Here is a 57,671-nt window from a genome sequence, read left to right as displayed (position 1 = left end):
ACCCAGGTTCTTTAATGCAGTTGGTACGCTCTGGTTAATGATCTTAAAGTAACCGCCACCGCTTAATTTCTTAAACTTAACCAGGGCAAAATCGGGTTCTACACCAGTGGTATCGCAATCCATTACCAAACCAATAGTACCGGTTGGCGCTATTACAGTAACCTGGGCATTGCGGTAACCATATTTCTCACCTAATTGCACCGCTTCGTCCCACGCTTTGGTAGCAGCTTTCAGCAGGTAATCGGGACTATATTTTGCTTTTATACCCTGTGGTTTAATGTGCAGCTTTTCATATTCATCTGCATCATAAGCCGCCAGGCGGTGGTTGCGCATTACACGCAGCATATCTTCCCTGTTCTCTTCAAAACGGGCAAAGGGCCCTAAGATAGAAGCCAGTTCGGCCGACGTTTTATAAGCAATTCCGGTCATGATGGCGGTAATGGCGCCTGCAATGCCGCGGGCTTCTTCACTATCGTATGGTATACCCATTACCATTAACATGGAGCCCAGGTTGGCATAACCCAAACCAAGTGTACGGTAATCGTAACTCAGCTGGGCCACTTCTTTTGAAGGGAACTGCGCCATAAGCACACTCACTTCAAGTACAACCGTCCACAGGCGGCATACATATTCAAAACCTTCTACATCGAACGTATTGGTAGCCTCGTTATAAAAACGGCGCAGGTTGGCACTTGCCAGGTTACAGGCCGTATTATCGAGGAACATATATTCACTACATGGGTTACTGGCATTGATGCGGCCACCCTTGGGGCTGGTATGCCATTCATTTATGGTAGTATCGTATTGGGTACCGGGGTCGGCGCAACGCCATGCGGCATAAGAAATCTGGTTCCATACTTCACGGGCGGGAATACGTTTCATTATTCTGCCATCTGTTCTTGCCTTCAGCTCCCATTCTTCATTTTTCTCCAGCTTCTCAAAGAACTCATTGGGAATACGAATGGAGTTGTTTGAGTTTTGACCGCTCACCGTTCTGTAAGCTTCGCCTTCATAATCGCTGGGGTAACCGGCGGCTATAAGGGCGCCTACTTTCTTTTCTTCTTCAACCTTCCAGTTTATAAAATCCATGATCTCGGGGTGATCGAGATCTAAACAAACCATTTTAGCTGCGCGGCGGGTAGTACCACCGCTTTTAATAGCGCCGGCTGCCCGGTCGCCGATCTTCAAAAAGCTCATAAGGCCGCTTGAGGTACCGCCACCGCTTAGCTTTTCACCCTCACCTCTGATGTGGGAGAAATTGGTGCCCACACCGCTACCATATTTGAATATACGGGCCTCACGCATCCACAGGTCCATAATACCACCATCGTTAACCAAATCATCTTCAACACTTAATATAAAACAGGCATGTGGTTGTGGACGCTCATAGGCCGAAGTTGATCTTTTTAACTGGCCGTCTTCTGCATCAACATAATAGTGCCCCTGGGGTTTACCTTTAATGCCATAGCTTTCGAACAAACCGGTATTGAACCATTGGGGGCTATTGGGTGTACATGACTGGTTCAGAATGCAATGGACCAGTTCTTCATAAAATATTTCAGCATCTTGTGCCGATGCGAAATAGCCATATTTCTCACCCCATACGCGCCAGCAATTAGCGAGGCGATGGGCAACCTGTTTCACAGAAGTTTCACGACCCAGCGAGCCATCTTGTTGGGGAACGCCTGCCTTGCGGAAGTATTTTTGGGCCAGAATGTCGGTAGCAATCTGACTCCAGTGCTTTGGCACCTCTACATTATTCATTTCAAACACCACTTCGCCACTAGGGTTCCTTATCACAGACATTCGGTAATCATACTCAAACAGATCAAAAACGGAAACGCCTTCGCGCGTGAAGCGGCGATTGAACTGTAAGCCTTTCGATTGCTTTTTGCTGGGCATAGGTTGCTAAGTTTTTAACAAGTGAATTTAATGAGGGTAGAGGGAATAGGGTGAGAACGAAAATATCCAAGTGAGGGCAAATTTCCGACCCGGAAATATGCACAGCTGTGGAAAAGCCATGTTGAAAATACTGTGATGCAAGCTGGGTGTGCTTTACTTGATTTTTGCACAGAATACGGTGCAATGTTGATTACTTTTTGTAGGTTATTTTGAAAAAAAATGCTATCTATAAGGGGGTTGATTTTTTGTATGACCATATCATAATAGAACAAATGAAAGTGAGGATGGTTGGGAGTTTCGGGGCGTGAAACGTGAAACGGCAAACGTGAAAGGACTCGCGTTCATTGAGACTAATAATTAATTTATAACCGCCTGAAATTTATTGCAACCTGTCTGCCTTTCTGCCGGCCGGTGCGGTAGGTTGCATACTGCGCGAGCCCCGACATTAGGAAACCCTTTCACGTTTCACGTTTGACATTTCACGAGCAGGCCTCTTTGCCCAAAAAACTTCCCTTCAAACAGATACTCTTTTTACCCGCATATAAGCCTCTGAAAAACAATATATCGTAAAAGTTTCCCTCGCTTATGGCCCCTTTGGAAAAGTTTTTGCATTTTTGTAGTCACCAATAACCCAGCATGACGAATCGCATTTATCAATCCCTACTGCAACACAAAGAGAAAGGACAGAAATCATTTGCAGTACTGATTGACCCAGACAAGGTTACGGTAGAAAAAATTGATGAGTTAACTGCATTGGCCACCGAAGCACGGGTTGATTACTTGTTGGTTGGTGGCAGCCTGGTTGTTACCAACCGGCTCGATGAGGTAGTACAACAGATCAAAAAAAATTGTGACATTCCGGTAATCCTGTTTCCGGGCAGCCCGTCACAAATAACTCCATATGCCGATGCATTGCTTTATTTATCCCTGATCTCAGGACGCAATGCAGAACTATTGATCGGTCAACATGTTATCTCTGCCCCTTTTGTAAAGCAAAGCGGGCTCGAGATCATTTCAACCGGTTACATGGTCATTGATGGCGGAGCGCCTACCACAGTTTCCTATATCAGCAACGCCGCCCCCATTCCGGCCGATAAGAATGAAATAGCCATGTGCACTGCCATGGCTGGTGAAATGCTTGGTATGAAACTCGTGTTCATGGATGCCGGCAGTGGCGCCAAACGCCCCATTACCGAAGCCATGATCGAAAAGGTAGCACAGATCATAGAAGTGCCTTTAGTAATAGGTGGCGGCATTACCGACCCCGAGAAGGCCTATCGCAATTGTAAAGCTGGTGCCGACGTGATCGTCATTGGCAATGCCATTGAAAAAGATGCTTCTTTGATAAGAGAAATGAGCGCAGCCATTCACTCGGTGCCCACCCGCATCATTTAAGTACAGAATTGAACTTTTTAGTAAGTGTGTTGTTATAACAACTGTTAGGTAGCAGCTTGCAATTGAGCCGCACGGAATTATAATTTGGGGAATTAGCTAAAATTTTACACTAAAAATCCCCACTATTATTAAAAAAGTGTTTTTCTTTGCGGTGACAAAAACATTGAATTAAAAGCATACCCGTCTAAAATGCAAAAAAATCTCACCATAATACTCGCTGATGTAGTCGCGCAAAGCGTGATTACTATAGTGCGTGGGGTTTTTCCTGTACGTCTCAGTACAGTTTTTTTCTTCCAACCTATCCCCGTAAGGGTGCGACGTTGATACTTACGTTACCATACAGCATGTATTGTAGTGACCGGAATGGCAATTCCTCTAAAAAGCCAATTTCCCGGGCACAATGTTTTAAGCCGTTGCATTTTTCACATTTAGCCTTGTTTCAAAAATGGAAACCCAACATCAATTTCAGGTTATTGTAGCTAACGAATCACACCTCAGCTTTGCCCAAATCATATGCGATGAAATGGCCGCGAGCGCGAAAGCCCGTGGAACTGGTATAGCAAAACGTTCGCCCGAGTATATACAACAGAAGATGCGTGAAGGCAAAGCGGTGATCGCCTTTAACCAGGATGGCATCTGGGCTGGCTTTTGTTATATCGAAACATGGAGCCATGGCGAATATGTGGCCAACTCGGGCCTCATTGTATCGCCTAACTTCCGCAAAGGCGGTTTGGCAAAAGCTATTAAGAAAAAGATATTCGAGCTTAGCCGGTTAACATATCCCGACTCAAAGATATTCGGTCTTACTACCGGGCTTGCTGTTATGAAAATAAACAGCGACCTGGGCTATGAGCCCGTAACTTATTCAGAGCTTACACAGGATGAAGCGTTTTGGGCTGGTTGTAAAAGCTGTGTGAACTATGAGATACTCATGAGCAAAGAGCGTAAGAACTGTTTGTGCACAGCTATGCTGTACGATCCAAAAGATCACTACGAGCCACAGGAGACCAAAGAGTTCTTCGAAGAAAAGAAAAGCGTTTTCGAACGCATGTTACGTATAAAACAATGGAAATTGCTGAGGCCCTTCTTTAAAGACGATAAAGACTCGCAGAGCAATACCAAAGACAAAGACGCTTCTGGCGGTGGCGCCGGCAAGATCAAATCCTTTTTTCACTACTTTTTTAATTTCTAAAAACAATTTCTGCGAAGATGGCAAAGAAAGTTGTACTCGGTTTCAGCGGTGGATTAGACACTACATTTTGTGTTAAATACCTGAGCGAAGATCAGGGTTACGAAGTGCATAGCATTATTGTAAATACCGGTGGCTTCACCGATGAGGAGTTGAAAAAAATTGAAGAGCACGCTTATAACCTGGGTGTAAAAACACATACCACGGTTAATGCCATAAAAGGATATTACGATCGCATTATAAAATACCTCATTTACGGAAACGTGTTAAAGAACAACACGTATCCATTAAGTGTAAGTGCCGAGCGTTTGAGCCAGGCCCTGCATATTGCAGAACACGCCCAAAAGCTGAAAGCCGATGCAGTTGCCCATGGCAGCACCGGCGCCGGTAACGACCAGGTTCGTTTTGATATGGTGTTCCATATTCTCATTCCCGGTGTTGAGATCATTACCCCCATCCGCGATCTGAAGCTGAGCCGCGAAGCAGAAATTGAATACCTGAAAGGCAAAGGCGTTAACATGAACTTCGCCAAAGCCGTTTATTCAATAAACAAAGGCTTATGGGGAACCAGCGTTGGCGGTAAAGAAACACTTTCTTCAAAAGGTATGTTACCCGAAGAAGCATGGCCAACACAGGTTACCAAAACAGGTAGTGAAGAAGTAAAACTCCACTTTGAAAAAGGTGAACTGAAAACAGTTAACGATAAATCATTTGCTCACCCCAGCGAAGCCATTCAGTACCTGCAAACCATTGCCGGTGCCTATGGCGTTGGAAGAGATATACACGTAGGCGATACCATCATAGGTATTAAAGGCCGCGTTGGTTTTGAAGCTGCTGCTCCCATGGTGATCTTAAAAGCACACCATGCCCTGGAAAAGCACGTGCTTACCAAATGGCAGCTTAACTGGAAAGACCAGCTGGCACAATTCTACGGCAACTGGTTACATGAAGGCCAGATCATGGACCCCGTAATGCGCGACATTGAAGCTTACCTCGAGAACAGCCAGGCACACGTAACCGGCGATGTATTTGTTCACCTGCAACCCTATCGCTTTCAGATAATAGGTATTGAATCAAGCTATGACCTCATGAGCAGCAAGTTTGGCAAATACGGTGAAATGAATACCGGCTTTACTGGTGAAGACGTACGTGGGTTCAGCAAGATCTTTGGTAACCAGACCTCGATCTATAATTCGGTGAAAGAAGAGAATGAGAAGAAGTAGTTAACGAGGAGTTGAAAAGTGGTGAGTCCATGAAACTAGGGCGCTATTGCCGATTCCCGTTTCACGTAATAATGAATGTTATGAGTCAAAAAATAAAAGTAGGCATTATTGGGGGCGCCGGATATACCGGCGGTGAGTTGCTCAGGTTGCTGATCAACCACCCCCATGTAGATATTGCCTTTGTAAATAGTAAAAGCAATACCGGCAATCCTGTTTACCAGGTTCATGCCGATCTTATAGGTGAAACCGAACTTACATTCAATGATGATCTTTCGCCTTTACAGGATGGAAGCATTGATGTATTGTTTCTTTGTGTAGGCCATGGCGATGCACGTAAATTCTTAACTGAGTATACTGTAAATGACAAGATCAGGATCATTGACCTGTCGCAGGATTTCAGGCTGAGTGCAAAATCATCGATCGGCAACCGCCAGTTTGTATATGGCTTGCCCGAGTTAAATAAGGAAGCTATAAAGACAGCGCAGAACATTGCCAACCCGGGTTGTTTTGCTACAAGTATTCAACTGGGTTTATTGCCACTGGCAAAAGCCGGTTTACTTACATCTGTTTATACTACCGGCATTACGGGTTCAACCGGGGCCGGCCAGGGTTTATCGGGCACCTCACACTTCTCATGGCGCGCCAATAATATTCAGGCCTATAAAACTTTAACGCATCAGCATTTAAAAGAAATAACACAGTCGCTGCACCAACTGCAGCCATCGTTTACCTCAGCAACTGATGGCGTGTCTGAAGCATTGAACTTTATACCATGGCGGGGCGATTTTACCCGCGGTATTTTCATTAGCTCACTGGTTGATTGCGACTGGAAGCTTGACCAGCTTACAGAACTGTATGCTGACTTCTATAAAGACGCACCATTCACCACGCTGAGCCAAACCGAGATCTTTTTAAAACAGGTGGTGAATACCAATAAATGTATCATTCAACTGGAGAAGGTAGGCAGCAAGCTGGTGGTACATAGCGCCATCGATAACCTTACCAAAGGTGCTTCGGGCCAGGCAGTGCAGAATATGAATTTGATCTTTGGGTTAGATGAGAGTGCGGGCCTTAAGTTGAAAGCGAACTATTTTTAATCATATGCGGAGCGGGCAACCGCCAGTTAAACCTTTAGTACAATGAAGCTTTTTGATGTTTATCCAATTAACAACATCGCCATCGAAAAAGCCAAAGGCTCTTACGTTTGGGATGACAAAGGGGAACAATACCTTGACCTGTATGGCGGTCATGCGGTAATTTCTATTGGCCATACCCATCCGCACTATGTAGAACGAATTACCAACCAGTTAAATAAAGTAGGCTTCTATTCCAATTCGGTTAAAATGCCGTTGCAGGATGAGCTTGCTGAAAAGCTGGGTAAGGTAAGCGGCAAACCCGACTATCAGTTATTTCTGATAAGCTCAGGTGCCGAAGCCAACGAAAACGCATTAAAGCTGGCCTCTTTTCATAATGGCCGCAAAAAGATAATAGCATTTAAAAAAGCCTTCCACGGACGTACATCCCTGGCTGTTGCTGCCACCGACAATCCATCTATTGTAGCGCCGGTGAACCAAACATCGAATGTAATTTTTCTTCCCTTCAATGACGTGGCTGCGCTTGAAGCCTGCTTCGCAGAACAGGGACCAGAAATTTCATCGGTGATCATCGAAGGCATACAGGGCGTGGGCGGCATCAATGTAGCCAGCGAGTTGTTTTTACAAACCATCAGACGCCTGTGCGATCAGCATGGCGCCGTATACATTGCCGACAGCGTGCAATGCGGCTATGGCAGAAGCGGTAAATTCTTCTCACACGACTATGCCGGTGTTAATGCAGACATTTACACCATGGCAAAAGGTATGGGCAACGGCTTTCCTGTTGCCGGTATAATAATTGCTCCGCACCTGCAGGCAAAACACGGAATGCTGGGCACCACTTTCGGTGGTAACCACCTGGCATGCGCAGCTGCACTGGCGGTACTGGAAGTAATAGAAAAAGACAACCTGATGCAGAATGCTGCCGAAGTTGGTCAATACCTGGTAGATGAGCTGAAGAAGATACCACAATTACAAAACGTTCGCGGCCGGGGATTGATGATCGGCTTTGACGTTCCCGAACAATTCAAAGATCTGCGTAAGAACCTGCTGTGGAAACACAAGATCTTTACCGGCGAGGCCAAACCTAATGTGATCAGGCTGCTGCCTTCACTGGCCTTACGTAAAAGCGATGTAGATCAGTTACTGGAAGCCATCAAAGAAGAAATTCAGGTTGGCGCCGAAGCATAAATTATAAAAGGGTGAGCAAAGGCTCACCCTTCACTATATTTCTTTCATCATTTAAATTCCTCCCCGCTAAAGGCATGAAAAATTTTACAAGTGTGCACGATGTGCCGCAGATAGATGCACTGGTAAAAAAAGCGCTGGCATACAAAGCCGATCGTTTTAAAGATAAAACATTGGGAGCCGGCAAGCGCATTGGTTTGTTATTTCTGAACCCCAGTATGCGCACGCGCCTTAGCACCCAAATAGCCGCCCAAAACCTGGGTATGGAGCCTATTGTATTTAACGTAGGTCAGGAAGGCTGGGCCCTGGAATTTGAAGATGAAGCCATCATGAGCGGCAGCACTGTAGAGCACGTAAAAGATGCCGCGCCCATTATGGGTAACTATTTTGATATTCTGGCCATTCGTACGTTCCCTTCATTAAAGAACCGCGACGACGACTATAGCGAGCTTTATATAAAACAGTTCATTAAATACGCCGGCATTCCGGTGGTGAGTTTGGAAAGCGCTACCCTGCACCCACTGCAGAGCTTAACCGACATCATTACCATCAATGAAAGCTTACAGGCTAATCCCCTGCCCGCTGGTAAAAAACCTAAGATCGTTTTAACCTGGGCACCACACGTAAAACCATTACCACAATGCGTAGCCAATAGTTTTTCACAATGGGTGAATGCCTGGGGTAAGGCCGACTTTGTGATCACACACCCTGAAGATTATGAACTGGACGAACAATTCACCAAGGGCGCTACCATTACCCACGATCAGAACGCCGCTTTAAAAGATGCCGATTTTGTTTATGTGAAGAACTGGAGCACTTTTAAAGATTACGGTAAGATCTATAATAACGATCCTGAGTGGATGCTCAACAATAAAAAACTCGAGCTTACCAACAATGCCAAAGTAATGCACTGTTTACCGGTAAGACGTAATGTTGAATTGAGTGATGAAATACTCGACGGCCCCAACAGCATTGTTACACAGGAAGCCTCGAACCGTATTTGGGCAGCTCAGGCCGTACTGAGTGAAATACTAGCATCTCAAAAATAAACAAGCAACCAGTGTCAGCATTATATGTTGTTAAGATAGGCGGTAACATTATCGACGATGAAAAAAAGTTATCGTCTTTTCTGAAAGATTTTGCAGCAGTAAAAGGCCATAAGATACTAATCCATGGCGGTGGTAAACTGGCCACCAAACTGGCTGAGCAAATGAACATTCCGCAACAAATGATCGACGGCCGCCGAATCACTGATGCCGAAACGCTGAAGATAGTGACCATGGTGTACGCCGGTTATATAAATAAAAACATTGTGGCGCAACTGCAGGCAAACAACTGCAACGCCATTGGCCTAAGCGGCGCCGACGGAAATGTAATACTTGCACATAAAAGAAACCACCCTACTATTGATTATGGTTTTGCCGGCGATGTAGATGCTGTAAATACCAGCCTGCTCAAAAGCATCATCGACCAACAGATAGCTGTGGTAATGGCGCCCATCACCCACGATCAAAAAGGACAATTGCTAAATACCAATGCCGATACCATTGCCCAGGAAGTGGCCAATGCATTGAGCACGGTGTACGATGTGCAATTGATCTATTCATTTGAAAAAAGCGGTGTGTTGCTCGATGCCAACGACGATAGCACAGTTATTCCATCCATTGACCCGGCTTACTACCAGCAATTGAAATCAGAACAAAAGATATTCGCCGGCATGATCCCCAAGTTGGATAATGCATTTGCCGCGCTGAACCGTGGAGTAAAGAAAGTGATCATTGGCAAGGCTGAACAGTTAACCGATCTCATCACCGGCAAGTCCGGTACAAGCATTGTAGCATGAGTAAAACGAACTTACATACACTGCAACAGAGCGCTATTGAGTTACTGAAGCAGTTAATAACCACACCTTCTTTCAGCAAAGAAGAAGATAAGACAGCTGATATCCTAAAGTCATTCCTCGAAAAGCACGGCGTACCGGCAAAGACCGTTAAACACAACGTATACGCCCGTAATGCGCATTTCGACGACAGCAAACCCACCATCTTACTGAATTCGCACCACGATACGGTAAAACCCAATAAGAACTATACGCTCGATCCGTTTACCCCAATTGAAAAAGAGGGTAAGTTATTCGGCCTGGGTAGCAATGATGCCGGTGGTCCGCTGGTAGCTTTAATAGCCACTTTCCTGTATTTCAATAATCACCCCAACCTGAAATACAATGTAGTGCTGGCCGCTTCGGCCGAAGAAGAGATCAGTGGCAAAGATGGCATTGAATTGGTTTTGCCCCACCTGGGTAAAATTGATTGCGCTATAGTAGGCGAACCTACTCAAATGCAAATGGCCGTTGCCGAACGCGGTCTTATGGTGCTTGATTGTGTAGCACAGGGTAAAGCCGGACATGCGGCCCGCAATGAAGGCGAGAACAGTATATACAAAGCATTAAAAGACATAGAGTGGTTTCAAAGCTACCAGTTCCCTAAAGTTAGTGACCTGCTGGGACCGGTAAAAATGAGTGTAACTGTTATTGAAACCGATAACAAAGCCCATAACGTGGTGCCTGCGCAATGTAAGTTTGTCGTTGACACCCGTGTTAACGAGCTGTATACGTTTGAAGATATTCTGGAAACCATTCACAAGCATGTGCAGTGCGAAGTAGCGCCACGCAGCACGCGTTTGCGCTCTACCTCTATTGCCCTCGATCATCCATTGGTGCAATCAGGTGTTGCATTGGGAAGAACCTACTACGGCTCCCCTACCACTTCTGATAAAGCCTTAATGCCCTTTCAGGCGTTGAAGATGGGCCCTGGCGACTCAGCCCGCAGCCATACTGCCGATGAGTATATTTATATAAATGAAGTGACTGAGGGGATAGAGTTGTATGTGAAGTTGTTAGAGAAGGTTCTTTAGGTTCCCGGTTACCTGTTACCAGTTACCGGGAATACAAAAATGGTTAATGACTTTGATTAGAGTGGATTTTATAATAAAAAACACTCTATATGTCAAGTTACCGCGAATTAGAGATTTATAATGAGTCTAAAAGACTTGCTATTGAGGTTCATAAAATGACAATGGCCTTGCCCAAGTATGAGTTATTTGAAGAAGGTAGCCAGATAAGACGTTCCTCTAAATCAGTAACTTCAATGATTGTAGAGGGGTACGGACGAAGAAGATATAAAGCTGATTTTATAAAACACTTGATATTTTCTCAATCAGAATGTGATGAAACAATAGTACATCTGGATTTTTTATTTACAACAAAGTCTCTCAGCGACGCTGAGCTATATAAAAAACTGAGAAGCGATTACGACCTGTTAAGTAAAAGGATCAATAAATATATTCAGTGGGTTGAATCGAATCTTAATGAATTTAATTAATAAACCCTGGAGACTGGTAGCCTGCCTGGCAACCGGAACCTGGTAACCGGAAACTGAGTCATTATGAAACTTTGGAGCAAAGAAACCACCAATACATCCCAACTCGTTGAAACCTTCACAGTTGGTCGCGATAAAGAGTTTGACATTCTATTGGCCAAATACGACGTACAGGGTTCTATGGCGCATGTTCGCATGCTGGGCGAAGTAGGTTTAATGTCGGAAGAAGAAGCTGATATTGCCATAAAAGGACTTGAAGAAATTGCCGCCGATATAGAACATGGCCGCTTTAAAATTGAAGAAGGCATTGAAGATGTTCACTCCCAGGTTGAATTTATTCTTACCCAACGTATTGGTGAAGCCGGTAAAAAAATTCATAGCGGCCGCAGCCGTAACGACCAGGTTGCAGTTGATATAAAACTATACCTGCGTGCAGAGGTGCTGGCAATAAAGGAAGAAGTAAAAACAACCTTCGACCTGCTGATAGATCAAAGCGAGAAATTTAAAGATCACCTGTTACCAGGTTATACGCACCTGCAAATAGCTATGCCTTCTTCATTTGGTTTATGGCTGGGTGCTTATGCCGAAAGCCTTACCGATGATATGGAGTTGCTGGCCGCCGCTTACCAGGTAGCCAATAAAAATCCATTGGGCAGTGGCGCCGGTTATGGTTCATCCTTCCCGCTGAACAGAAAACGCACAACCGAATTGTTAGGTTTTAAAACCCTTAACTGGAACTCGGTATATGCACAAATGAGCCGCGGTAAAACAGAAAAAGTAATAGGTACTGCATTGGCTGGTATTGCCGGCTCTATTGGCCGCCTGGCTATGGATGCCTGCCTGTATATAAATCAGAACTTTGGTTTTATTTCTTTCCCCAGCGAACTGACCACCGGCAGCAGTATTATGCCGCATAAAAAGAACCCCGACGTGTTTGAGCTTATTCGTGCCAAATGCAATCGCATACAATCTGTGCCCAACGAGTTAACCTTATTGCTGGCCAATTTGCCTTCGGGTTATCATCGCGATCTGCAACTCACAAAAGAGATATTATTCCCTGCCATTGAAGAGTTAAAAGCCTGTTTGCAAATGACCCGGTTAATGTTGCAGAACCTGTCGGTTACCAGCAATATACTGGATGATGAAAAATACAAATACCTCTTTAGTGTAGAAGCGGTGAATGAACTGGTGAACAAAGGCGTTCCCTTCCGCGAAGCATATAAAGAAGTAGGCAATCAAATTGAAAAAGGAGAATTCAATTTCGACTATAAACAACAATTGCACCACGTGCATGAAGGAAGCCTGGGTAATCTTTGTAATAAAGAAATTACCGGAGTGATGAATAGGGTATTGGAGAAGTTTTAGAGCAGTTACAGGTTACAGGTTGCATGTTACAGGGAAATAAAATCGGTCAGCATGCCAGCAATCAGGCTTCTGAAAATTAAGTCCCTGCAACTTGTAACATGTAACCTGCAACGGTCTTTTAAAATACTATCGCTTCAAACTATCAGCAGTTACCCTCGTAGGAGTATCTTTCCCCGCAACGATCGAAGTAGAACTAATGGCAATGGCCTTTATGATGGCCGCCATGTTATTCATATCGAGTGTTTCTATTTCATCTTCCTGTGTATGATAGAATTTTTCGCTATCCATTTTTGAAGTAGAAATGGTGTGCGCCGGTACACCCAGTCTTGCCAGGGTAGCATTATCGCTTCGGTAAAACAGCTGCTGCGCAGGATACGGATCTGCATAGAATTTAAAACCGGTATTTGCCAGGTTCTTTTCTAAGATCTGTCCCATATTGGTTTTCTCGTAACCGGTAATATATGCAGAGTTAGTACCCCATTTGCTTTCGGTACCTATCATTTCAATATTGAACATGGCCATTACCTGTTCGGGTTTATACTGTTGCGAAAAATAGGTAGACCCAAACCCGCCGCTTTCCTCCGCAGTAAAAGCTACAAAGATGAGCGTACGCTCGTTGTTCTTTTGCCTGGCAAAATAATTGGCCAGCATGATAACGGCAGTGGTACCAGCCGCATCGTCGTTGGCGCCATTATAAATGCTATCGCCATCAGCATTCGGTTTACCAATACCCAGGTGATCGTAGTGCCCTGAGAAAATAACGTACTCATCTTTCTTTGACTTACCAGGCAGTACCCCCACTACATTCTTAAGTGGCATTGCAGTAATTGATTGTTTCACCTGTATTGAATATTCGCCCGCTTCTTCATTAGCCAATACCAATACAATATTAAATTTGGGCGAAAACATGTTACGGGGTCTTTTAAAGAACCGGGTAAAAATATTCCGGTTCGCAGTATCAACCATCAACAGGTAATTACCGCCTTCATGTTCAATACGGTTTACCAACATGGCCAATGTATCTCTACTCTTAACAACCTTCATTTGGTAACCCGTTGCCTGGGTAATTGTCAATTCCTCCTGACCACTTATAACAGCAATATCATCGGGGTTCAGCGGTTTACCATTTACCACACCTTTTGCAGAAACAAAACTGGTACGCAGCATGGCAAACTCCTGCAAATACGAATCGCCGGCAACGGGTTGTAATTTGGCTTTTTTGAACTCGTCGGCAATAAACCCAGCGGCTTTGTCTATGCCCGGTGTATAGATCTTACGGCCGCTCATATCGTCGGCGCTCAGTACGCGTTCAATGCGTTCAACCTCTTTAGCGTTGATGATCTTATCAATAGATTGGGCCTCACAAAAAACACCTTGCAGAGCAAGCAGTGAAAGGACAAAGTAGCGCTTAACCATGGGTTTTGAATTTTTGTAGATAAGACAACAATGCCACGGTTGTTCTTTTAAACAGATCAATAACCGTGGCATTGCCCTTTATTAATTGAATTTATAAACTCATCATTTCTTTAAACTTCACCGTTTGGCGGCGGCTCACTTCTATCTTCTCGCCTCCTTTTAATTCCAGTAACAACCCGCCATTAAAATAAGGTTCAATTTTATCAATCAACCGCAGGTTCACTATATGTTTGCGGTTAGCCCTGAAGAAAGTTTTCTCATCGAGCCTTTCTTCCAGGGCATTCAGTGATTTTAAAATAAGTGGCTTGTTGGGACCAAAGTAAACCTTTGCATAGTTGCCTACACTTTCAAACAAGCGAATGTCCGAAAGCTTTACAAACCAGCAACGCTCGCCGTCTTTTACAAACACCTGATCGTTCTCGCTTAATATGCTGCGGTTAAAATTCACGGGCACCATAGGCCCCTGCTCCCGCTCTTCCTGCAGGTGTAGTTTTTGAATAGCATCGGCCAGGCGTTTGGGCTCTACCGGTTTTAACAGGTAGTCGAGCGCATTTACTTCAAATGCCTTCAATGCATATTCATCGTATGCTGTGGTAAAAATAACATGCGGGGCTTTGTCAAGTTCCGATAACATATCGAAACCGGTTTTGCCTGGCATTTGTATATCAAGAAAGATCAGATCGGGATTTATATTCTCTATTTTTTCAACGCCTTCACCGGCATTGCTGGCTTCGGCCACTACTTCAATTTCAGGGAAATCCATAAGCAGTTTTCGCAGCTCACTACGTGCCAGCCGTTCGTCATCAATAATAATGGCTTTGATCATAAACTGGTTTTATTTTATTTCAACAGGGATCAATATACGGGCTTCTACCAGATCAGATCCCACTTGCTTTATTTCAAAATTAGCTTTTTCGCCAAATAATAATTGCAACCGGTTCTTTGTACTGAACAAACCAAAACCATCGCCTTCCTGAATATGTCCGTTCAGGTAACCGGTGTTCAGCACTACCAGCTCGTGATAGTTCTCTTTAAAATCTGACACTACTTTCACAACCCCGCCGCTTATTTGTTTTCCTATGCCATGTTTGATGGCATTCTCTACCAGCGTTTGCAGCATCATTGGCGGCACCGGTTGATCGAGGGTATCTTCGTCTATCTGATATTCGATTTTAAGGCGGTCTTCAAAGCGTATATACTCCAGCGCCAGGTAATCCTTAACTATGTCAAGCTCTTTTTCAAAGGGCACTGTTTCCACTTTCTCTGCCTGCATACTACTGCGCAAAATATTACTGAGCTCGGTAATGGCATTACGGGCGCGGCCGGGATTTTCATCGATCAATGCACGAATGCTATTAAGGGCGTTAAAAATGAAATGTGGGTTAATGTGCGCTTTAATGGTCTTCAGCTCAAGTTCTTTTACCAGCGACTCAAGCCTGATCTTATCTAATTGCGCCTGCCGTGTTTTCAAAATATAATGATAGGCGAAGTAGATCATGTTCCAGATAAGAATGAACATAAAACAACCCATGGATGCCCGCATGATCTTATTCAACAATGAGATCGACTTTTGCCTGGGCGCTTCAATTTTCAACAACTGTTCGAGGGTGGTACCAATGGCCGAATACAATAGCGCAAACAGGATAGAAATAAAAATTATATAAAACACCTGTTCGTTCACCGGCTTATCAACGATCTTGTTTTTGCGTATAAAAAACCGCATCACATGCGTAACCACGAAGCCAATAATAGCCTCCACTACCAGCACATGGTAAATGTAAGGCGTTTCCTGGGTGCGCAGGGTCAGGTAGAAAAATATGAACAATACAATAAAGGCGCTCCAGCCTACGAACTGGCAAAGCCAGTAATATGGAATTCTCTTCTTCATCATGCTTGTTGGAACTATAACAAATCTAGGCAATTGGCCCGCTCTTATTGGGTAAATTGGATATATGGCCGTATAAATAGGTTACCGGCACTACAAAGTAGTGAAATTGTCAATAAATCGGCGTCCCTTTTTGTACTACCCTAAATATTCCCTAAGCCCGGCACGTTTTTTTGTTCTGTTAAAATCTGGCCAGTACTAGGGCTCACGATAGAAAGATGTATTTTTGTCGCTAAAATTTCAATTAAATGGACATCACACCCGGCCCATTGTTGACTACCATTAATTCCCCGGCCGATCTTAAACTATTGAGTAGAGAGCAGTTACACCAGGTGTGTGACGAATTGCGTCAATATATCATTGATGTGGTGAGTGTTCATGGCGGGCATTTTGCCGCCAGCCTGGGTGTGGTAGAGCTTACCGTAGCATTGCATTACATCTACAATACCCCGTACGATCAACTGGTGTGGGACGTAGGTCACCAGGCATATGGACACAAAATTATCACCGGCCGGCGCGATGAATTTCATACCAACCGTAAATACCACGGTCTTAGCGGTTTTCCCAAACGTAGCGAAAGTGAATATGACACATTTGGCGTAGGTCACTCTTCTACTTCCATTTCTGCCGCCCTGGGTATGGCCATGGCCGCCAAATATAAAGGCGAGAACCGTAAATCGGTTGCTGTAATTGGCGATGGCGCCCTTACCGCAGGCCTTGCATTTGAAGGCATGAACCATGCCGGCGTTGCCGATTCTGACGTACTCATTATCCTCAACGATAACTGTATGAGCATTGACCCCAACGTGGGTGCGCTGCGGGAATACCTAACCGATATTACCACCTCACATACATACAACCGCCTGAAGGACGATATTTGGAAGGCGCTGGGTAAATTACCTATTGGTAAGAACTTTAGCCGCGAAATGGCCAGCAAACTGGAACACAGTATAAAAGGGTTCATCAACAAAAGCAGTAACCTGTTCGAATCTTTAAAGCTGCGGTACTTTGGCCCTATCGATGGCAACAATATCACCAAGCTGGTTGATACCTTAAACGACCTGAAGAAAATTCCTGGTCCCAAATTATTGCACGTACTCACGGTAAAAGGCAAGGGCTATGCCCTGGCCGAAAAAGAACAAACCCTGTGGCATGCTCCCGGTTTATTCGACAAGATCACCGGTGAAATTTATAAAAAGAAATACGAAACACCGCAACCTCCCAAATACCAGGATGTATTTGGTCATACCCTGATTGAACTTGCTGAAAAGAACGATAAGATCTTTGGCGTTACACCTGCCATGCCTTCGGGTTCTTCGCTTAAGTTTATGATGGATAAAATGCCCGACCGCGCTTTTGACGTGGGCATTTGCGAACAGCATGCTGTAACCCTTAGCGCCGGTATGGCTACACAGGGCATGCGGGTGTTCTGTAACATTTACTCTTCATTTATGCAACGCGCCTACGACCAGGTAGTACATGATGTAGCTATTCAAAAGCTGCCGGTAGTACTTGTTCTCGACCGCGCGGGGCTTGTTGGCGAAGACGGCCCTACTCACCATGGCGCTTACGACATTGCATACATGCGTTGTATTCCCAACCTCATCATCAGTGCGCCCATGAATGAAAGCGAGCTGCGTAATCTTATGTATACATCCCAGCTCGATTCAATGGAGTTGCCCTTTGTGATCCGCTATCCACGCGGCCAGGGTGTGCTTCCTGAATGGAGAACACCTTTTGAAGAAATTCAAATTGGTAAGGGCAGAAAGATCAAGGACGGACAGGATATTGCCATTCTTACCATTGGCCACCCGGGTAACTTTGCTACCGCCGCCATTCGTGAATTAAAAACCGATGGACTGAACCCGGCGCATTATGATATGCGTTTTGTGAAACCACTCGATGAATCATTGCTGCACGAAGTGTTCAGCAAATACGACAAAGTAGTTACCGTAGAAGATGGAACTGTGACTGGTGGTTTTGGTAGCGCCATTCTTGAGTTTATGGCCGAACACAATTATAAAGCCGAAGTAAAAATATTAGGGATCCCCGATCGCATTGTTGAACATGGTTCACCTAAGGAACTTTATCATGAATGTCACTACGATGCGCAGGCTATTGCCGAAACAGTTCGCACTATGTTGAAGGGAAAAGTTACGGTAAGCCAGTTGATGGGATAAGATCAAACTTCAAATTATAAGAAGTCCCCGACGGTACCGTCGGGGATTTTTTTATAAGAATTCGGCTACAATTGCGTTTTTGTTTACAATCCTGTACCATGCAACGAATACTGTTCCTTTCTATCACCCTGCAGTGCTTTTTAACAGCCGGAGCCCTTTCAACCAAAACGTCACCGCCTAAACTGAAAGAACGTGCCCGATCATTACTGGCATATGCCAGGCAGCACGGTTATAATACCCATACCTGTTTTTTGATTGACATGAGTATTGAGCCGGGGAAGAAACGATTCTTTGTATATGACCTGCAAAAAGATTCTGTAATTGATTCAGGGCTGGTATCACATGGCGCATGCAATAGTAAGGGACTTGTTGTACGGCAATATGGGAATACCATGGGCTGCGGCTGCACCTCACTGGGAAAGTATAAGATAGGTACTTCGTACAAGGGTAAATATGGTTTGGCTTATAAACTACATGGGTTAGATGCTACAAACAGCAACGCCTTTAAGCGGCTCATCGTAATGCATGCACATTATTGTGTGCCTAATGAAGAAGTAAACCCCGAACCCATTTGCCAAAGCGATGGCTGCCCCATGGTGTCGGAAACATTACTGAAAAAGTTAGCCCTCATAATCGATCAATCAAAACAACCGTTGCTACTATCTATTTACGATTCCCTTTAACATTTTATTGGCTACACGTACATATGGAATACAGCGGTTGAAACGTCTTTTTGGCTAGCACAACCCTTTCCACCATGAAACGCATCATTCTCACTACACTCGCCGTGTTCCTTTGCTGTTTACTGGCAACCGCTGCCTGGTATTATTCAAAGATCAGGCGCAAAACACATCACACGGTAACTGATGTTTCGAACCGGAAATTATTAACGCGCCTTAACCTGCACGCCAAACCGCTACTTACCTATGCACAACAGCATGGCTATAATACCAATACCTGCTTTTTAGTAGATATGAGCATTGAATCGGGGAAGAACCGGTTCTTTATATATGATTTGAAAAATAACACGGTGTTAGATGCCGGTTTGGTAGCACATGGCCGTTGTAACCGGGATTGGCTTAAGGGCCGCCAGTATGGAAATGGAGTTGGCTGCGGCTGTACTTCACTGGGTAAATATAAAATAGGCAATCATTACAATGGTAAGTTCGGACTGGCCTATAAGTTACATGGGCTCGACTCAACAAACAGTAATGCCTTTAAGCGGTTTGTGGTATTGCATTCACATAGCTGTGTGCCTAATGGCGAAGTAGATCCATTACCTATTTGTCAAAGCGATGGCTGCCCTACGGTTTCGGGCTCATTTCTAACTAAGCTTGCTACTATTATTGATAAGTCGAAGCAACCTATGCTGTTGTTTACTTTCGATACTAATTAAAAGAAAAAAGTCCCGTTGTAACGGGACTCTTTTAAGATTTTATAAAACCGACTCGGGTGTTTGTCTTTCGGGATCATCGTCGCCGGGAGGAAGAATACCTGGTTGATTGGGATCAACATCCTGCTCCCAGTTCTCGTTCAACTCAACAATAAAGTTATTTCGGCCTTCGCTTACCATAATGGTCATGTACTTCATTTGAACCAGCTCCAACATGGAAAGGAAGATAAAGATGGCATGTATACGGTCCTGGCAAACATCGAACAGTTTTTCAAACGACATTACTTTTTCCTTCTTCATGGTTTCCAGGGCGTAGTGGCGGCTTTCTTCCATGGTGTAGTTATACTTTACCACGGTGTGTACCGGTTTCACATTACGCTGTTCCACTTTCTTCATTACCCTTTCAAATGTTTTCATCAATTTGAAAAGTGTAATGGTTTGAATTTCAGTTCCCTCACCACTCTCTTCGCCAATAGCGGCAATGTCTTTGGCCAGGTTGCCGCGGCGCACCATTAACATCCGGATGGCTTCCATTTCGGCCATCTTGGCCGAAGCTTCCTTAAAGCGTTTGTACTCAAGGATCTTGTCAACCAGTTCCTGACGGGGATCTATTTCATTACCCTGCGCATCCAGTTCTTTACGGGGCAGTAACATCCTGGCTTTGATACGCATAAGAGTAGACACGAACAGGATGAACTCGCTCGAAAGCTCGATGTTCAATTGTTCCTGCCCATGAATATATTCAAGGAAATCCTTAATGATATTGCTGATGGGAATATTGTAAATATCCAGTTCATCCCGCTCAATAAAGAACAGTAACAGGTCGAACGGACCTTCAAACTGCGGTAACTTGATCTGATACGATGGTTGACTCACTTGTTTCTATTTTTTCCTTCCTGCCGGCGGCGGGAGCCAACAAACCTACGCCAAAAAAACAATTGCAGAAAATCACAGGCTGCCTTCGGCCGATATTGTATATAAATTGTGAAAAGGAAGATTTTGACCAGTTTCCAGGTACCAGTTACCAGGCGCCAGGAAATACAAATACCAGCTGCTTTAGCCCCTGGTAACAGGAAACCGGCAACTGGTAACTGTTTAATTTTTTGGGAATGCTATTAATTTATACCGATTCCCCTGCCATACATAAGTTTTAAAATCAATGCATTAGAACTTTCGCTGGTACCCAACACCAATAAACTGGCGCACCTGCAGGCGGGGGGCATTTTTATCTTTACCAAAGGTTTTTACATCGTCGTCATATACAAGATCAACACCGATATTAAAAGAAAAACCCTTGTACACATTCATGGCCAACAGATTGGTCATAAACAGGTCGATATTTTCGGGATTGTGTTTATAGTTGGAGAACAGATCGAGCTTGGCCTTATAGGTTAAATTCTTGATGATCTCGCGGTTTACAGTGGCGGTTAAATAAGCACCTATCTCATTACGTACTGTTTTGCCGGTATCAACACCATAGGCGCCTTTAGCCGATAATTCATCGTCCTTTACTATTACCCAACGGGTTGTAATGGGCGAAAGGAACAAAGAAAAAGTAGGGCTCGGTTTCCAGTCCATACCCGCAGCAACGATCACATAGGCCGGGGCCATAAATGTAGATTGTTTGATCTTGGTAGTATCATTGGGGTAGGTAAAACCATCGGTAAACTGTGAGCGGAAGTTGAACAGCCCGGTGAGGTACATATGATCAAAGAGCTGGCAACCATACTTTGATAATATATCTATGCGGTCGTTGGTTTTGCGGGTACCCAGTGATGTGGAATTAATATAGCCGATCTCAAGGTCTATGTTGTTATCCCACGAATGCCGGCCCTTTTTATAAAAAGCAAATAAGTTCAGTAATCCATTTGCATTAAACGAGAACTGGTCGCCACCAGCTGCCCAGTTCGACAGCGAGGTTTGCCCAATGGTAGAATTGAACATACCACCGGTTTTCCAGGTTTTTACAGCGGTATCGCTTGCATCTTTTTTAATTGATTTTCCTATTTCGCCTCTTAACTCCTGAACGGTTTTGTCTTGGGCCATGCTGGTAAACGTTATCGCTATAAAAGCGAACGCCAGTGCAACTTTCTGCATACGGTTGTTTATAATGTTTAAAAGAAAAGGCATTTTGACGTTAATCAAAATGCCCTGCAAATATAAAACCCATGTTTTATTTCCTATAGCCTATTTCTTTAATGAATCGCGAATTTCACGCAATAAAATAACTTCCTCGGGAGTAACCGGAGCTGCAGCTTCTTCTTTTTTCTTGAAACGGTTAATACCTTTTACGATCAGGAATAGTATAAAAGCAACGATAATGAAGTTAATAGTGGCAGATAAAAACACACCAACCTTAACGGTACCCATTATAGTCAGTTTGTCAAGATCTTGCAGGTTAGCTGCATCCAGTGCAGGTTTCAACAACAGGGGCGTAATAACATCATCAACAAGTGAACTTACAATTTTGCTAAATGCCGCGCCGATGATAACACCAATTGCCAGGTCAACTACGTTGCCCTTCATGGCAAATTCCTTAAATTCTTTCATCATTCCCATAAAAAATAGTTTTAGTTGTTAATGATATTTACTTCTAATATATCAATTTTATCAATATCAGCTTCCTGATTGATATTAACAAGTTGTTTACTTCTTTAACCCCGGGTATTGCATATTCAGCTTTTCAAGCGCTTTTTGCAGGGTATGCGCTATTATGTATTCTTTATACCAGTTCTGATCGGCCGGCACAATTGTCCAGGGTACATCATTGCATTGTTCAAAACAATCTTCATAAGCAGCCCTGTAATCGTCCCACAACTTGGCTTCTTCAAAATCCTTTTCGTTATACTTCCATTGCTTGGCCGGGTTATGAATACGTTCCTGCAAACGTTGCTCCTGCTCTTCGGGTGATATATGCAAATAGAATTTCAATATGGTAGTACTGTTATGTTCCTGCAGCAACTGTTCAAAGTCGTTAATGGCCTTCATACGTTTCTTAACCGTTTTTTCATCTATCCATTTATGTACGCGGGTTATCAGTACATCTTCATAATGCGAGCGGTTAAATATCTGAATACTGCCTTTGGCGGGAACAGCCTTATGTACACGCCATAAAAAATCGTGGCTCAGTTCTTCTTCTGTAGGTGCTTTAAACGAATGCACCTGCACGCCTTGCGGGTTCAGCGCGCCAAATACTTTTCTTATAACGCCGTCTTTGCCACTTGCATCCATACCCTGTAATACTACCAATACAGCATGCTTCGATTCGGCATACAATAGATTCTGTAATTCATTCAAACTTTCAATTATCCCCTCCGTTTTTGCTTTTGTTTCTTCCTTGTCCCAATCTTTAGGCGCCCGGGTACTAATGTCTTTCAACTTGATATTAGCCATACAAATATGTTTACGTCAAATTATTACATTTCGAAATGAATACCTGATTTTTGAACAAATATTTACATGCCAAACAGGGGATCGTTCATTAATGGAATTGTTTTCATTGTGCTTTGTATTATTTGGGGCAGCTCCTTTATACTAATGAAAGAAGGCATTACCCACTTAAGTGCATACCAGGTGGCCACCATACGAATACTGAGCGCCGGCCTGGTGTTGCTGCCTGTAGCAATTAAACAATGGAAAAATATTCCGCTCAATAAACTCGGCTATGTATTTCTATCGGGAATATTGGGCAGCTTCTTCCCTGCTTATTTATTTTGTTTGGCCGAAACAAAGATAGATAGCTCGCTTGCCGGATTTCTTAATTCACTCACCCCTGTATTTACCATATTTACCGGCTTATTGTTCTTTGGCCAGGTATTTCAATTACATAAGCTTGTGGGGGTATCAATTGCCATGGGTGGTATGGTGGTATTGTTGTTTGCTAAAGGCAGTGTAAATATGCAATTTCTATCCTATGCCGCGTTTGCACTTGTAGCTACTGTTTTATATGGATTGAACATAAACCTGGTTGGCCGTCATTTACAGCAAACATCGTCACTGGCGGTGGTTGCCGTAAGCTTTGCGTTGCTGCTTATCCCCTGCTTTGTTATACTATGGGCCACAGGATATTTTTCATTGCCATTAACGCAAAAAGGTATACTGTATTCAAGCGGCGCCTCTTCACTTTTGGGTATTTTGGGCACAGCGGTTGCCACTATACTTTTCTATATACTTATAAAACGTTCGGGCGGGTTATTTGCTTCTATGGTCACCTATGGTATTCCGTTTATTGCGCTATCGTGGGGTTTGCTGGCAGGGGAAACCATTAACAGCTGGCAGGTTGTTGGATTAATTATTATTCTTGCGGGGGTGTATGTGACTACCCGATGGAAGAAGAAGTAAGAAGTACGAGGCAGGATGAATAATATGAGTTAAAAGAAAAAAGTAGGAGGCAAGAAAATTCGCGAGCTTCTTACATCCTACTTCTTATTTCTTACTTCGTATGTTATACGGTCATGATCTCTTTTTCTTTTGCAGCCAGGTGTTTATCAACCAGTGCAATAAAGCGGTCGGTTGTATCCTGAATGGTCTTTTCGGCGTCTTTACAAACGTCTTCGCTCAACCCGTTTTTCTGCAATTTTTTAACCTGCTCCATAGCATCGCGGCGGATATTACGAATGGCAACTTTTGAATGCTCGCCTTCACCTTGTGCTCTTTTCACCAGTTCTTTACGCCGTTCTTCGGTTAAAGGAGGCATAAACAAACGGATCATCACACCATCGTTTTGGGGATTGATGCCAATGTTAGCGGCAATGATAGCCCTTTCAATAGGCTGAAGCATATTTTTTTCCCAGGGCTGAATACTGAGGGTACGCGCATCGGCTACCATAATATTACCAACCTGGCTAATAGGTGTTGGCGTTCCATAATAATCCACCACAATACCGTCAACCAGGTTTGGATTGGCTTTACCGGCACGTACTTTCACTAACTCTGTTTCCAGGTGACTTATGGCTTTTTCCATACCCTCCTGGGCTAAATCCTTAATAATATTTAATTCATCTGACATAGGAAGAAATATTAAATGCCTGCAAACCTACTTATTTTTTTCGGATGATGGTGTTTGCAAAAGACAATAGGCATGATAAGCAAGAGTTACCGGTTACCAGTTTCCAGTTTCCGGGTCGGGTATTTCCAGGTAATAAGTAACCAGGCACCTGGCAACTAATTCTTATGTTCTAAGATGGTATCGGTAGTAAGAGGAACGATCTTAGAGCTTTTCAACTCTCCTTCCTGCGCATCAATTGTTTTAGCTACAAACAGGCGTGCCCGTGGCCGGGTATAATACAATGCCGCAATACCTGAGAAAAACACAATTAATATGGCCAATATGATCCAGGTACAACCCAGGTTACGGCCGGCATATGCAGCCAGAATAAACAACAAATTAATTGAAACCAGCAGCAAAGTTATATTACGGTGCGAAAGGCCTCTGTCGAGTAACAGGTGATGAATGTGATTTCTGTCGGGGCTAAATGGCGAACGCCGGTTAAACGCACGTATCGCAAACACGCGTAATGTATCCATTAAAGGCATTACCAGTATGGCAACAGCAACAGCTGGTGAAGCAAGAATAGGAACTGCTATATCGGTTTGATTGGCTACATTGATGAATTTCACAACCAGTATAGCATTTACCAACCCTATAAGTAGCGAGCCCGTATCGCCCATGAATATTTTTGCCGGTTGAAAGTTGAATATCAAAAAGGCCATTAAGCTACCGGCCAGTGAGAAAGCTAAGATCGAATAAGCAAGCATGTTCACTTGCAGAAAATAAAAACCAAATATAGCTGAAGCCATAAGGCCCAGGGTGCCAGCCAATCCGTCGATACCATCTATCAGGTTAAACGAGTTGATGATAACGATAACAGTAAGATAAGTTAACAACAGGCTGAACATTTCGGGCAGATCATGTATGCCCATAAAGCCATACATGCTTTTTATTTGAATGTTGCCTTTGTAAATTATAAGGAACGCTGCCAATACCTGGCCAATGAATTTTTTGATTGGAGATATAACCAAAATATCATCTTTCAACCCAAGGAAGAAGATAACGAATGCAGCAGCAAAATAGAATTGAAAATCGGTAGCCGATTGATATGGTATGGCTATAAGACAAGCCAACATGAACCCGGCGAAGATGCCAAGCCCACCCAATGATGGAATGGGGTTATGGTGCACTTTTCTTTCGTCAGGTATGTCAAATAATTTTTTCTGTTCTGCTACGGTTATAATTACCGGAATAGCTAAAAAGGTAATTGCAAATGAAATAGCTATAGAAAATAATACATCAAACATCAGCCTGATTTTGTGAGTCTTGGAATATAATACGTGCTACCAATCGGGCCGGGTGAGGCTCATTAACACAAAGCAACGCAAATTACAGTGTATTTTCGGAATTCCCACTAATTAAAAACACTTATACTTAAATACAATGCAACTTTATTACCAACGGCTTTGGATATAAAAATATTGGGAAAGTTTAATTTGATTTATTGATACAAGTCACATTTCCTGTAGTTTTGCACCCAAATTTAAATCTTGCTATGCCAGCTTTAAAGGACATCGCTACTCAAATTCGCAGGGATATCGTTCGTATGGTTCATGGTTGTGCCAGTGGTCACCCGGGTGGTTCACTTGGTTGTACCGATTATTTTACCGCATTATATTTTAAAGTAATGCAGCACAATCCAAAGTTTACCATGGAGGCCCGCAATGAAGATGTATTTATACTATCTAATGGCCATATTTCTCCGGTATTTTATTCTACCCTGGCCCGCGCGGGTTATTTCGACGTAAAAGAACTAGCTACTTTTCGTAAAATAGACTCCCGCTTACAAGGTCACCCTGCCACCCACGAACACCTGCCTGGTATTCGCATTGCCAGCGGTTCATTAGGACAAGGTATGAGCGTTGCCCTTGGTGTAGCTTTATCTAAAAAGCTGAATGGTGAGAACAATGTAGTTTATTCATTACATGGCGATGGTGAGCTGGATGAAGGTCAAAACTGGGAAGCTATCATGTTTGCCGGCGCTAAAGGTGTTGATAACCTTATTTCAACTGTTGACTGGAATGGCCAGCAAATTGACGGGCCTACAGATAAAGTAATGAACCTGGGCGACCTCGAAGCTAAGTTCAAAGCCTTTGCATGGGATGTAATGATACTTGAAAAAGGTAACGATGTTGATGCAGTTGTTGCAGGTCTTGAAGCGGCGAAAGCACGTTTAGGTAAAGGCAAACCCGTTGTTATTTTAATGAAAACAGTAATGGGCGCTGGTGTTGACTTTATGGAAGGTCATCACGAATGGCATGGTATTGCTCCTAACGATGAGCAGCTGGCAAAAGCACTGGCTCAATTACCAGAAACCCTCGGCGACTATTAATTATAGTTGCTCAATCATAAATAAAAAGGTCTGTTCTTATGGAACAGACCTTTTTATTTATGATTATATAAATTATTTGTAATCAGCCTGATAACATCTAACTCCTCAGCTCAATAGGCTGCAACGCTGCCTTGCGCGAAGGGAACCACGAAGCCAGAAAGGCAACGAATGAAACAGTAACGGCTACAAGAAGAAAATCGGTAGCCACTAATTGCACGGGATAATAATCAATTAAGAAAGTGCCGCCCTGAATGGCAATGATCTTATATTTAACCTGGGCCCAGCAAAAAACAATGGCTAACAATACGCCGCTTATAGTTCCAATACCCGCCAGCAGCAAACCTTCACTTAAAAATATCTTTTGTATTAACCGGTTATTGGCGCCCATTGACTTTAATACCTGAATGTCTTTTTGCTTTTCCAACACCAACATGGTTAAACTGCCGATCATGGTGAAGGCTGCCACAATAAGCATTAAGGTAAGAATACCATAAATAGCCCATTTCTCCAGGTTCATTACACTATATAAACTCTGGTTCTGTTCGTACTTTGTTTCAACCTTATAAGTATTGCCCAATAATTGTTGAATACCTCTTTGCACATCATCTGCATCAAAGCCGGCATGCATGGCCAGCTCAACACTGCTATACTCATTGGGCCCCAACCCCATCATTAGTTTCATAAAACCAATATTGGTGATGGCGTATTTATTATCAATATCCTGTTGGATCAGGAAAGTACCTGAAGATTTGATGTTGGCAGCATTAACAGCCTGGGTAGCATCGGCCAGGTTAAAATCCATCCCCCGCTTAAAAGCATATACGGTAAGCGGGAATATGTTTCTATCGGCTTCAATACCTATAGCATTCTCTACTCCATTACCCACTACCAGGTAAGGGTCGTCGGCGCTTCCGGTTTGATAATTACCTTTTATTAGTTTCTGTCCCACACCGGCCACCGACTCATACGAAGTATCAACCCCTTTAATTACAACCGGTACCTGTATATCATCATTTAACAGAATGGTCTTTTCTTCGGCAACAAGGCTATAAGCACGAACACCTTTTACCCCCTGCAATTTTTGTAATTGTTCAGGCGTAAGTATGATGGTCTTGCCCGACTGAGCTGAAATTTTCAGATCGGGATAGAACGAAGAATACAACGACTTTACCAGACTTTCAAACCCATTGAATACGCTTAATACTACTATAAACGCAAACGTAATACCCATTATGGCCACTATACTTACCCATGCAATAACATTGATAGCATTGGTACTTTTCTTTGCTTTAAAATAGCGCCAGGCGAAAAGGAAGTTCAATAGTTTATTGTTTGAGTTTGTAGTATCTGGTTGCTCTAAGCCAAATGATCGTCTAATGTCTATTCCTGAACCTGTTTCAGGTTGCAGGGTTATAATGCCCTGTAACTTGTACCCTGTAACCTGTAACTATTTCTTATCCTTATTTTCGTCGTCTGATTTGATCTTTTTGAACAATTCTTCCATTTTAAACACATGGTCCAGTGTATCATCATGGTAGAATCTCAGTTCGGGCATGCGGCGTAATTGCTTGGCCACACGGCTGGTAAGCTCGCGTTTTATTTCCCATGCCCTCTCTTCCACCTTATTCAAGGCCTCTTTGGCATCTTTTACCTGAAAAAAGCTCAGATAAATACGTGCTTCAAGCAGGTCGGGTGTGATCTTTACCGATGATATAGACACCATGCCCCCATCGATCATTGTGAGCCCTAATCGTTGAAAAATTGTATTTAATTCTTCATTCAGTAAACTTCCCACCTGTTTTTGGCGTTTCCCTTCTTGCATTTCTCTTAACGGTTTAATAGCCGTAAAATTAGTTACTTTGCACCGTTTACTCATTATTTTAACTGTTCATGAAGCGATTTTCAAGGATTTTCTTTTATCTGCGCAATCAGAAAAGCAGAATTGCAGGCTACCTGGTATTCAATGTATTATCAATCATTTTCTCGCTGGTATCCCTCACAATGCTTGCGCCGTTCTTAAATATATTATTCAGCAATGAACCGCCCGTTACCGTTCGCCCCATAGTAGAATGGACCTCCAAAGGCCTCATGGAACAATTAAAATACGGGCTTTCCTATCTCATGCTTCATTATGGCCCTTCAAAGGCGCTTACGGCCATCTGTATTACCATCTTAGTATCTATATTATTTAAAAACCTGTTTTTATACCTGGGTATTCGCATGCTAATTCCCCTGCGTAACAGAATTATGACCAGGTTCAGGGAAGATCTGTATGATAAGATCCTGGCGCTTCCGGTAAGCTATTTTACCGAACAACGCAAGGGCGATATGATGTCGCGCATGAGTAACGACATGAATGAAATAGAATGGAGTATCATTGGCGCACTCGAAGGATTGATAAAAGACCCGTTGAACATTCTTATAGTGTTGGGTATGCTTATTTTTTTAAGTCCACTTTTATCTCTGGTAATGCTGGTTTTGTTACCTGTAGCCGGTTTAGTATTGGGCCGGGTAAGCAAAAGCCTGAAAAGAGACTCGGGCAGGGCGCAGGAACAACAAGGTTTATTATTAAGCACGCTCGATGAATCGCTGGGCGGCCTGCGGGTTGTAAAAGCTTTCAACGCCGAAAAGCTGATGCGTAACCGCTTTGTGGGCAATAATAACCTGCTTAACAAATTGCGCATACAAATGGCATTCAAGCGTGATCTTGCCTCCCCCATGTCGGAATTCCTGGGCGTAATGATCTTTTGTTGCATACTGCTTATTGGCGGCTATATGGTATTTGCCCACAAAGGAGGATTGACCTCTGAAGCCTTTATAACTTATTTGGTCGTATTCTCTCAGATCATTCAACCGGCAAAATCACTTTCACAGGCTTTTTATAATATGCGCCGCGGCGCTGCAGCCATTGACCGGGTTGAAGAAGTGCTTACAGCTCCTTTGATCGTATCTGAAGTGGCCAACCCCAGAACCCTGCAACACTTTGAAAACAAGATAGAGTTAAAGAATGTATCTTTTAAGTACAACGATGTAACCATTCTCGATAACATCAATCTTACAATAGAAAAGGGCAAAACCATTGCGCTTGTTGGATCTTCCGGCGCTGGTAAAAGTACCCTGGCCGATCTTGTGCCCCGCTTTCATGACGTTAGCAGTGGCGAGTTATTGATTGATGGCATTAATATAAAAGAATACTCGCTGTTGTCGTTGCGCGACCAAATGGGTATTGTTACACAGGAACCCATTCTGTTCAATGACACCATTGCCGCCAATATTGCCCTGGGTAACCCGGTAGCCACTATTGATGAAATTGAGCAGGCGGCTAAAATTGCCAATGCGCACGATTTCATCATGAAAAAAGAAGAGAATTATCAAACCAATATAGGCGACCGCGGTAGCAAACTCAGTGGTGGCGAACGCCAGCGCCTGACCATTGCCCGCGCCGTTCTTAAAAACCCGCCCATCCTTATTCTCGATGAGGCCACTTCATCACTGGATACCGAAAGCGAGCGCCTGGTTCAGGACGCCATTAATAAAATGATGGCCAACCGCACCAGTATCGTTATTGCTCACCGCCTCAGCACTATTCGCCATGCCGACGAGATCATTGTTTTACAAAGAGGCAAGATCGTTGAACGCGGCACCCACGATACTCTGATTGGTCAAAATGGATTCTATCGAAAGCTGGTAGAAATGCAGGAAGTGAAGTAGTTGCCGGTTACCAGTTACCTGTGTTAACAACATGAAACTACCTGATCTTAAGAATGCGTTACAGGTTTCAGGTTGCAGGTTACAAGGCAAAGCCAATGTATTCCCCTGTAACTTGTAACCTGGAACCTGAAACAGCTGTTTTCACATCCAACCATCAAACCATTAAACCTTTCACCCCCTGAAACCACCGTCAAATTATCTAATTGGCTAAATTTCGAGTTAAATAATAAAAAAACTACATGAAAATGGCTGTTGCTAAGGGTATGGTTTTGCCATGCCTGCTTTTGTTTGCCGTTACTACCCACGCGCAAAAGCAAAATTTCACCTTTGAACAAATATTCAAAAACAGCGAAACCAATGCTGTACAACCACTGCCAACTATTAATGGCTGGGCCGATGACAGCCATTACATTATAACCCAAAAAGAACCCAGCGGCCGTATGGCCACCTATATGGTGGATGCTAAAACCGGCAAGTCGGTCCCACACCCCGAAGGCGGACTTATAGCACCGCCCGAAACTTCAATACCAGGCAGCGTTAATACCACTTACTCGCCCGACCGTAAATGGGCGGCCTACACCAAAAAAGACAATAACCTGTACATTAAAGATATGGCCAGCGGTAAGGAAACCGCCCTTACCTCTGATGGATCTGCCACCGTTTTGAACGGTTATGCCTCCTGGGTATATTATGAAGAGATCCTTGGCCGCGCCAGCAAGTACAAAGCTTTTTGGTGGAGCGCAGACAGCAAACATCTTTGCTTTATGCGATTTGATGAATCGCAGGTGCCTGTTTTCCCTATTTACGTTGCCGATGGCCAGCACGGCTATCTTGAAAATACCCGTTACCCTAAAGCCGGTGATAAGAACCCCGAAGTAAAGATTGGTGTTGCATCTGTTAATCCTGGTGAAATTGTATGGGCCGATTTTAATGCAAAGGATGACCAATACTTTGGCGAACCGGCCTGGAGCCCCGACGGCCAGTTATGGATTCAATGGATGAACCGCAAGCAAAACAACCTGAAGATCTATAATATTGACCTTGCCAACGGAAGTAAAAAAGAAGTGTACGATGAAAAGCAGGATACCTGGATCGACCTCGATGAAGATGAACGCATTACCTTTCTTTCTGCCGGTAAAGGTTGCATTATAAAAAGCGATCGTGATGGTTGGGAGAACTTATACTACTACGACAACAATGGCCAATTGAAGAACGCCATTACCAATGGCAATTTCTGGGGAACCGGCATTGCCAAAGTTGATGAGAAGGCCGGCGTAGTATATTTCAGGGCGCGTAAAGAAAACTCAGCCCGTTTTGATCTGTACAAAGCAAGCCTGAATGGTAAGGGCGTTACCCGCCTGAGCTTTGGCGATTACACCCACGATTTCTTTAGCATATCGCCCAACGGCAGTTACTTCATTACAGTTTATTCGAACCTCAATACGCCACCGGTAATGGCCCTGGTTGATGCCAAAGGAAAGGTGGTTAGAGAAGTGGCCAATGGTAAAGGAAGCAACTTTGGTAACTATAACTTACCTAAGAACGAAATTGTAAAGGTACCTTCGGCCGACGGCCAGTTTCAACTGCCGGTATCTATAACCTACCCAATCAATTTCGACCCCGCTAAAAAGTACCCGGTACTTATCAGCATCTATGGCGGACCGAACGCCGGCACTGTATATGATCGTTGGAAACCTACAGTAAGCCCTGCTCAATGGTTTGCACAGGAAGGTATGATACAGGTAGCTTTCGATAACCGCAGCAGCGGTCATTTTGGAAAGAAAGGCCTCAACTACATCTTCCGTCAGTTGGGTAAATATGAAATTGAGGACTACATGGCCTGTGGCCGCTGGCTTAAACAACAGCCTTGGGTAGACAGCAGTAAACTTTGTATTACCGGGGGCAGCTTTGGTGGTTACATGACCTGTATGGCGCTTACTTATGGCGCCGATGTATTCCCTTATGGTATTGCAAATTCATCGGTTACCGACTGGAAGTTTTATGACACCCATTATACCGAGCGGTTTATGAACACGCCACAGGACAATCCCGATGGCTATAAGATCACTTCTGTTATGAACTATGCCGATAGGTATAAAGGCCTGTTACGTATTGTGCATGGTACTTCCGACGACAATGTGCATATGCAAAACAGCCTTGTGTTCATTAATAAGCTGGAAGACCTGAAAAAGCATTTTGAGTTTATGGCCTACCCTGGCGAACGCCATAGCTTTATGGGGTTGAAAAGAGTACACAACAGTTACGAGGCGTATAAATTCTATTACCAGTATCTGCTGCAGAAGCCAATGCCTGCGGTATTCTGGGCACCGGATGGGTCCCAAAGAGGATTCTAACTTAAAGACGAACCTTTTGGTCCTAACGATATGAAGTAGGAAGTATGATGTAAGAGATAAGAAATTCGCGAACGTCCTACTTCCTACCTCTTACTTCTTACATCATTTTCATTAAATAGTAAAGCCCTCCGGAATACCGAAGGGCTTTACTATTTAATTATTTAACCGGCATAGTACTCCATTTCCACTACAAGCAGAATGATAACCAACCGACTATGTATGCAAGCTCTGCTTACTTGTTCATCATTTGCTTGGCCTCGATACTCAAGGTCGCGTGCGGAACGGCGCGTAACCTGGCTTTGTCAATAAGCTTTCCGGTTACACGGCAAATACCGTACGTTTTGTTCTCGATGCGCATTAAAGCTTTTTCAAGGTGATCAATGTAGTTGATCTGGCGGCTGGCCATTTGAGCCAACTGCTCCCTTTCCATACTCATGCTGCCATCTTCCATGGTCATGTAGCGATTTTCGTTTTCATCGCCTCCCATTTCATCTTTGCGGGTTATTAAACCCTGTAAATATGTAAGCTCTTTTTTAGCTTGTTCTGCTTTTTTCAAGATCAGTTCTTTGAACTCGCTTAGTTCGGCATCACTATATCTCATGGTTGGTCCTGTTTGAATGTTTTCTGGTTGATCTAATACTGATTTCGTGAATTCCGGTTCGTATCTGCGCGATGTTTTAGTCTTAATTTCCGGTATTACGACCTTTACCGGTTTAGGAGGGTCAGGTTTTTTAGGTGGCGGCGGTGGTATAACGGTTTCCGGTTTCTTGGTTTCTACCTTTACTTCCGGTTTTTCAACCTTTACATGCGCCTCCACTGTTTTCTTTACCTCTTTAACTTCTTTTATTTCAACTGGTTTGGCAACTTGTTTGGCGACGGTAGCTGTGTGAGAAGAAGGTTTTGCATGTGCCTTGGCAACCTCCTGGTGATGAGCAACAGGCTGGGGTTTAACCGGGGCCTTCTTTTCAACAGGTGGTTTAACTGCCTTTTTTGCAGCAGGTTTAACCTCTTTTTTAGCAACTACTTTTTTAGCAGCAGGTTTGGCTGCCCCGCCTGCCGGTCGGGCTGGCCTTTTTGGGGCAATCGTTTTTTTTGCTGGCTTGGCCGCCTTTTTCTTGGTTGCCATACATTTACGCTTTTTTTGTAACGAACACTTTTAATGGAATATCGTTCACTTCAATTTCAATGCCATCTGGTAATTCAGGTACAAGTTCAATTTTATCTGCCAAAACTTCTGTACAAATATAATTATTAAATTGGGCGATCGATTGGTTTAACTCCTGGTGTTCGGTTACCTTAACCAGTATTCGATCAGTGAGCTCAAACCCACTGTCTTTGCGGATTTTCTGGATACGGTTAACCAGTTCGCGGGCATTTCCTTCGCTGACCAGTTCTGGGGTGACGGTTACATCCAAAGCCACGGTGAGAACATCTTTATTGGCCACCATCCACCCGGGGATATCTTCACTGGTGATCTCTACTTCATTAGTCTGTAATATTAAGGGTTCGTTCTCAATATTCAATGAAATACTGCCATCTTTTTCCAATTTAGATATGTCTTCCTGGGTAAATGCTGTCAAAGCTGCGGCTACTGCTTTCATTTTGCCCCCCAATTTCTTACCCAACATAGTATAATTGGGTTTTATCTTCTTTTTAATAAAACCGTTATCCTCTGTCAAATACTCGATCTCTTTTACGTTCACCTCGCTTTTTATAAGGTCTGCAACCAGTTCTACCTGCGCTTTCATGTGTTTATCCAACACAGGCACCAGCACTTTTTGCAATGGCTGACGAACTTTTATGTTCACCTTCTTGCGTAAACTCAACACAAGCGACGATGCATCCTGGGCCAGTCGCATCCTTTCTTCCAGTTCGGTATCGATGGCATTTGTATTGGCAACGGGATAGTTATCATGGTGTACCGATTCTACCTTATGCCTGCCGGTTACTGCGTTCAGGTTTTGGAACAATGCATCGCTGAAGAAGGGTGAAATAGGCGCCATCAGCTTTAACACGGTTTCCAGGCACTCGTACAGGGTTTGGTAAGCGCACACTTTATCATGCTCGTACTCCCCTTTCCAGAACCGGCGGCGGCACAACCGTACATACCAGTTACTAAGATGCTCATCCATAAACTCTTCTATGGCCCTACCAGCCTGTGTTGGCTCGTAATCGTCCATATACTCCGTAACCTTTTTAATAAGGGTATTTAAAGAAGAAAGGATCCAGCGGTCAATTTCGGGCCGTTGTTCCAGCGGTATGTACGCTTCTTTAAAGGAGAACCCATCAACATTTGCATACAATGCAAAGAACTGATAGGTGTTGTATAAGGTGCCGAAGAACTTGCGTTGTACTTCCTTAATGCCTTCCAGGTCGAACTTCATGTTCTCCCAGGGCGAGGCATTGGTAATGAGGTACCACCGGGTAGCATCAGCGCCGTACTGCTCAATGGTCTTAAACGGATCTACCACGTTGCCCAGGCGCTTACTCATCTTATTACCATTCTTATCAAGAACCAGTCCGTTCGATACGCAGGTCTTATATGCTACAGAATCAAATAACAGACCAGCTATTGCATGCAGGGTGTAGAACCAGCCACGGGTTTGATCGACCCCTTCGGCAATAAAATCAGCCGGATAGTTTTTATTGAACGGTTGCTTGAAAGGGAACGGATCGCCGGCGGCTAATTTCTCATGATCGAGGCCCCATTGGGCATAAGGCATGGCGCCGCTGTCGAACCAAACGTCAATAAGGTCGGGCACCCGCTTCATGGGTTTGCCCGAATTACTAACCAGCACGATATCATCTACATAAGGTTTATGCAGATCGAGATCGTTCATGATCTTAGCATTATTGGTGCCCAGGGCTTTATCAGCCTTAGCTGCTTCTTCTTTTAATTGCGGAACAGAGCCAATGCATTTTTCTTCATTACCATCTTCGGTTTTCCAAATAGGTAAGGCAGTGCCCCAAAAGCGGCTACGGCTCAGGTTCCAGTCAACCATATTCTCAAGCCAGTTACCAAAGCGTCCTTCGCCGGTTGATTTAGGCTTCCAGTTGATGGTCTTGTTCAGGGCAACCAGTTTATCTTTAACAGCGGTTGTTTTTATAAACCAGGCATCTAACGGATAGTATAACACAGGTTTATCGGTACGCCAACAGTGTGGATAATTATGCTCATATTTTTCAACCTTAAAGGCGCGGTTCTCTTTCTTCAGCTTAACGCTGATGTCTACGTTAACATCAACATAATCTTTTTCGTCTTTATAGTTCTTTACATAGCGGTTGCTGAACTCGCCTACACCTTCTACGAATTTACCCTGGCGGTCAACCAATGTTAATATACCGATGCCATATTTCTGACCTACTCTATAGTCATCTGCACCAAAAGCCGGGGCCGTATGCACAATTCCGGTACCATCTTCGGTAGTTACGAATTCGCCTAACAACACTCTAAATGGATCGCCACCACTTTTTTCAGCAGTATTTGCTTCAAAAGGCAGCAACTGCTCATAACGGCAACCTTCCAGCTGCGACCCTTTAAACTCTGCAAGTATTCGCCAGGGCAATGTTTTAACCCCTTCGTTGTATTCTTCAAACCCGGTATTTTCGTTCTCGGGCTTAAAGTATTTACCCAACAGGTCTTTTGCCAGAACTACATTTATTGGTAAATGCGTGTATGGGTTAAAGGTTTGTACCAGTACATAGGTTATGCGCCCTCCTACTGTTAAGCCCAGGTTCGAAGGCAGGGTCCAGGGAGTTGTTGTCCATGCCATAAAGAACAGCTCACCGTTGGCAGCATCAAACAGGAATTTTGATTTTTCATCCTTCACTGCTTTGAACATTACAACGGCGCTGGTATCTTTTACCATTTTATAGCAACCAGGCTGGTTCAGCTCGTGTGAGCTAAGACCGGTACCTGCGGCCGGTGAGTAAGGCTGAATGCTTACGCTTTCATACAGCAGTCCCTTTTCGTACATCTTGCTCAGCAGGTACCAAAGGGTTTCTATATAATTGTTATCGAAGGTGATATAAGGATCGTTCAGGTCAACCCAATAGCCCATTTTTTTGGTAATATCGTCCCATTTGTCTTTGTACCGCATTACGGCCTCACGGCACTTGCGGTTATATTCTTCAACAGTGATCTTTTTGCCTATATCTTCTTTGGTAATTCCCAGTTCTTTTTCAACACCTAACTCAATGGGCAGACCATGGGTATCCCAACCGGCCTTGCGGCTTACCTGAAAGCCGCGCATGGTTTTATAGCGGCAAACGAGGTCTTTTAATGTGCGGCTAATAACGTGGTGAATGCCCGGCATTCCGTTGGCGCTTGGCGGCCCTTCGTAAAACACAAAGGAAGGGGCATCGTTACGAAGCGATACACTCTTCTCAAATGCCTGGTTTTCACTCCATTTAGCTAATATTTCCTGTTCTATAACAGGTAAATTCAATTTCTGGAACTCTCTGTAGTTAACTGCCATATATTTCCCGGTAAATCTGTTTAAACACTTTTATTTGGGCTTCCTTACAAAATTACCTGAAGTACAGGTAATTCCGCAGCCCGAAAATTGTGCAAAGGTACTGAAAAGTTACCGGTTGCCGGGGAGTCAGTTACCGGGTATAAGGCCCCTATAACCTTAAAATCTGTACCGGTTACAGGGATGCAGGTTTCCGGTTAAAGCTTCAGTTCATGGTTCATAGTTCTCAGTTCTTAGTTGCCGGTTATTGAGTTGTTCAGTTGTTCAGTTAGTTAGTTCCTGACTGCATGCAAACCCCGATTCTCGATGCGGGTTTATTGCCGATTCATGATTGCCGGGCCAAATGGCGAGGCTCAACCTTCGTAAACCCACTCACCACTCACCATTCACCATTGACTATTCACCATTCACCACTCACCTTTCATCGTTTAAACATAGGTCACTATGATGCATGAAAATAACCTGCTCAAATTTCTTAAGGTCTTTATCGACTGTTCGGTTATATACATAGCCAGGCCCATGCATTAGAACTTGTTTGGGTATAATGCCAGTTCTTTGATTGATTTTTAATGAATAGCTCCATTTTAAGCCGGGTTTATCCACATTTCTGGCTTTTGGCATAATTTCTGGAACTATTTCTGTGCTCTTTGCAATAGATGAATGTTGATAAATTAGAGAAGAAATTTAGGTGTGACTAACTGATTTTTGGTACGATATTTTCTAAGTATTAGTCCCTGTCACACACCTAAAAGTGCCGCCTCGCAGGGAGTTCTTTTGAAAACGACATTTGTTACCTCATTATATGGAAAACCTTTTCTACGGTTTAGGGTTTAGGGGTTAAAAAGGGGAGTAGTCCTGCTCCCCTTTCCTTTAAAATTCTAAAACAAAGGAAAGGTTTTTCTTTTTTACACCTTTTTGTAATCCGTTACCTTCCCGTTTTTAATCTCTGGTAATGCCTGTGGAAAAACCAATCCAGGGCTGTGCATGCCTACGAACAACCCCCGTTTTCGGGAAGCGAAAGACATTGGTGACCCTTTTGTAAAACCTCCGCCACGGGAGGTTTTTTTATGCCCCTGCCTGATGAAAATCATACTGCATTATAAAGCCCGTCATCTGCTACATAATACTCCGCCGGTAGTTTTGCGTCAACATCTTTCATATGACTATCGACCCGGTTTTGCTTCATAAATACAATGTTCCTGTTCCCCGTTATACAAGCTACCCAACGGTTCCCTGCTGGAATGAACATATAGATGCTTCACAATGGACTTCGGTATTTCAACAACAATTTAATGAGCAGAACCGGCGCAAAGGCATTAGTCTTTATTTACACCTGCCGTTTTGCGAATCGCTATGCACCTACTGTGGATGCAATAAGAAAATAACTACCAATCATAGTATTGAAGACGAGTACCTGCATGCTATAATTACCGAATGGAAGTTATATCGCCAATTAATGACCGAAGCGCCCGTCATTAGGGAAATGCACCTCGGCGGCGGCACTCCTACTTTCTTTTCGCCTGCCAATCTTGAAAAACTCATCAAAGCCATTACCAACGACGCCATCATTCATCCCGACCATGAATTCAGTATCGAAGGCCATCCAAACAATACCACCAAACAACATATGGAAAGCCTGTTTCAATTGAGTTTTAGGCGTATTAGTTTTGGTGTGCAGGATAACGACCCAACTGTACAACGCATAATTAACCGTATTCAACCTTTTGAAAATGTACAACGGGTAACCGAACAAGCGCGAGCTATTGGTTTCACGGCTGTTAATTTCGATCTCATATATGGCTTGCCGTTACAAACCCTTTCATCAATAGAGAAAAGTATTCTGCAATCACTGCAATTGAAACCCGATCGGGTTGCATTTTATAGCTATGCACATGTTCCCTGGACAAGCCGCGGCCAGCGCTTGTTCGATGAGAATGACCTGCCGGGTGCCGAACTAAAAATGCAACTGTATGAAACCGGGCGCAGGCTGTTTATTGACCATGGTTATAGCGACATTGGCATGGACCATTTTGCTTTACCGGGCGATGCCTTGCATACCGCCTGGCAACAAGGCACCATGCACCGCAACTTTATGGGGTACACTACCCAACACAGCGGTTTACTGCTTGGCCTCGGTGTTTCGGCCATCAGCGATGCAGGCATTGCCTTTGCACAAAACCATAAAACCTTGCACGATTATTATAAAAGCTTAACATCTCCTAACCCGATCCTTCAATCACAAAGTGTGGGTCACTATGTTGGTGGTGACTCACACTCTTCACTTATTGTTCCTGTAACAAAAGGATATTTTCTTACACAGGAAGATGAAGCTTTCAAGGCTTACATCCTCGATGTAATTTGTAGAGGAACCACTACTTTTCATGCTGAGCATATGCCGTTGTTAAAGCAATATACGTTTCCTGAATTGGCTTTGTTAGAAGCAGATGAACTAATAACCTGGGATGAAAAAAGACTACAGGTAACAGAGCGAGGCAGGCACTTTTTGCGTAATATTTGTAAGGCGTTTGATTTGCACTTATTGAGAAAAGAATCAACAAGTAAAAATCCTCAATATAGTAAGGCAATATAAATTCCAAATCACAAGATCCAAGAATAAATTCCAAATCACAAATTCCAAGAACCAAATAAATTTAAAAACCCAAATCCCAATACAACTATGTAGTTGAGATTTGGGTTTTAAGTATTATTTTTTGGGATCTTGAGATTTGGATCTTGCGATTTTATCAAGGTTTCTTTTTGTCTCTTATAATCTTATAGATCTTAATGGCACTCATTAAAACAATCACAAACCCAATTAACCCGGCCAGCCCCCACACCACACTCATATTTTGTTTTACAGTGGCCAGCATTACAATAGCTACCAGGAAGATGGTAGCTACTTCGTTCCAGATGCGCAGCTTTTGTGAGCTATATTTGAAAACACCATTCATTTGTTGTTTGTAAATGGCGTGCAGTGAAAAATGATAGGCATATAACCCGGCTACAAAAAAGAGTTTTATCAATAACCAGCCGGGCAACACACCCAGCTGTAACCATACCAATGGACCAAATACCAATGTAAGAACAGCCGATGGCCAGGTAATACCAAACCAAAGGCGTTTGATCATAACAGTAAATTGTTTCTGCAGTATCGACTTCTCAGGTTCACCTTTTTCGCCGGCTTCGGTATTATATATAAACAACCGCACGATATAGAACATACCGGCAAACCAGGTTACAATGAATACAATGTGAAGGGCTTTTATATAGTTGTACATAGTGTGGAAAATCGTGAAACGTGAAAAGTGAATCGGCAATCGTGAATCGGCAATCGGCAATGGTTACCCAACCTTCAAGCTTCGCTGTCGTGAAACGGTCTGCCAGCTGGCGGATGAAATGTGAAAGGGTTTCCTAATCTCAGGACTCGCGTCTGCGGCAATCGGCTTGAATTTTAGGCGGCGCAAGGTCGTAAACAAATCTGAATATTCGCGAGCCCACTCACCACTCACCACTCACCACTCACCACTCACCACTCACCATTCACCATCAGCCCATTATCAACTCCTGGTTAACTTGTTAACTCGTCAACTTGTTAACTAACCTTTGATCCACGATGCAATCGCCTTCACCCACATAGGATGTATATTTAAACAAGGTATCATGGTGAACGATTCACCACCCGCCTGCATAAATGTTTCCTTACCCTGCTCTGCAATTTCTTCCAGCGTTTCTAAACAATCACTTACAAATGCCGGACAAGCCACTAATAATTTCTTTACACCTTCGCCTGGCAACTCAGCCAGCCGTTGTGCAGTGTAAGGCTGCAACCAGGGGTCGCGGCCCAACCGTGATTGAAAAGAGAAATTATATTTCTCCTTAGGTATATTCAGTATTTCGGCCACCTTTTTAGTGGTAACCAAACACTGATGCCGGTAACAATATTTATGCGCTTCACTGCTTACCTCGCAACAATTATTCACTTTTAAACAATGATTGCCGGTAATATCACCTTTATGTATATGCCGCTCAGGCACTCCATGATAACTAAACAGCAATTGATCGTACGGCTGTTGCAGGTATGGCTTCATGCTATCGGCCAACGCATCTAAATACAGTTGATTATCGTAATAAGGTGGAATAACAGTAAGCTTGAACTTATACTTACCCTTTACATGGGCTTCTTTGGCGTATTCAACGGCCGTTTCATAACTACTCATAGCATAATGCGGGTACAGGGGCACCAGCACTACCTCTTCCATATCGGGCATTTTTTCTAACAACTCATCATAGGCTGTCCAGGGGGCAGGTGCGCCATAGCGCATAGCCAGGGTTACCGGTTCGGTCACCTGTTTTTGCAAGGCATCCTGCAACTGTTTGCTTATTACCATCAGGGGCGAACCTTCTTTTGTCCAGATGGTAGAATAAGCGTGGGCACTTTTAGGCGCCCTGAACGGAACAATTATACCCCGCACCAATAACAAGCGGCTCAGGTAGGGCATGTCGATCACCCGCTCATCCATCAAAAACTCGTTCAGATAACGACGTACATCTTTAACCTTAGTTGAATCGGGCGAACCCAAATTCATTAAAACGATTCCTCTTTTAGTAGCTGCCATAATAATTGGTGCAAAAGTAACACTGTTAATCGCTTAAAAATCAAATTTTACTTTCCGCTGACTTGCGTACCAATTCGGCTTAAACCATCATACATTGTTTTTTCTTCCATATGTATGCCACCTTTCATCCTGGGGTTTTCTTAGGGTGTTTCTGGGGTCATCCTGGGGTTAAAACCCTAGGATTATCCTAAGATGACCCTAGGATGACCCCAGGATGACCCTAAGATGAGAGGTATCATAGACATGTTTGAGACTATGACCACTATCAGTACAATATTAATAGTATAATAATAATCATCGATTTGCAAAGAATCTCCCTTTGCGCGGGCGCGGCAGGGTTCAAACCCCAAGGGTTTTCTTTAAGAATTATTTCCAATTAATATTTTCAATAATAATTGAGCTAAAGCTCATCAAAATGAAATTATTACAATTGTAAAAATTTTTGAGTGGAGATGTAAAAACCCGCCGCCCGAAACCAACAAGCTTTTAAAAGGACCCGGAAAGAGTAACCATTCCCAAACCCGGAAATTATCCCAAATCAACCACCGGTGATGGTTAAAAAGGTCATTCCAACGCTTTAAAAGCCATGCATGAAATTCCTCATATGCTCATATGATGATAATCAGACAGTAAAATGACAGAGTAATGACAGACATCTTAGGACAATGACGGCCGCGAATGTATTTTTGCAGTGTCAGAATTCGATATTCATGCACGGAAACAGTACCAAGGATATAAATAAGTTTTTCATAGCTGGGATCAATTACAAGAAATCCGATGCGGCAATCAGAGGCCAATTTGCAGTGAGTAATGATCAATACGCTACCCTACTTACCCAAGCCCCCGAATTTGGTTTGCATGAGTTATTTGTTTTAAGCACCTGCAACCGTACCGAAGTGTATGGCTTTGCCGAAAGTGCCGATCAACTGATGAACCTCCTGTGTACCCAAACCGAAGGAACAAAAGAAACTTTCTCCCGACTGGCATATGTTAAACAAGGCATGGCTGCCATAGAACATCTGTTCTCCGTAGCTGCTGGTCTCGACTCACAGATCTTAGGCGATTACGAAATTGTAGGGCAAATAAAACAAGCTGTAAAATTCAGCAAAGAACATGGCTTTACCGATTCGTTCATGGAGCGCCTGGTAAACTGTGTTCTGCAATCTTCCAAAGCAATAAAGAACCAAACCAACCTCAGCGGCGGAACTGTATCAGTTTCATTTGCTGCGGTTCAGTATATCAGGGAAAAGGTAACCGATATTTCCAACAAAAAGATCTTGTTACTGGGTGTTGGAAAAATTGGCCGTAATACCTGCAAGAACCTGGTCGATTACCTCGATGCCGACCACATCACGCTTATTAATCGCACCCACGATAAAGCGGCGCAACTAGCTGAAGAGCTGAACCTTCACCATGCTCCCCTTAGCAATCTGGCCGAAACAGTAGAAACATCTGACATTATATTGGTAGCTACCAACTCGGTTGAACCCACTATAAAAAAAGCTCACCTGGAAGGCAAAGGCGAAAAGCTGATCATCGATCTTTCGGTTCCTTTCAATGTTGAAGAAAGCGCGCAGGAACTGCCTAACGTGCATCTGGTGAACGTTGATGAGCTTTCGAAACTGAAAGACGAAACGCTGCAAATGCGCGAAGCCGAAGTACCTAAAGCCTGGACCCTCATTCGCGAACATATTGAAGAATTCCTCGAGTGGTTCGAAATGCGTAAGCATGTGCCGGTGTTCAAAGCCGTAAAAACAAAACTCAAAGAGATCCAGACCTTTCCATCTTATATTCAACTTTCGCCCGAAATAGCTGCATGCCAAACTATAAATGCCGACGAGAAAATACAACGGGTGATCAATGGCATGGCTTCTAAAATGCGCCAGCGCAACCAACGCGGCTGCTATTATATAGAGGCTATCAATGAGTTCATTGCGCCCTCAAACTAATTGTCGTGAATCGTGAATCGGCAATGCCTGAAATTCAGGGTGGCCGTGCATTTGCCTGGCTCAAAAATTATTAGGCCCGCCAATAGTTTTGAGCCTGAAATAATAGGAATTCCTTCTCACGTTTCACGTTTGCCGTTTTACGATGTATTAGCTTTGCAAAAACTGAAATAGCGCTGATGAATAAAGTGATCCGAATAGGGACCCGGGAAAGCCAACTGGCCGTATGGCAGGCAACCCAGGTACAAAACCTGTTAACCCAACATGGGTTTGCTGCAGAACTGGTATATATTAAAAGCGAAGGCGATATCGATCTTAAAACGCCATTGTACGAAATGGGCGTACAGGGCATTTTTACCCGCAGCCTCGACATTGCCCTGCTTAATGAACGAATAGATATTGCGGTACACTCAATGAAAGATGTGCCTACGCAATTACCTAAAGGAATTATTACTGCGGCTGTTTTAAAGAGAGCTTCGTATAAAGACCTGCTTGTATATAAAGGCGAATCGCCGGAAACCATTGCCCACACGCCATTAACAATAGCCACCAGCAGCATTCGCCGTAAAGCGCAATGGTTGAACCGCTACCCCCACCACACCATCGATAACCTGCGCGGCAATGTAAATACCCGCTTGCAAAAGCTGGCCGACAGCCACTGGAACGGCGCTATTTTCGCTGCCGCCGGACTGGAAAGAATTGGCCTGCGGCCAGAAAATTCCATAGAGCTCGACTGGATGTTGCCCGCACCGGCACAGGGCGCTATTGTAGTAGCCTGCCGCAGCAACGATCAATATTCATTAGATGCCTGTAAGCCATTTAATGATGAGCACACAGCATTATGTACTGCTATTGAAAGAGACTTCCTTCGTGCATTGCTGGGCGGTTGTTCTACCCCAATAAGTGCATTGGCCAGTATAGTTGACGGCCAGGTACATTTTGAAGGAAATATTTTGTCGTTAGACGGTAAAGAAAAAGCAAGCATCGAAAAAACAATTGCCATCAACAATAGCAATAACCTGGGCGTTATTGCCGCCAAAGAATTGTTAGAAAATGGCGGACAGGTTATTGCCGATAAGATCCAACATGCTAAATAGGATTTCCATATTAAGCACCCGGCCACTGGAAACGGCCTTACTGGAAGCTGCAAAGGCTAAGGATATCACCATCGATATTGTATCCTTAATTGATACTTCCCCAGCACAAACCCCGGGCTTAAAAGAAGAGATCGATAAAGTAATAAAACAACCCGCGTCTGTTGTATTCACCAGCATGAATGCAGTAACCACGGTTGCTTCTTATATAAACGGACATAAACCCAACTGGAATATTTTCTGTATAGGCAACACTACGCGCCAACTGGCAGCCAAACACTTTGGTGAGCAGTCGATACATACGGTTGGTAATAATGCATCAGAGCTGGCCAATAAAATGATCGGCGACAAAAGCGTAAAACAGGTTGTTTTCTTTTGTGGCGATCAGCGCCGGGAAGAGCTGCCTGGCAAACTGCGGCAAAACGGAATAACGGTACAGGAAGTGATCGTTTACCATACCATCAGCACGCCTCACAAAATTGACAAAGCGTATGATGGTATTTTATTTTTCAGCCCCAGCGCCGTACAAAGCTTTTTCTACGCCAATGCCGTAGCCCCCGAAACCGTTTTGTTTGCCATAGGGCAAACCACCGCCGATGCCATAAAATCATTTACCAATAATACCATCGTTGAATCTGATAAACCTGGTAAGGAAGAACTGGTAAAAAGAATGTTTCAATTTTTTAAAAAGTAGACTACATATTATAACTATGCTGCAAAACGATCTTTTATTACGCACACTGAAAGGCGAACAAGTAGAACGCCCACCCGTATGGATGATGCGCCAGGCCGGCCGGTATTTACCTGAGTATATGGTACTGCGCGAAAAGTACGGGTTCTTCGAACGTTGTCAAACACCCGAACTTGCCTGCGAAATAACCATTCAACCAGTGGACATTGTTGGTGTAGATGCCGCCATTCTGTTCTCCGATATATTAGTGGTTCCACAAGCCATGGGTTTGGAAGTGCAGTTGATAGAAAGCAAGGGCCCCCTGTTACCCGACCCTATTAAAAATATAAACGACCTCAATCGTGTAAGGGTTCCTGATGTAAACGAGACCCTGAATTACGTATTCGATGCCGTTAAACTCATAAAAAAAGAACTGAATGGCCGCGTTCCCTTAATTGGTTTTGCCGGCGCCCCCTGGACGCTGCTTTGCTATATGGTACAGGGCAAAGGTTCAAAAACCTTCGACGAAGCCAAGATCTTCTGCTACACCCAACCCGAAACAGCGCACCGCCTGTTACAAATGATCACCGATACCACTATTGCCTATCTGAAAGGACAGGTTAAAGCCGGTGTTGATGTTGTACAGATCTTCGATAGCTGGGGCGGATTGCTTAGTCCCGATGACTTCGAGAACTTCTCATTAAAATATATTCGCCAAATAGTTGCAGCCCTTAAAGATGAAGTAGCTACTATCATCTTTGCCAAAGGCGCCTGGCATTCACTGGAAAGCATGGCCGCTACCGGCGCTCATGGCTTAGGTATCGACTGGTGTATTACACCAGCTATGGCCCGCCAGCTGGCAGGTTCAAACGTTACCCTGCAGGGGAATTTCGATCCCGCCAAATTGTTATCGCCCATACCGGTAATACAAAAAGAGGTAAAGAAAATGCTGAACGATTTTGGTGGTCAGCGCCACATTGCCAACCTGGGCCATGGCATTTTACCCAATGTGCCGGTTGATCATGCAAGGGCGTTTGTTGATACGGTGAAGGAATATAAGAAACAGTTGATTAGTTAACGAGTTCGAGGGGGCCTGCCGTTTCACGTTTTACGAAAGCGAGGCCCGCATTATCGGAGTACATTGCCGATTCACGATTGCCGATTGCCGACTTAGATTGATCACTCACTATACATGAACATGAGCATCAAACAAGACTGGATTAACTATATACATGGCCTGCAGGACCGCATATGTGCTGCATTGGAAAAAGAAGACGGCAAGGCTACTTTTAAAGAAGACCAATGGCAACGCCCCGAAGGCGGCGGTGGTAAAACCCGTGTAATTGCCAATGGAAATGTATTTGAAAAAGGCGGTGTAAATACTTCGGTGGTATTTGGTGAAGTAACCGATACCATGCGCAACCAGTTAAAGATAAATGGCAAAAACTGGTTCGCCTGCGGGCTGTCGCTGGTACTGCATCCGGTAAATCCGTTTGTACCAACTGTGCATTGTAATTATAGAATGTTTGAAGTGTATGGCGAGAATGAAAACGAAGCAGCCGATAGATGGTTTGGCGGCGGCACCGATCTTACGCCCTATTATTTGTTTGAAGAAGATGCAAGGCATTTTCATCAAACGTATAAGAATGCCTGTGACGCTTTTGACGCCGGCTTCTTTCCTGCATTCAAAAAAGAATGCGATAATTACTTTGTAAACTGGCACCGCAATAAAGAGCGTCGTGGTATTGGTGGTATATTTTATGATCATCAACGACCTTCTGCAGAAAAAGATGTACAGTTCTGGTTCAATTTTGGCAAAACATGTGGCGATGCTTTTATTACGGCATACCTGCCCATTGTTCAAAAAAGAAAGAACACCCCATATACCGATCAACACAAGCACTGGCAGGAGATCCGTCGCGGCCGTTATGTTGAATTTAACCTGGTGCACGACCGGGGAACTTTGTTTGGCTTAAAAACAAATGGCAGAACGGAAAGCATTTTGATGAGCCTGCCGCCAACTGTAAGGTTCGAATATAATTATCAACCCCAGCCAGGCAGTGAAGAAGATAAATTGTGGCAGGCTACTTTGAACCCGGTTGATTGGGTGTAGATATTACAAAAACAGAAACTACTTAGATATGTATTTACAAAGAAGAAACCGCATATTACGCCAGTCGCCGGCGATCAGAAGCATGGTGGCTGAGACTATATTAACCCCAAATGACTTTATAGTACCGCTGTTCATCAATGAAGGCGAAAACTATAAAGAAGAAATAGCATCTATGCCCGGCTATTATCGTATGAGCCTCGATAATACCATAAAAGAAGTGAAAGAACTGTGGAACATGGGTATCAAGAGCATATTGCTGTTTGTAAAAAGTAAAGATGAACTGAAAGACAATAAGGGTACCGAAGCAGTAAACCCAAATGGTTTAATGCAACGTAGCATTCGCGCTATTAAAGATGCTTGTCCCGATATGCTGGTGATGACCGATGTAGCACTTGACCCCTTTTCTTCTTATGGCCACGATGGCATTGTAGAAGGTTCTGAAATTGTAAACGACGCTACTGTTGAAGTGCTGGCGCAAATGAGTGTTAGCCATGCACAGGCCGGCGCCGATTTTGTTGCCCCCAGCGATATGATGGATGGCCGTATTGCCGCCATTCGCGAAGCACTGGAAGAAAACGGACTTAACAAGACCGGCATCATGAGCTATAGCGCCAAGTATGCATCCTGCTTTTATGGCCCCTTCCGCGATGCGCTGGACAGCGCCCCCGGTTTTGGCGATAAGAAAACCTATCAAATGGATTACAGCAATCGCATTGAGGCCGTTAAAGAAACACTGATGGATGTTGAAGAGGGCGCCGATATTGTAATGGTAAAACCTGCACTTGCTTATCTCGATATCATCAGGGAAGTGAAGAATGCCGTATCGGTTCCGGTTAGCGCTTATAATATCAGTGGTGAATATGCCATGATAAAAGCCGCTGCTAAAATGGGTTGGATAGATGAGAACAAAGCCATTCTTGAAACACTCACTGCCATTAAAAGAGCCGGCGCCGATCTTATTGCTACTTATTTTGCAAAAGACGCAGTTAAATTAATTAGCTAACTCCATTCACCAGTCATATGTTTGAAAAAAGCATCAACTTATTCAACCGGGCGCAACAAAGTATTCCCGGTGGCGTAAACTCTCCCGTACGCGCTTTTAAAAGTGTGGGCGGAACGCCGGTATTTATGAAATCGGCCAAAGGCGCTTATATGTACGATGCCGATGGCAATCGCTTTATTGATTACATCAACTCCTGGGGGCCCATGATCCTCGGTCATGCTTATGAACCAGTAGTAAAGGCCATACAGGAAACTGCACAATATTCAACCTCTTTTGGCGCACCAACAGAGTTAGAGATCGAAATGGCTGAGCTTATCATAAGCATGGTGCCCAATGTTGATCTTGTTCGTATGGTTAGCAGTGGTACCGAGGCCTGCATGAGTGCCATCAGGCTGGCAAGAGGTTTTACCGGCCACAATAAGATCATCAAGTTTGAAGGTTGTTATCATGGTCATGCCGACTCCTTTCTGGTAAAAGCAGGCAGCGGTGTAGCCACCTTCAATATTCAAACAGTACCAGGTGTAACAGCCGGTGTAGCTAATGATACATTGACCTGTGCTTATAATGACCTCGATGCCGTTAAGCAACTGGTAGCAGAACACCATGGAGAAATAGCCGCTATTATTATAGAACCCGTTGCCGGTAATATGGGTTGCATTATTCCACAACCCGGTTTCCTGGAAGGGTTACGCGCCATCTGCGACATGCAGGGCATTGTATTCATCATGGATGAAGTAATGACTGGTTTCAGACTGGCGCAGGGCGGTGCACAGGAACGTTTAAATATAAAGGCCGACCTGGTTACCTACGGTAAAGTAATTGGTGGCGGTATGCCTGTTGGCGCTTTTGGCGGTAAGAAAGAGATCATGCAACACATTTCTCCACTGGGTAATGTTTACCAGGCGGGTACGTTAAGTGGCAACCCGCTTGCCATGATAGCCGGATACGTAATGCTGAAAACGCTAAAAGAAAACGCTGCTATCTATAAACAGTTGGATGAAATGACCAGCTATTTGCACAAAGGATTGAACGAGGTATTGAAAGCCAGTGGCACACCTTATGTTATTAATCAATTGGGCTCAATGATCAGCGTTCACTTTAGCGATCATCCCGTTATCAATTTTGCAACGGCAGCATCGGCAAACAATGAATTGTTCAAAAAGTACTTTCATGCCATGCTTAAACGTGGTGTGTATTTACCACCATCGGCATTTGAAACCTGGTTCCTGTGTAATGCATTAACAAAAGAAGATATAGATGTTACCATTCAGGCAACAAAAGAAAGCCTGCAGGAAATATTATAAAATAAGCAATACTGTTAGTAAATGATTCTGGCTAATTAGTAAGCCTGATATTCCGGTACTTTCAATTTACAACACAATGCCCGATATTAGCCGTTCCCCGTGAACGGCTTTTTTTATTTAACAGACCTAAGCTATGCCCTCATTCAAACAACGACTTGCATCCATAGATGTATTCAGAGCCCTTACCATGTTCCTGATGATCTTTGTAAATGACCTTTGGTCATTGACCAATATTCCCCAATGGCTCGAACATACCGAAGCTGCTGAAGATGGAATGGGTTTGGCCGATGTTGTTTTCCCCGCTTTCCTTTTTATTGTTGGGCTTTCTATTCCCTTTGCCATTGGCAACCGCTGGTCGAAAGGCGCTTCGCAAACAAATATCCTGGGTCATATATTAGTGCGTTCGCTCGCATTACTGGTGATGGGCCTGTTTCATGTAAACCTCGAAAGTTATAATAGCGAAGCAGCTTTGCTGCCCAAAACCATTTGGGAAATACTGTTAACCATCAGCTTCTTTCTTATCTGGCTCGATTATTCACCCACATTATCAAAACAAAAAAGATATTTATTACAAGGCGCCGGTATAGCATTACTGGCTTTTTTAGCCATAGTATACAAAGGCGGCGAAACGGGTAATACTGTTTGGTTACAAAAACACTGGTGGGGCATACTTGGACTCATCGGCTGGTCGTACCTGCTATCATCATTAGTGTTCCTGTTTACAAAAGGAAAACTGCCCTTGTTGATAGGCGCGCTTGTATTCTTTACATTATTCAACATTGCTGCACATGCAGGCTGGCTGCATTGGCTGCAGCCTGTACGCCCTTACATCTGGATCACCGGCGACGGTTCTTCCCCAGCTCTTACCATGGCGGGTATAGTTACAGCAGTATTATATTCTTCGCTGGCAGAAAAAGGCAGGTACAATAGCTGCTTTATTATACTACTTGTTTTTGGTGTAGTGATGTTAGCCGGCGGCTTTGCTGTAAGGCCATTGGGCGGAATTTCAAAAATAAGGGCTACGCCTTCGTGGGTAATGATCTGTACCGGTATTAGTATTTTGTTTTTTACCGCACTTATTTGGCTGGTTGACCGTAAACACAAACAAAACTGGTTTGCCATAATAAAACCGGCCGGCACCAGCACGCTTACCGCCTATTTACTTCCTTATATTGTGTACCCCCTATATGTACTTATTGGTATAAGTTTCCCTGTATTCTTATTAAATGGATTTGTGGGTCTGCTGAAATCGCTTGTATTTGCGCTGCTGATCATTCTGCTGACGGGTTTACTGGAGAAATGGCGGATCAGACTTAAAATTTAACTCGAGGTGGAAAACTGTGTAGGTAGTATAATGTCGTTAACAGATTGCAAAATGAAAACACAAAGATACATATGAAGCAATTTATATGTATCTTTGTGTTTTCATAGGATAAGGTTTAATGGTTAATGGTATTTGATTAGTACAGCCTTCCCCTCACCGGGAGGGCTTTTTCTTTCTTCTACCCCACCAGATCATAAAACCTGTTACAGGCAAACTGGCGGCGATGAGTGAAGCAAAAAAAGCCAGTATCTTTCCGGCCAGGCCCCAAATGGCGCCTGTGTGTATATCGTAATTCATTCGTAACAACTTATCGGCCCCTTTGGCATCTTTAAAACGGCCGTAAATATGATCAACCGGCAATTCCTTCATGGTATATTGATCAAAAAAGCGATAATCTGTTCTCCAATACGTATCGGCATCGGTATTTACAGCAACTTCAATGGAAGCTGAATCATTTGAAGGAAAATGCATTTCAATTGTCTCAGCATCCTTATGCTCTTGTTGCATACGCACCCATAACCGGTCAACCGGCCCGTGGCCTCCCGTTGTACCCACTGGGTATGGAAGAGCGTAAGTTGTAAGATATGCTTTCGTAGTATCTGACAAAGGCTCTACATAAGTGAGCGATTTTTTACCACCCACTCCTTTGTAAATAACATTTGCCAATAGTTGCCAGCCAAAGATCAATCCGGTAATGGCCATAATGATCGCTATCCACGTCATATAAAATCCCAGCACATTGTGCAGATCGTAATTTTTGCGGCGCCAGGCAGCACTCCATTTTATGGAGAACCGTTGTTTGGCAGCTGCTTTATTTCTTGGCCACCAAAGTATAAGCCCGGTGATCATCATTACCACAAATACTATGGTAGCCAAAATTGTAATGGGTTGCCCAATGGCAGGTGGTAACCATAAATAATAATGCCCCATCAACATGACCCTGAAAAAATCGCGGTCCATATTCTTTACCTTCAAAACCTGGCCATCGTTGGGATTTATAAATACTTCATAATAATAGTTCTCTGTTTCTGTGAAGCTGTAAAAAGTTGCAATTGCAGCATCAGCAGCAAGCCCGTATTGCACACTGTGCAAATGTTTGCCGGGTAATGCTTTTTCTGCTATTGCTTTAATTTTCGTAGGGGGTAGCCGAAGGTTAAAATCAAGTGGGGCTACATTTCGAAAGGAGGATTGGGTTAAATTGGTTATCTCGGCCTGAAAGGCATACAAACAACCGGTTAACGCAATAACAAATACAATGATGCCTGAAGTGAAACCCAGCCACAAATGAACTTTTCCAATAATCTTTTTAATTCTCATACGGTTAAAAGCGCTAACCGCGCCTGTTAATTTGTAAAAATCCCATTAACAGGCAAAAGATCGTTATACTATCGGGAATATAGTTTACGCAAAAAGAAAAATATTTTTAGTGCAGCCCTGAGATCAGGGCCGCACCTTTTCCACATTACGGAAACAGGTAATTGCTATTGCAATCCTGTTACAAGTTCAGTCCATGCCGGTAATTCAGCGCTTCCTGGTTTTCTTTTACCAAAGAACTGCACCACCATATTACCCCTGGCATCAAATATTTCGAGCGAATGCACCATGCCATCGGTTGTTGGCTTTTTAACCACCCAGGTGCTGGCAATATCATCCAGCTTAAGGTGCAGGTTAAACGCCGCATCCATAACATTTATCCATCCGGGTATTTCAACTATCTTTTTTACCAGGCCGGTATGTATTTGTATGTTGCCATGGTTACTTACAAATACCATTATTTCTACATCTTTATCAGCGGCTGTTTGCAACAGCAGCTTTACCTGGTCGTTAGCAACGGGGCGAGCAAAATCGCCGGCAATACGCAAGGCATGCAGCCGCGATACATTATGCTTTTTAAGCATAGGAAAGAAGTCATGCGTATCCTTAAGCCCGTTCCAGTCATTACGAAAAGCATGTACATCAACCAGGTCATCATTATAAACAGGCGCCGGGTCGGCAGCACGAATGGGCAGCACCGGTAGCTGTAACGAGTCTTCAAACTCCCGCACCAGTGCTTCAAATGCGTGGTGATCGCTTTTCTCCTGTAAAAATACTTTTACAATAGCAGTACCCTGGTGATCGAACACCTGAATTGATTTATTAAAAGCTGCTTGTTCATTATCGAATACAGCAAAGGCAAATGCCCAACGCTCGAAGAACATACGCATATCAATATCTTCACCAACCACTACACCAACATGGCGGCTATTGATGCCTACTTTCTCAAATACTTTGCCCTATTACCATTACCGGCACAGGAATATCGCTTACCGAGCGCGGAGTACGGGTAGCCGTTACCACCACTTCATTCAAGGACTCGCGGGAAGCAGTATCCCGTTCGGTTTTTTGAGCCGCTGCGTTGAAGTAGCAGCAAAGCATTGCTGGTACAATATAATATAGCTGTTTCAGCATATTGTACTGTTGAATAATAAGTTTAAATAAATACAGGAAAAGCGGGCGTTTCGGCCTGCCGTAATGTGGAGGATACAAAACTATTCAACTATTGCTGGCTGATAGTTACAAAAAGAGGAAATTGATTTACGCGATCGGGAAAGGTGAAAGGCTAATTAGCTAATGTGATAATTTGCTAATGTGATAATGGAATGCAGTTGACGAGTTAACAAGGAGTTGAAAAGGTGATAGAGGTGATAATGTTGATAAAGGAAAAACAGTTCTTAGTTCTCAGTTTTAAGTTATTTGCAATTCGTAACTCGCTACGTTCCGCTACGGCACATAGAGCAAAGCTGTATTTGCTTTAAGCTTTAGGCTTACAGCTTTCAGCTGTATTTAATGCAGTAACAGCTCACAAGGCTTAAGGCCGGTTTGTTTTTTAAATGCGGTAGAGAAATGTGAAATTGAAGAGTAGCCCAGCATCATAGATACTTCGGTTACGGTTAATCCTTTCTCATATAACAAATACCTGGCATGTTCCATGCGCTGGCTTTGATAAAAATCGAAAATGGTAGTGCCGTATAATTCCTTAAAGCCTTTTTTCAAATAGCATTCATTGATGGCTACTTTACGGCTCAGTTCTTTAATGGTGATAGGCTCGCCAATGTGTTGCAGTAATATTTCCCGGGCCTTAACGATCTTTTCGCGATCGGCTTCATTGGCCAGGAACTTACATTGGAACGACTCGATCTCTTTATCATCACCCAGCATACATTCCAGGCTGTATAACAACAACATCTGGGTTTGGGCATTGATATAGATGTTCTCGAGGCTATCGGTATAGGTATGTGTAAGCAATGCTTCCAGCACCTGGCGGGTGCGGCCGCATAAAGGAAGGATCTTTGAAAATGAAGAAGGGTGTACAAACTGCAATACCTCATCGGTAACAGTTTTAAGCTTGCCGGGTTTGGCAAACTGCGAAAGGTGCACCGCCGAAAAGCGGAAACTCATTACATCAATGCTCTCAACTCTTTCGGCACAGGCCTTTGATGTGTTTAGTTTACAATTATCGCACTCAACCTCTTTCTGATTGCAATACATATTACCCGCAATACAAAAACGAAGCTCCACATAGTTGTCCTGCGGCGCTGCCTTTTTGTAATGATATACTAAAACACCGGTATCCTCAATATTCCATTGCTGATGTTTCCGGTATCTTTTAATGGCATATTGAACCGAACCAGGCATCTGCTGCTCTTTTTCCTGCAACATATGCAACTGATCCTGCATGATCGGTTGTTTGTAAGCCAGTGAAAGTATATCTGGTGGATTATACATATTGGTGCGCAAATTTACATTTACAACGTTAAATTTCCCAATGGTTTATCGGCCGGGCGGTCATAAAACTGTAAAGATTCTCAACAAGCACGAATTCGGACGCTCCAAATAAGCCATGTGTAACAATCAGTTACAAGTTATACCCTGCTATGCCGGTGACGAATAACGGTCAATACATTAAAATTGTTCAATTAACAGTTAAAAACGTCAATGTGAATGGGCAATGGAGAATGCACTATAGCCTTGCAGGAGCTTTTTGTTACAGAAAGAATTGAAAATCAATTAAAGTATTCAAAATAGATGTCTTTAGTACAAACATTTTAAAAACTTTTATAGCCATTTTAGTAAATGTGAAGGCTATTTCAATTACTGTTATTGGCATAACAGAAGCAAAAAACATGACAACATTAACTAAAATCGCCATTTCAGTTAATGTTACAGCTGTCACAGAAACTGTTATAGCCATTTCCGTGTAAGAAATAGGCACAGGAAAAGCTTACATCAGCCAGCATTTAGTCGCGAGCCCCAACTTTTTACCCGGCAACCGGTAACTGGGTACCCGGCAACCAATTTAGTCAAAGCTTTGGTTGCTCGAAGACGACATCTTCAGCAATCGGTCAAATTGTTCTGGTGAAAGGTCGTTGTAGAAGAAGTAAACGGGATCGAGGTGACGGCCGTTCTTATGTACTTCGTAGTGACAGTGCGGACCCGTTGATTTTCCGGTACTGCCCACCCAGCCAATGATCTCACCACGTTTGATCTTTTCGCCGGGTTTTACTTTTATCCGGTACATGTGGCCATAGAGAGTTTCATATCCATAACCATGGTTCAAAACCACGTGATTACCATAGCCATTACCCAAATTGCCAGCCACTTTTACCACGCCGTTGGCAGTGGCATATATAGGCGTTCCCTGTGGAGCGGCAAAATCGAGACCGGCGTGCATTTTCACGGTTTTATAAACCGGGTCAATACGATAACCAAAACCCGAAGCCATACGTTTGAGGTCGCTGTTGCTAACCGGCTGAATGGCCGGGGTACAAGCCAGCAGTTGCTCCTTGTTCTTTATGAACTCAGATATTTCAACGTATGATTTATCCTGGGCGCCCATCCGGTTCTCCAGGTTGCGAAGGGAGTGTACTATACTGTTTTCCAGCTCGTAATTGGTCATGCTGGCTACCATTTCCATTTCCTTTTGCTGCGCCATGTCTTTAGCACGCATGCTATCGGGAATGGGATTGGCTTCGAAAATAGTGCGGTAAATATCGTTATCACGCTCCTCCAGCTGGGTCATGCGCTGCTGCATTTTGGCAACCTGCTCATCGAGCACCCAGTAGCGCTCCTGCAGCTGTTCATTATACTGCATCAATGCCTTTTCCTTAGTGGAAGGAAAATACCGGTAAGCAATGGAAACGATTATTATAGAGGTAACAATAGCGGCCGATATAAAACCGAGCACCCGCAGCAATTTAACATGCAGCGGAGTCTCCAGCTTTTCATATCGGAGCGTATTGGTATTGTAGTAGTACTTGATTTTCTTCATGGATACAAGCCGATTACCAAGGTGCTTTTCAGCAAAACAGACCGAATTTATACGTTACCTTTGCAGCCGTTGCCCCAAACGGTAACATTTACAAATATAAAGGCTTAAGTGTCAATTTTATCAAAGATCGTTCCGTTTTATGATGACCAGCGCAGAAATACGACAGCTTTTCATGGAATTTTTCCGAAATAAGGGCCATGAAATCGTTCCATCGGCACCCATTGTGGTAAAGAATGACCCTACCCTGTTATTCACCAATGCGGGCATGAACCAGTTCAAAGACTATTTCCTTGGCAATAAAAAGGCGCCCTTTGCCCGGGTGGCCGATACCCAAAAGTGTTTGCGGGTAAGCGGTAAACACAACGACCTTGAAGAAGTGGGCGTTGACACTTACCACCATACCATGTTTGAAATGCTGGGTAACTGGAGCTTTGGCAATTACTTTAAAAAAGAAGCCATTGCCTGGAGCTGGGAATTGCTTACCGAGGTATATAAAATACCTAAAGACAGGTTGTATGTGACTTATTTCGAAGGTGACGCAGCTGAAAACCTGGCAAAGGACGAAGAAGCGTATAATGAATGGGCTAAACTGGTAGCCCCCGACCGTATACTGCCTGGTAACAAGAAGGATAATTTCTGGGAAATGGGCGATACCGGTCCCTGTGGCCCCTGTTCTGAAATTCACGTTGACTGCCGTTCTGATGAGGAAAGAAAAAAAATAAGCGGCGCCGAAAGAGTGAATAAGGACGATGCCCAGGTTATTG

48 protein-coding genes (2 of these 48 cut by a window edge) are annotated in these 57,671 nt (G+C 43.7%); 27 read left to right on the top strand and 21 right to left on the bottom strand.

Annotated features, from left to right (window positions below; all coding sequences use genetic code 11):
* Positions 1-1,902: the 5' portion of a vitamin B12-dependent ribonucleotide reductase gene (locus GGD38_RS25125; RefSeq protein ID WP_375296846.1), read on the bottom strand. It extends 1,467 nt beyond the left edge of the window; only the first 1,902 of its 3,369 coding nucleotides appear in the window; the start codon lies at positions 1,900-1,902; the stop codon falls past the left edge of the window.
* A 636-nt stretch (positions 1,903-2,538) separates the two neighbouring features.
* Between GGD38_RS25125 and GGD38_RS25120 the strand changes: the two genes are divergently transcribed.
* The 10 genes from GGD38_RS25120 (at position 2,539) to argH (ending at position 12,733) form a co-directional block, all read left to right on the top strand.
* Positions 2,539-3,297, top strand: coding sequence for a geranylgeranylglyceryl/heptaprenylglyceryl phosphate synthase (locus GGD38_RS25120; RefSeq protein WP_375296847.1), 759 nt, complete (start codon positions 2,539-2,541; stop codon positions 3,295-3,297).
* 523 nt (positions 3,298-3,820) lie between these two features.
* Positions 3,821-4,489: a GNAT family N-acetyltransferase gene (locus GGD38_RS25115; RefSeq protein WP_375296848.1), complete on the top strand. Its 669-nt coding sequence runs from the start codon at positions 3,821-3,823 to the stop codon at positions 4,487-4,489.
* Positions 4,490-4,506: 17 nt separating this feature from the next.
* Positions 4,507-5,709, top strand: a complete 1,203-nt coding sequence (locus GGD38_RS25110; protein ID WP_375296849.1) for an argininosuccinate synthase — start codon at positions 4,507-4,509, stop codon at positions 5,707-5,709.
* Between the two features lie 80 nt (positions 5,710-5,789).
* Complete coding sequence (gene argC / locus GGD38_RS25105; RefSeq protein WP_375296850.1) at positions 5,790-6,806, top strand: N-acetyl-gamma-glutamyl-phosphate reductase; 1,017 nt, start codon at positions 5,790-5,792, stop codon at positions 6,804-6,806.
* Between the two features lie 42 nt (positions 6,807-6,848).
* Complete coding sequence (locus GGD38_RS25100; protein WP_375296851.1) at positions 6,849-7,994, top strand: aspartate aminotransferase family protein; 1,146 nt, start codon at positions 6,849-6,851, stop codon at positions 7,992-7,994.
* Between the two features lie 74 nt (positions 7,995-8,068).
* On the top strand, positions 8,069-9,040 hold the full coding sequence (locus GGD38_RS25095; protein WP_375296852.1) for an acetylornithine carbamoyltransferase: 972 nt from the start codon (positions 8,069-8,071) through the stop codon (positions 9,038-9,040).
* A gap of 11 nt (positions 9,041-9,051) precedes the next feature.
* Positions 9,052-9,834 carry an acetylglutamate kinase gene (gene argB, locus GGD38_RS25090; RefSeq protein WP_375296853.1) on the top strand — a complete coding sequence of 261 codons (783 nt, stop codon included), beginning with the start codon at positions 9,052-9,054 and terminating at the stop codon, positions 9,832-9,834.
* The gene (locus GGD38_RS25085) at positions 9,831-10,904 is read left to right on the top strand and encodes a M20 family metallo-hydrolase (RefSeq protein ID WP_375296854.1); all 1,074 of its coding nucleotides are present in this window, start codon (positions 9,831-9,833) and stop codon (positions 10,902-10,904) included. Before argB ends, GGD38_RS25085 begins: the two co-directional genes overlap by 4 nt.
* Before the next feature lie 89 nt (positions 10,905-10,993).
* Entirely contained in the window at positions 10,994-11,371 is a 378-nt protein-coding gene (locus GGD38_RS25080) for a four helix bundle protein (protein ID WP_375296855.1), read from the top strand.
* A gap of 63 nt (positions 11,372-11,434) precedes the next feature.
* On the top strand, positions 11,435-12,733 hold the full coding sequence (gene argH / locus GGD38_RS25075) for an argininosuccinate lyase (RefSeq protein WP_375296856.1): 1,299 nt from the start codon (positions 11,435-11,437) through the stop codon (positions 12,731-12,733).
* 126 nt (positions 12,734-12,859) lie between these two features.
* On the opposite strand, the gene GGD38_RS25070 is transcribed toward argH, so the two are convergent.
* From GGD38_RS25070 to GGD38_RS25060, 3 genes are all read right to left on the bottom strand, one after another.
* Positions 12,860-14,149, bottom strand: coding sequence for a M28 family peptidase (locus tag GGD38_RS25070; protein WP_375296857.1), 1,290 nt, complete (start codon positions 14,147-14,149; stop codon positions 12,860-12,862).
* A 91-nt stretch (positions 14,150-14,240) separates the two neighbouring features.
* Positions 14,241-14,975 (bottom strand): LytTR family DNA-binding domain-containing protein, encoded by a 735-nt coding sequence (locus tag GGD38_RS25065; RefSeq protein WP_207625781.1) that lies wholly within the window; start codon positions 14,973-14,975, stop codon positions 14,241-14,243.
* 9 nt (positions 14,976-14,984) lie between these two features.
* Positions 14,985-16,040 carry a sensor histidine kinase gene (locus tag GGD38_RS25060; RefSeq protein WP_375296858.1) on the bottom strand — a complete coding sequence of 352 codons (1,056 nt, stop codon included), beginning with the start codon at positions 16,038-16,040 and terminating at the stop codon, positions 14,985-14,987.
* A gap of 242 nt (positions 16,041-16,282) precedes the next feature.
* Between GGD38_RS25060 and dxs the strand changes: the two genes are divergently transcribed.
* The 3 genes from dxs (at position 16,283) to GGD38_RS25045 (ending at position 19,610) form a co-directional block, all read left to right on the top strand.
* On the top strand, positions 16,283-18,214 hold the full coding sequence (dxs, locus tag GGD38_RS25055; protein ID WP_375296859.1) for a 1-deoxy-D-xylulose-5-phosphate synthase: 1,932 nt from the start codon (positions 16,283-16,285) through the stop codon (positions 18,212-18,214).
* Positions 18,215-18,312: 98 nt separating this feature from the next.
* Positions 18,313-18,897 carry a murein L,D-transpeptidase catalytic domain-containing protein gene (locus GGD38_RS25050; protein WP_375296860.1) on the top strand — a complete coding sequence of 195 codons (585 nt, stop codon included), beginning with the start codon at positions 18,313-18,315 and terminating at the stop codon, positions 18,895-18,897.
* A gap of 74 nt (positions 18,898-18,971) precedes the next feature.
* The gene (locus GGD38_RS25045) at positions 18,972-19,610 is read left to right on the top strand and encodes a murein L,D-transpeptidase catalytic domain-containing protein (protein ID WP_375296861.1); all 639 of its coding nucleotides are present in this window, start codon (positions 18,972-18,974) and stop codon (positions 19,608-19,610) included.
* Positions 19,611-19,649: 39 nt separating this feature from the next.
* Here the strand turns inward: GGD38_RS25045 and GGD38_RS25040 are convergent, their stop codons facing one another.
* The 4 genes from GGD38_RS25040 to GGD38_RS25025 all read right to left on the bottom strand — a co-directional run bounded on the left by GGD38_RS25040 (position 19,650) and on the right by GGD38_RS25025 (position 23,000).
* Complete coding sequence (locus tag GGD38_RS25040) at positions 19,650-20,483, bottom strand: segregation and condensation protein A (protein WP_375296862.1); 834 nt, start codon at positions 20,481-20,483, stop codon at positions 19,650-19,652.
* A gap of 288 nt (positions 20,484-20,771) precedes the next feature.
* The gene (locus GGD38_RS25035) at positions 20,772-21,704 is read right to left on the bottom strand and encodes a DUF3078 domain-containing protein (protein ID WP_375296863.1); all 933 of its coding nucleotides are present in this window, start codon (positions 21,702-21,704) and stop codon (positions 20,772-20,774) included.
* Between the two features lie 90 nt (positions 21,705-21,794).
* The gene (gene mscL, locus GGD38_RS25030) at positions 21,795-22,166 is read right to left on the bottom strand and encodes a large conductance mechanosensitive channel protein MscL (RefSeq protein WP_375296864.1); all 372 of its coding nucleotides are present in this window, start codon (positions 22,164-22,166) and stop codon (positions 21,795-21,797) included.
* Positions 22,167-22,253: 87 nt separating this feature from the next.
* On the bottom strand, positions 22,254-23,000 hold the full coding sequence (locus GGD38_RS25025; protein ID WP_375303903.1) for a PPK2 family polyphosphate kinase: 747 nt from the start codon (positions 22,998-23,000) through the stop codon (positions 22,254-22,256).
* Between the two features lie 66 nt (positions 23,001-23,066).
* Between GGD38_RS25025 and GGD38_RS25020 the strand changes: the two genes are divergently transcribed.
* Entirely contained in the window at positions 23,067-23,948 is an 882-nt protein-coding gene (locus GGD38_RS25020; protein ID WP_375296866.1) for a DMT family transporter, read from the top strand.
* A gap of 103 nt (positions 23,949-24,051) precedes the next feature.
* Here GGD38_RS25020 and frr read toward each other — a convergent pair whose 3' ends face one another.
* Complete coding sequence (frr, locus tag GGD38_RS25015; protein WP_375296867.1) at positions 24,052-24,615, bottom strand: ribosome recycling factor; 564 nt, start codon at positions 24,613-24,615, stop codon at positions 24,052-24,054.
* 155 nt (positions 24,616-24,770) lie between these two features.
* A complete protein-coding gene (locus GGD38_RS25010) occupies positions 24,771-25,904 on the bottom strand; it encodes an MraY family glycosyltransferase (protein WP_375296868.1) in 1,134 nt (377 codons plus the stop codon).
* 248 nt (positions 25,905-26,152) lie between these two features.
* On the opposite strand from GGD38_RS25010, the gene GGD38_RS25005 reads away from it, so the two are divergent.
* Positions 26,153-26,989 carry a transketolase gene (locus GGD38_RS25005; protein WP_375303902.1) on the top strand — a complete coding sequence of 279 codons (837 nt, stop codon included), beginning with the start codon at positions 26,153-26,155 and terminating at the stop codon, positions 26,987-26,989.
* Between the two features lie 97 nt (positions 26,990-27,086).
* On the opposite strand, the gene GGD38_RS25000 is transcribed toward GGD38_RS25005, so the two are convergent.
* Together GGD38_RS25000 and rbfA are read right to left on the bottom strand one after the other, a co-directional pair.
* Complete coding sequence (locus tag GGD38_RS25000) at positions 27,087-28,310, bottom strand: FtsX-like permease family protein (protein ID WP_375296871.1); 1,224 nt, start codon at positions 28,308-28,310, stop codon at positions 27,087-27,089.
* Between the two features lie 126 nt (positions 28,311-28,436).
* Entirely contained in the window at positions 28,437-28,811 is a 375-nt protein-coding gene (gene rbfA / locus GGD38_RS24995; protein ID WP_375296872.1) for a 30S ribosome-binding factor RbfA, read from the bottom strand.
* Positions 28,812-28,879: 68 nt separating this feature from the next.
* Here rbfA and GGD38_RS24990 point away from each other — a divergent pair, with 68 nt between their 5' ends.
* On the top strand, positions 28,880-30,700 hold the full coding sequence (locus tag GGD38_RS24990) for an ABC transporter ATP-binding protein (protein ID WP_375296873.1): 1,821 nt from the start codon (positions 28,880-28,882) through the stop codon (positions 30,698-30,700).
* A gap of 245 nt (positions 30,701-30,945) precedes the next feature.
* Positions 30,946-33,054 (top strand): DPP IV N-terminal domain-containing protein, encoded by a 2,109-nt coding sequence (locus GGD38_RS24985; RefSeq protein ID WP_375296874.1) that lies wholly within the window; start codon positions 30,946-30,948, stop codon positions 33,052-33,054.
* 232 nt (positions 33,055-33,286) lie between these two features.
* Here GGD38_RS24985 and GGD38_RS24980 read toward each other — a convergent pair whose 3' ends face one another.
* Positions 33,287-34,180, bottom strand: coding sequence for a TraR/DksA family transcriptional regulator (locus GGD38_RS24980; RefSeq protein WP_375296875.1), 894 nt, complete (start codon positions 34,178-34,180; stop codon positions 33,287-33,289).
* A 4-nt stretch (positions 34,181-34,184) separates the two neighbouring features.
* The gene (gene ileS, locus GGD38_RS24975; RefSeq protein ID WP_375296876.1) at positions 34,185-37,532 is read right to left on the bottom strand and encodes an isoleucine--tRNA ligase; all 3,348 of its coding nucleotides are present in this window, start codon (positions 37,530-37,532) and stop codon (positions 34,185-34,187) included.
* 1,156 nt (positions 37,533-38,688) lie between these two features.
* Here ileS and hemN point away from each other — a divergent pair.
* Entirely contained in the window at positions 38,689-40,119 is a 1,431-nt protein-coding gene (gene hemN / locus GGD38_RS24970) for an oxygen-independent coproporphyrinogen III oxidase (RefSeq protein WP_375296877.1), read from the top strand.
* A 154-nt stretch (positions 40,120-40,273) separates the two neighbouring features.
* On the opposite strand, the gene GGD38_RS24965 is transcribed toward hemN, so the two are convergent.
* Together GGD38_RS24965 and hemH are read right to left on the bottom strand one after the other, a co-directional pair.
* A complete protein-coding gene (locus tag GGD38_RS24965; RefSeq protein WP_375296878.1) occupies positions 40,274-40,807 on the bottom strand; it encodes a CopD family protein in 534 nt (177 codons plus the stop codon).
* A 318-nt stretch (positions 40,808-41,125) separates the two neighbouring features.
* On the bottom strand, positions 41,126-42,145 hold the full coding sequence (gene hemH / locus GGD38_RS24960; RefSeq protein WP_375296879.1) for a ferrochelatase: 1,020 nt from the start codon (positions 42,143-42,145) through the stop codon (positions 41,126-41,128).
* A gap of 803 nt (positions 42,146-42,948) precedes the next feature.
* Here hemH and hemA point away from each other — a divergent pair.
* The 8 genes from hemA to GGD38_RS24920 all read left to right on the top strand — a co-directional run bounded on the left by hemA (position 42,949) and on the right by GGD38_RS24920 (position 51,599).
* A complete protein-coding gene (gene hemA / locus GGD38_RS24955; RefSeq protein WP_375296880.1) occupies positions 42,949-44,094 on the top strand; it encodes a glutamyl-tRNA reductase in 1,146 nt (381 codons plus the stop codon).
* Positions 44,095-44,270: 176 nt separating this feature from the next.
* Complete coding sequence (hemC, locus tag GGD38_RS24950) at positions 44,271-45,188, top strand: hydroxymethylbilane synthase (protein ID WP_375296881.1); 918 nt, start codon at positions 44,271-44,273, stop codon at positions 45,186-45,188.
* Positions 45,178-45,879 carry a uroporphyrinogen-III synthase gene (locus tag GGD38_RS24945; protein WP_375296882.1) on the top strand — a complete coding sequence of 234 codons (702 nt, stop codon included), beginning with the start codon at positions 45,178-45,180 and terminating at the stop codon, positions 45,877-45,879. Before hemC ends, GGD38_RS24945 begins: the two co-directional genes overlap by 11 nt.
* 16 nt (positions 45,880-45,895) lie before the next feature.
* Positions 45,896-46,933 (top strand): uroporphyrinogen decarboxylase, encoded by a 1,038-nt coding sequence (hemE, locus tag GGD38_RS24940; RefSeq protein WP_375296883.1) that lies wholly within the window; start codon positions 45,896-45,898, stop codon positions 46,931-46,933.
* A gap of 120 nt (positions 46,934-47,053) precedes the next feature.
* Positions 47,054-47,968, top strand: coding sequence for an oxygen-dependent coproporphyrinogen oxidase (hemF, locus tag GGD38_RS24935; RefSeq protein ID WP_375296884.1), 915 nt, complete (start codon positions 47,054-47,056; stop codon positions 47,966-47,968).
* A gap of 28 nt (positions 47,969-47,996) precedes the next feature.
* Complete coding sequence (gene hemB, locus GGD38_RS24930; protein WP_375296885.1) at positions 47,997-48,971, top strand: porphobilinogen synthase; 975 nt, start codon at positions 47,997-47,999, stop codon at positions 48,969-48,971.
* A 17-nt stretch (positions 48,972-48,988) separates the two neighbouring features.
* Complete coding sequence (gene hemL, locus GGD38_RS24925; protein ID WP_375296886.1) at positions 48,989-50,275, top strand: glutamate-1-semialdehyde 2,1-aminomutase; 1,287 nt, start codon at positions 48,989-48,991, stop codon at positions 50,273-50,275.
* Between the two features lie 133 nt (positions 50,276-50,408).
* Positions 50,409-51,599 carry a DUF5009 domain-containing protein gene (locus GGD38_RS24920; protein WP_375296887.1) on the top strand — a complete coding sequence of 397 codons (1,191 nt, stop codon included), beginning with the start codon at positions 50,409-50,411 and terminating at the stop codon, positions 51,597-51,599.
* Positions 51,600-51,752: 153 nt separating this feature from the next.
* Here the strand turns inward: GGD38_RS24920 and GGD38_RS24915 are convergent, their stop codons facing one another.
* The 5 genes from GGD38_RS24915 to GGD38_RS24895 form a co-directional block, all read right to left on the bottom strand.
* Positions 51,753-52,916, bottom strand: coding sequence for a PepSY-associated TM helix domain-containing protein (locus GGD38_RS24915; RefSeq protein ID WP_375296888.1), 1,164 nt, complete (start codon positions 52,914-52,916; stop codon positions 51,753-51,755).
* A gap of 164 nt (positions 52,917-53,080) precedes the next feature.
* The gene (locus tag GGD38_RS24910) at positions 53,081-53,848 is read right to left on the bottom strand and encodes a ChuX/HutX family heme-like substrate-binding protein (RefSeq protein ID WP_375303699.1); all 768 of its coding nucleotides are present in this window, start codon (positions 53,846-53,848) and stop codon (positions 53,081-53,083) included.
* Between the two features lie 10 nt (positions 53,849-53,858).
* Complete coding sequence (locus GGD38_RS24905; protein WP_375296889.1) at positions 53,859-54,047, bottom strand: hypothetical protein; 189 nt, start codon at positions 54,045-54,047, stop codon at positions 53,859-53,861.
* A 375-nt stretch (positions 54,048-54,422) separates the two neighbouring features.
* Positions 54,423-55,364: a helix-turn-helix domain-containing protein gene (locus GGD38_RS24900; protein WP_375296890.1), complete on the bottom strand. Its 942-nt coding sequence runs from the start codon at positions 55,362-55,364 to the stop codon at positions 54,423-54,425.
* A 571-nt stretch (positions 55,365-55,935) separates the two neighbouring features.
* Positions 55,936-56,907, bottom strand: coding sequence for a peptidoglycan DD-metalloendopeptidase family protein (locus GGD38_RS24895; protein WP_375296891.1), 972 nt, complete (start codon positions 56,905-56,907; stop codon positions 55,936-55,938).
* Between the two features lie 139 nt (positions 56,908-57,046).
* Between GGD38_RS24895 and alaS the strand changes: the two genes are divergently transcribed.
* On the top strand, positions 57,047-57,671 hold the start of the coding sequence (gene alaS / locus GGD38_RS24890) for an alanine--tRNA ligase (protein WP_375303901.1). Its footprint extends 2,027 nt past the window's final position; only the first 625 of its 2,652 coding nucleotides appear in the window; its start codon is at positions 57,047-57,049; its stop codon lies beyond the right edge, outside the window.

Origin of the sequence: Niastella sp. OAS944, from assembly GCA_024809215.1 — a bacterium.
In the GTDB taxonomy this organism is placed as follows: Bacteria; Bacteroidota; Bacteroidia; order Chitinophagales; family Chitinophagaceae; genus Niastella.
The sequence above is the reverse complement of the archived record's forward strand: the minus strand, read 5'-3'. Positions and strand labels throughout refer to the sequence as shown.

Coding starts and splice junctions, on each gene's coding strand:
- GGD38_RS25120 (WP_375296847.1), top strand. CDS start 2,539: ATGACGAATCGCATTTATCAATCCCTACTGCAACACAAAGAGAAAGGA.
- GGD38_RS25115 (WP_375296848.1), top strand. CDS start 3,821: ATGGCCGCGAGCGCGAAAGCCCGTGGAACTGGTATAGCAAAACGTTCG.
- GGD38_RS25110 (WP_375296849.1), top strand. CDS start 4,507: ATGGCAAAGAAAGTTGTACTCGGTTTCAGCGGTGGATTAGACACTACA.
- argC (WP_375296850.1), top strand. CDS start 5,790: ATGAGTCAAAAAATAAAAGTAGGCATTATTGGGGGCGCCGGATATACC.
- GGD38_RS25100 (WP_375296851.1), top strand. CDS start 6,849: ATGAAGCTTTTTGATGTTTATCCAATTAACAACATCGCCATCGAAAAA.
- GGD38_RS25095 (WP_375296852.1), top strand. CDS start 8,069: ATGAAAAATTTTACAAGTGTGCACGATGTGCCGCAGATAGATGCACTG.
- GGD38_RS25085 (WP_375296854.1), top strand. CDS start 9,831: ATGAGTAAAACGAACTTACATACACTGCAACAGAGCGCTATTGAGTTA.
- GGD38_RS25080 (WP_375296855.1), top strand. CDS start 10,994: ATGTCAAGTTACCGCGAATTAGAGATTTATAATGAGTCTAAAAGACTT.
- argH (WP_375296856.1), top strand. CDS start 11,435: ATGAAACTTTGGAGCAAAGAAACCACCAATACATCCCAACTCGTTGAA.
- GGD38_RS25070 (WP_375296857.1), bottom strand. CDS start 14,149: ATGGTTAAGCGCTACTTTGTCCTTTCACTGCTTGCTCTGCAAGGTGTT.
- GGD38_RS25065 (WP_207625781.1), bottom strand. CDS start 14,975: ATGATCAAAGCCATTATTATTGATGACGAACGGCTGGCACGTAGTGAG.
- GGD38_RS25060 (WP_375296858.1), bottom strand. CDS start 16,040: ATGATGAAGAAGAGAATTCCATATTACTGGCTTTGCCAGTTCGTAGGC.
- dxs (WP_375296859.1), top strand. CDS start 16,283: ATGGACATCACACCCGGCCCATTGTTGACTACCATTAATTCCCCGGCC.
- GGD38_RS25050 (WP_375296860.1), top strand. CDS start 18,313: ATGCAACGAATACTGTTCCTTTCTATCACCCTGCAGTGCTTTTTAACA.
- GGD38_RS25045 (WP_375296861.1), top strand. CDS start 18,972: ATGAAACGCATCATTCTCACTACACTCGCCGTGTTCCTTTGCTGTTTA.
- GGD38_RS25035 (WP_375296863.1), bottom strand. CDS start 21,704: ATGCAGAAAGTTGCACTGGCGTTCGCTTTTATAGCGATAACGTTTACC.
- mscL (WP_375296864.1), bottom strand. CDS start 22,166: ATGGGAATGATGAAAGAATTTAAGGAATTTGCCATGAAGGGCAACGTA.
- GGD38_RS25025 (WP_375303903.1), bottom strand. CDS start 23,000: ATGGCTAATATCAAGTTGAAAGACATTAGTACCCGGGCGCCTAAAGAT.
- GGD38_RS25020 (WP_375296866.1), top strand. CDS start 23,067: ATGCCAAACAGGGGATCGTTCATTAATGGAATTGTTTTCATTGTGCTT.
- frr (WP_375296867.1), bottom strand. CDS start 24,615: ATGTCAGATGAATTAAATATTATTAAGGATTTAGCCCAGGAGGGTATG.
- GGD38_RS25010 (WP_375296868.1), bottom strand. CDS start 25,904: ATGTTTGATGTATTATTTTCTATAGCTATTTCATTTGCAATTACCTTT.
- GGD38_RS25005 (WP_375303902.1), top strand. CDS start 26,153: ATGCCAGCTTTAAAGGACATCGCTACTCAAATTCGCAGGGATATCGTT.
- rbfA (WP_375296872.1), bottom strand. CDS start 28,811: ATGCAAGAAGGGAAACGCCAAAAACAGGTGGGAAGTTTACTGAATGAA.
- GGD38_RS24990 (WP_375296873.1), top strand. CDS start 28,880: ATGAAGCGATTTTCAAGGATTTTCTTTTATCTGCGCAATCAGAAAAGC.
- GGD38_RS24985 (WP_375296874.1), top strand. CDS start 30,946: ATGGCTGTTGCTAAGGGTATGGTTTTGCCATGCCTGCTTTTGTTTGCC.
- GGD38_RS24980 (WP_375296875.1), bottom strand. CDS start 34,180: ATGGCAACCAAGAAAAAGGCGGCCAAGCCAGCAAAAAAAACGATTGCC.
- ileS (WP_375296876.1), bottom strand. CDS start 37,532: ATGGCAGTTAACTACAGAGAGTTCCAGAAATTGAATTTACCTGTTATA.
- hemN (WP_375296877.1), top strand. CDS start 38,689: ATGACTATCGACCCGGTTTTGCTTCATAAATACAATGTTCCTGTTCCC.
- GGD38_RS24965 (WP_375296878.1), bottom strand. CDS start 40,807: ATGTACAACTATATAAAAGCCCTTCACATTGTATTCATTGTAACCTGG.
- hemH (WP_375296879.1), bottom strand. CDS start 42,145: ATGGCAGCTACTAAAAGAGGAATCGTTTTAATGAATTTGGGTTCGCCC.
- hemC (WP_375296881.1), top strand. CDS start 44,271: ATGAATAAAGTGATCCGAATAGGGACCCGGGAAAGCCAACTGGCCGTA.
- GGD38_RS24945 (WP_375296882.1), top strand. CDS start 45,178: ATGCTAAATAGGATTTCCATATTAAGCACCCGGCCACTGGAAACGGCC.
- hemE (WP_375296883.1), top strand. CDS start 45,896: ATGCTGCAAAACGATCTTTTATTACGCACACTGAAAGGCGAACAAGTA.
- hemF (WP_375296884.1), top strand. CDS start 47,054: ATGAGCATCAAACAAGACTGGATTAACTATATACATGGCCTGCAGGAC.
- hemB (WP_375296885.1), top strand. CDS start 47,997: ATGTATTTACAAAGAAGAAACCGCATATTACGCCAGTCGCCGGCGATC.
- hemL (WP_375296886.1), top strand. CDS start 48,989: ATGTTTGAAAAAAGCATCAACTTATTCAACCGGGCGCAACAAAGTATT.
- GGD38_RS24920 (WP_375296887.1), top strand. CDS start 50,409: ATGCCCTCATTCAAACAACGACTTGCATCCATAGATGTATTCAGAGCC.
- GGD38_RS24915 (WP_375296888.1), bottom strand. CDS start 52,916: ATGAGAATTAAAAAGATTATTGGAAAAGTTCATTTGTGGCTGGGTTTC.
- GGD38_RS24905 (WP_375296889.1), bottom strand. CDS start 54,047: ATGCTGAAACAGCTATATTATATTGTACCAGCAATGCTTTGCTGCTAC.
- GGD38_RS24900 (WP_375296890.1), bottom strand. CDS start 55,364: ATGTATAATCCACCAGATATACTTTCACTGGCTTACAAACAACCGATC.
- GGD38_RS24895 (WP_375296891.1), bottom strand. CDS start 56,907: ATGAAGAAAATCAAGTACTACTACAATACCAATACGCTCCGATATGAA.